Here is a 48,597-nt window from a genome sequence, read left to right on the forward strand (position 1 = left end):
ATCTCAGCCTCAAAAGAAGACTGGGTCATTTTCTCATAGTCTAAACTCCAGTAAAACGCAGCGGCAACAATCTATACGGCAACCAGGTAGAAATCCTTGGCCCTTGCCGCATTGTCTATAATCCCGATAAACCACTATCTTGTGGTGCTCGTTTGTGGATCGAAACCTTCAGTGATGTCCACTTCATTGGTGGCAGCTTCCCTGCCAGCTAATGATCGATTTTGGAGCGTCCGCTCACCATAGCGCAATAATCGTTGGATTGCTTCGAGACGGTTGTCCCATACCTGGACTTGATAGGGTTGCTCAACGGATTGTCCAAACATCCACGTTTGAAAGCGAGTACGGAAGGATGACATGGACAATTGTGCTGATAACAAGCTCATCATGGATGGCTTGTCCGCTAGTCGATTCAGCAACAGGGAGAGGGTATCGGCTTGTTGTCCCCAGTCTGAAAGGTCTGGTTCCCCAATTACGATTTGATTATTTGCCAACATAAAACTCCATTCCTGTTGCAGAGCCTGATAACGTTCTGCTGCAGCTAGGAACGGTTGACGGTAAGGTACTTGTACTTCAGTGGTAGGTTCTTCTTGTCCTTGAGTGCGACTTAAAATACCCCTGAGATTATCATTGAGATTTTCTACTGCAAATAGGGCATAGCCAGGAGCTGGTAAATCTCGCAGCAGTTGGATTTGGTCAACAGCTACAATATCGGGCAAATTCAATAGGCGAATTCCTGGCAAAACTAAGGCTGAGCTGATGGAGGATTTAGTTAGCCATGGCTGGGCTAATTTTTGTAACTCTTCCGTTTCCAGCGCATAAGTCATCGGTACCATCAGGTCAATCTCACCCCGAGACGCCCAATCTTCCCAGTTTTGTTGGATTTTTTGCAATCGGTCTTCCCGAGGCATGGGAAATACAGCAGCAGAGATAATCAACTCGGAACGTTTCTGGCGCAGCATTTGTGACACTGACTTGACTAAAGTATCGATTTGTTTGATACGAAAATCTGTCCACTGTCGCCATAAGTTCTGATCCTTTGGGTCAATCTCAATCGGGTCAACACCGGTCAATGCCTGGAACTGTTCACGGGCTGCCTTACCATAGCCAAAGGTATGACCAGCTTTGGGGTCTTGAAACGGATAGCGAATATAGTCCAGCTGAATCCCATCTACTTCATAGTTGCTGGCTATTTCTTCCAATAGCTTGGTTAGATAATCCCGCACTTCCGGATTAGCGGGGTCAAGAAATGCCTTTCTAGTTCTCTTGTGAAACACACGTTTTTCGTTATCCAAGATTGCCCAGTCTGGATTCTTGGATAGCACTGGTCCGAGATAGTCTGCTGGTTGATCCAAAACTGCATTGTGCCGCTGGTTAGCTGCAGCAAATATCCAAACCCAAGCGTGCAATTCCATCCCTCGTTCATGGGCTAACTTGACTGCTGCTTTTAGGGGATCCCATCCCTCAACCAGGGGATTTTGCTCTGGTGCGATCGCACTCGGGTAAATCGTATAACTAGCGTTAACCGTTTCAAAAAAGATGGTGTGAAAACCAGCTGTAGCCAATTTGTCAAAAATCTTAGCTAAATCTTTTTCAGACTTGGCTTTAACAATAGTACCCCGGTCTAGCCAAATGGCTCGAATCTCTGACTGGGCTAGTTTACGATCAATTGGGTAGTTTTCCCACAGGGTATTTCGTGCTGTCATCCACAGCTGACTTGCCTTTTGATACTCTCTGCGAGCCACCGCTCGACGGAAATTTTCCAAACCCACTCTGGCCTGATGCAATGCCTCAATAGCTGAGTTAGCAGCTGAGTCAGTTTCATCCGTTTTACCCTCAGAGGTTTCCTCGGAAGTTTCCGACACTTGCTTAGTACCAGCAGTCACAAATTGTTCGATAGCAGCACCTGTAGATAAATTCAGATTACTGTTAGCTGCATCAGCTCTTAGCAAAGCACTTTCAAACCGACCAATCAGATTTTCTAACTCCCGCTCCATGGCAGTAGCTTGCTTTAGGGTTCTAATTCGTCTTATATATCGCGGTGGTGGAGCTTTTGCTGGTTTGGGTGACGGAACTAATAGGGAATTGGTAGGCTTAGCTGAAGCATCTGTGTTATTTCCAGACTCTGCATCTTCTGTTTCCAGCTGTTTCTGGGCAATAGTAGTGTCGATATCCCGACAATGTTGTGGAGAGTGATCAGAGGATTGAGACGATGTAGGTGAATTACTGGTGAGTTGGACATCAGTGATATTGACATCAGTAACTTGGACATCATAGCGACCAAGAGCCGCTCGTAACCAAGCACTATCGACCTCCGCCGGAGCTACCCGATCGATACCCCAGCGCCAACCAAAAAACGTAGCATTATTAGAAGTTACTACAGCAGGGGGCTTGTCAACCTGACTCCAGACCGCAGCAGTAGTGGAATTAAGATCAGTAGGGATCAGAGTGCCGCCCTGAATGATACCTGTAATTCCAGTATCCTGCACCCATGTTTGGTTACTGTCTGGGGAAGGATGGAGGATAGAGGGTTGGGTCATCGCAAACCCCCAATAGGCACCTAAAAGCTCACGCAATTCTTTGCGGATGTCAGGTTTGGAAAGTAACCCAGTCGGACCACTGACAATAACTTTTCCTCCTTGTGCAATCCACTCCTGTAACGCTTGGAATTGTTTTGGGTGGAGGAACTCGACATTGGGCAAAAATAGCAAGTTAGTGTTATCGAAGTCAGAGGCTTTCTTAACGTCAGTCAAGTCAACAATACAGTAGTTAACTCCAATTGAATGCAAGCGTTCGGTAATTCCAGACCAATGCCCTTGATTATCCCGACTCTTAACTACTCCCAGTTGCACCGTTTGAGCTCTAGCCGCTGGTAACCATGGTAGACAATTGAGCAAAAGCCCGATCAAGGTACTAACTACAATAGTCTTGGGATCGATAGGATTAGATTTGACTCTGGTTAAATCTCTGATCAAGGGGGTTAGCTGCTTGGACAAAGAGCACTGCCAATTGGAACTATCACTACTCCTGAACACCGTTCACTCCTTAAATTAATTATCCAAATCTTAACCTCTCTTAGCAATTAACAACGTTCGTTAGCGAGAAGTGCGGATTTAGATCACACAGATGGTGGCAGGTATTGGTTCAATTGTAGTTTATGACTGGTATAACCCATAAGGGATATCATGTCGGCTATAATTACCTGAGATTAAGGGAATAGTTTTACCATCAATGATTACTTTTGTTTAGTTGATGATTCACATAACTACGAAGAACATTATTAATCGATGATTGATAGCCTTTACCTTGACTTTTAAACCAGTCTATGATGTCACTATCTAAGCGAATATAAATCGCTTTTTTAGTAATTGGTTTAACCATTTTGGCATTTTCCCAGAAATGATCGTCTAACTCAGGTATATCTGAGGTATCAATAGCAGAGTCAGGAATAGTTTTGATTTCTTCCAGTCGTTTTGGCGAGATACTCATAATACTTTCTCTTTGTCTTGCAGCGGTCAGCGGTTAGCGGTCAGCTAAGGTAACAAATATTAAACCAATCCTTAGCTATTTTATTCAAAAATTCCGTAGGGTGCGCGTAGCCCATAAGCTGATTGCTGATTGCTGATTGCTGATTGCTGATTGCTTACCTAGGGAGTAGGAGTAAGAAGTAAGGTGAAGCAAATCGAATGGCTCTAATAATTATCAGAAACGTTATAATTATTTGTGTGGCAAAATAAACCGTAAACATTTAGGTAAGCAATCAGCTAATGCGCGTTAGCTGATTGCTGTTCGCGTAGCGTGCGCGTAGCGCATATGCTGACGGCTGAATGCTTACGATAAACCCTACCCAAATTAATATCCTGGATAGGTTGGGCATCTCCAATGAAGACTCATAAGCATCGGTCAGTCTGTGGGAAATTAAAACAGCAGTTAAATAATGCGGTTAAACGCTGGTTTAATTCCAGGGCTGTTTCATTCTCAATTTTTTGGTTCTCTGAACCTCCCAAGTGGCAGAAGTTTCGCGCCTGTTTTTCTAAAATTAAACCCAATAGTATAAAAAAACGGCGATTTGCTGACCAGAATGGGCTTTGGACCCCTTACCCATTAATTTTAGAGTCGAAAATGAAACAGCCCTGCCTCTTTATCCTGGTACCCCAACTACTCAGAATAAAGACTGTGTTTCTCGGTTTTGATTTTGGTAGAGGAGGGTAGCAGATACCACTAACCAAATATCTCATCCAATTTCATCATCGCACGCTTTATGTCTGGCCGCACTCCGATCTTCTGACCAGGTGAAGAGTTACCTGTCCATTGCAACAGTGCTCTCATGAACGCTCCGTCGAGCGTTACATGATGAACTGTCTTTGAGTATGACTGAATTAGCGCCAATGCTCCTGCACACAGCGGTGTGGCTGAGCTTGTCCCATTGAATGTATTTGTGTAGCTCTGTTGTCCTCCACGCTCACCATACAGATTCCCGTACCCCGTCGTTGTTACATTTTCTCCCCAAGAATTAATCATGACTTGAGTTCCATAGTTTGAAAATCCTAGTCGTTCAAACGAGGATGAACTACCAGCACCGACAAGCATCCCGCCATTGTCACCACGATAAGCTAAACTGCCACAGCTACTGGTATCCAGATAGTTACCGCCATTACCTGCTGCTAAGATAACTATGACCCCGCTTTGTGTAGCACTCTTGATTAGATCCCAATTTGAACGTGAAAAATCGAACGGATAATATGTTGTGCAACTCCAAAACTGAATATCAAGGCTTACAATATCACCAGGGTGGCTATCTGCGACAATCTTACTCAATTGGTTGGTTTTGTAAACATATGTTGTTCCCCCATAAGCAATACCAGTTGTTCCAAATTCATTGTGCGTGGATCTTATACAACCAAGGGATGCTGTACCATGATCTGGAGAACTTCCATCGGCTGAAACGATATCAAGCTCCTTCAAGTCCTCATGATTCTCAATTAAACCAAAGTCCAAGTGGCGTACAACAGATGCTTTACCAGTTATTCCTTGTTGCCAAGCATATTTCACATTCATTCCCGGTGGGTGGTTCATATATGTTTGCCTGGATGTAAAATCTGGTGTCTGCTCTGCTTTTTCCACTACTGCTGTTTTTCCCATTTCCATTAATTCTTGGTATATGGGAGGCGATATTTCTGTAGTTTCCAATGATACGTACTCGACTTCATCTAAAGCATCTAATTCAAGTGCAAGCGCAAGTAGTTGCTCATTGGAGGCATCCTCATGCATTATGACTTTGAAGATATTAAGCACATTGTTGTCTTTCATTGGATGTGACTCAATGCGACGTTTATCAGCGTCGGAAAAGACACTCCTGAAATTGCATCGGTATTTGCCCCTTTTTTCTAGGGCTTCTTTTCCATTGGGTTTGAATTTTACGAACAAAGCATGTTCTTGGTTGGTATCTACGATTTCGATGACACTTTTTGGTTCAATACTTGGCAACTTCTCTGACTTTGCCGGATCAAATTCGATCTTTTGAAGACCGACTGACAAGTCCACAGAGTTGGACTCGATGGTGATATTTTCTCGATCTGTGAAATACAACTCAGCTACTACTGAGTAAGTTGATGAGTAATTGCAATTGAAAATCACACAAGAGCGAACATCGATCTCTTCTGTGGCAGACTCCACATGCTGATCTTGTTTTAAAGAGTAGACGATTTTGTGGATGTTGCTTGCGTGCTTGTAGCCTTGCACTTCTGCAAATACTCTCTGGTGATCATTTGAATCTCTGGTCAGTAGTACTTCCATAATTAGTAGTCCTTTCAAAAATGGCTCATCAGTAGGGAGCATGTCACTTATGCAGAACATTTGTACTAAATCTCTAGCCCCCTCATGGGTTTAAGCTTGCTCTGATGGTACATAGTTCATTTGTTCTGGAACTTTGACCTGCTCCCCATCAATTTGTGAGAACAATTTAATAGTAGCCCTGTTATATATCTCTTATCCTCATAAAACTCATAGAAAACCTCATAGAAAACCTCATAGAAAACCTCATAGAAAACTCATCAAAAAACTCATCAAAAAAACTCATCAAAAAAACTCATCAAAAAAACTCATATAAAACTTATAGAAAACTCATAGAAAACTCATAGAAAAACTCATAGAAAAACTCATAGAAGTAGTCAGGGTAAACTCAGATCTTGCACCTGATCATACAAAAATCAAAACCCAGCTCATGTAACCAAGGCATAAGTGTATCTAACTGGCTAAAAATGGAGAGAAGTAAGACATGAGGCTGAGTGCCTGACACATCTTGGGAAATGGCAGTGATCAAGGGGTGCAGTGCTTCGAGGGAATACGGGTAAACCAGATGCGGTCGTAGTAATGCGGATCAGCCTTCAAAGAAGCAAAGCTTGGTGGCGGGTCGCGGGGTAACTTGAACACAGGGGTTAATAATTGGCGTCCAAAGTTGAGAACCCCCTTGAGCCAGCGCAGACCGATTTTGAGATAACTGATGCCTCGTTGCTGCCAATGGGGACAAACAAGTTGACGCAAGCGGTGCAAGTTGTACAGCCAGACAAAGAGTAGTGCTGTTTTGGAGAGCGAAAGCGGCCACAATGGTATTAGCGCTTCGTATGCTTCGGCTGAGTTAATCCGAGAATCTTCCAGTTCAAAAGCTCCTGACTTGCTACCCTTGAAACAACTCTTCGACTCCTTACCGCTTTGCGTATTGCCACAAAGTCTTCAAAGTAGGAGATTCATCAGTAATAACAGCCTTTGGTTCTTTGACACCTTTGACAGTAGCTAGTACCAAGTTACAATGATGCTCTCCATCCTCCCACAAGCCTATATTGTGATAGAACACCGCTTCTGCTCAGGTCGGCCAAAGATAACTGAGTTATTGGGGATAGCGGCGAGGGCCATGGAGCAGTAAATCACGCTCGGAACCGTAGGCAGTAATGCCTTCCACTGGCTTGCAACCAACTCATCAGGTTATGATTGGCTTTGCCTCGAAGGGCTTTCAGCATCACATCGGGGTGAAGACTTAAGAACCACAGCTAGAATTAGAGCCAGAGATAAAAGCCAAACAGCTAGCAGCAACTGCTAAAGTCAGACAAGGTGAGTGGTTAGCTAAAGAGGGTGAATTAACCAAAGCCCTATCTCTCTATAAAGAAGCCCAACAACTAGATCCAAACCTAGAAATTGATGCTGATTCTTGGAACGCACTCTGTTGGTTTGGTAGCCTCCATGGATATGCTACTGAGGTGATGGATGCCTGTGAAAAAGCAGTAGCCAAAGCACCTGAAGAGGCATATATTTTGGATAGTCGTGGTTTGGCTAGGGCTCTGACTGGGGATACCGCAGGAGCCATATCAGATTTTCAGGCATTTGTAGACTGGACCGACAATGATAAGTGGAAAGCAGAACGGCAGAAATGGATAGATGAGCTGCGGGCTGGTAAGAATCCTTTTACAGAAGAGGTGTTGAAGGGTTTACTTGAGGAGTCATTGTAGGGAAGGCAAGAGGCAAGAGGCAAGAGGCAATAGGCAATAGGCAAGAGGCAATTGGCAAAATTTGACTACAAGAGCTTTTGCTGCTTCTATCAATGTCCTCTGAATGTGTAGTGCTATATATTATAAGCTTTCCTTCGACTGCTATATTTGGGTAACTCAATCGCTACATCCTTTACAGTAAGAGAGTTTGAGGTGTAAAGTAGTACAAATGAACGGAGGACTTCAGTCACAAATGGGACATCAGCTCAATGACCTCTAAACGAATTCCTGCTAAGTTTTATAAAACTGAATCTGATAACGAACCTGTCCGTGATTGGCTCTTAAGTTTAGACAAGGAGGAACGGCGGTTAATTGGCACAGACATCAAAACTGTTGAGTACGGTTGGCCTATTGGTATGCCTACCTGTCGCCCGATGGGAAATGGTTTATTTGAAGTCCGTACTAACTTACCTAATGGCCGCACTTCCCGGGTTATTTTCTGCATTCATAACAATCAAATGGTTTTGTTACATGGATTCATAAAAAAAACTGAAAAAACGCCCAAACAAGAATTAGCTTTAGCTTTACAAAGAAAAGGTAACTTATAAAAATCAAATGAATAATAATCCTTATATCGGTTCTTCCTTAGATGAACTTTTAGAAGAAGATAACATCCTGGCTGAGGTTGAAGCCGTAGCTCTCAAACGAGTTTTAGCTTGGCAAATCGAACAAGCAATGCTTGAAAAAGGACTAACTAAAACTGAAATGACTAAGGTCATGAAAACTACTCCTGCGGCATTAGATCGTCTTTTAGATCCCAACAATACCTCTGTAACCCTGAACACAATTGAACGGGCAGCTAATGCACTGGGTAAGCGGTTACAGCTTCAATTGATTGATGGTGATGTTATATAGGGGTTTTCAATAGGCAATAGCCAATAGGCAAGCTAGCAATAGGCTGTGGAACTGGCATCAAGCTGTAGAACTGGCATCTTGCCAGTGTCATGGTTATGGTCGGGCGGGCAGGATGCCCACTCTACTGATATTGATCAGGCAGTAGAACTGGCATCAAGCAGTAGAACTGGCATCTTGGCAGTTTCAATATATTTTTTGTAACAAAATTTTTCAAAATATGTTATAATAAAATATTTTTGTGCTATAGTATAAGCGTGGGCGCTGAGACGCCCAGAGTCAAGAGCTAGCCCGGGGACAGTGCAAAATCAACGGGCTAGCTCTGGCTCCCCTAAAAAAGGAGACAATTTGATTATGAGTTATTCTGAACGCCTTCATCCGTGGGTGGTCATTAGGCTATTACCACAAATGCAGCGAGTTGTTGTTGCTCGCTTCCGCAATCGATCGGATGCCGAAGGACATTTGTGGGCCCTGAAACGATTAATGCCGGATGCGGAATTTATAATTATTTTTGATGTGGGGAATAATCCAGTAGGGAATAGGCAATAGGGAACAGGGAACAGGGAACAGGGAGATTACCTAGAAAAAAGTTGTTTTTTGATAACTGATTGTAGCGTTTTTCGCAGTTATGAGGTACATTATTCTTTGACCTTTATTCCCTGTTTTGATTAAGCGATCGCTATTCCCGATTCCATCACTTCCCCTCCTGGGAGGGGTTAGGGGTGGGTTCCTATTCCCTGCTCTGCTCCCTACTCCCTGCTCCCTGCTCCCTGCTCCCTGCTCCCTGCTCCCTGCTCCCTTTTTGTTTTTACTTGACATATTACGCTAATTGTGTTAGCGTAATTATATAATAGAAGAGGTCGAGTTCTGATGATCATACTTGAGTTTAAAGCCTACGGTAAACCGCATCAATATCAAGCTATAAACGAAGCAATTCGGACGGTTAAATTTATCCGGAATAGCTGCATTCGTTTATGGATAGATAACAAAGGTACAGGGAAATACGACCTTAGCAAGTACTGCAAAATACTAGCTAAAAAATTCCCGTTTGCCAATGAACTAAACTCTACTGCTCGACAAGCTGCGGCTGAAAGAGCATGGTCATCAATTTCTCGCTTCTTTGAAAACTGCAAGAAAAAAGTACCTGGCAAGAAAGGCTATCCCCGTTTTCAGAAACACTGTAGGTCGGTTGAGTATAAGCAATCAGGATGGAAACTTTCCCCTGACAAGAAAACAATTACATTCAGTGACAAGAAAGGAATAGGGAAGTTAAAACTCAAGGGTACCTGGGACTTATGGCGCTTTGACAAGAAGCAAATCAAACGGGTTCGCATTTTTAAAAGGGCTGATGGTTATTATGTTCAGTTTTGCATCTCTGTGACGAACGAAGAACAATTAGACCCGGTTGACGCTACTGTAGGATTGGACGTAGGTCTAAAAGAATTCTATACCGATTCTAGGGGAAATACTGAACCCAATCCCAGATTTTACCGTAAAGGAGAAAAGCGACTAAAGTTTTACCAACGTCGAGTTTCTCGAAAAAAGAAAGGCTCTGCTAACCGTAAGAAGGCCGTTAATAGATTAGGTAAACAGCACCTCAAAATAAGTAGGCAGCGTAAAGAACATGCCAAGAGACTGGCACGTTGCGTAATCCGGTCTAACGACCTGGTCGCCTATGAAGATTTGAGGGTAAAAAATCTGGTTAAAAACCATTGTTTAGCTAACTCTATTAACGATGCAGGTTGGTATCAGTTTAGGAAATGGTTAGAGCATTTTGGCAAGAAGTTTGGTAGAGTCACGGTTGCAGTGAATCCTGCCTATATAAGTCAAAATTGCCCAGAATGCGGCGAGGTAGTCAAGAAGTCCCTATCAACTAGGACTCACGTCTGCAAATGTGGTTGTAAATTAGACCGAGACCACAACGCCGCAGTCAACATCCTGAAAAAAGCCTTGGGTACGGTGGGGCACACCGGAACCTGGATCATCGATCCGAACACTTCGGGAGATTTAACCTCTACTGCTCTTGGTTCCGGCCAGGTTCAGCAAGTCGAATCGTTGAACGAAGAATCCCCGCGCCTTTAGGTCGGGGAGTGTCAATTCACTCTTTCATTAACCGGAAAGCGGTCAAGTAACTGAGCAGCACGAATCGCATTAGCTTTTAAAGACTCTGATAGAGGCAACACATGGGGAATTTGGGATAATATATCTAAGGTTCGACGTAAAATTCGCACCACATCCCCTTCATCTAAACTGGTATTACCGCATATCTCCCGCCAGGATTTGCCTAATGACCACTGTTCTATTAGACCAATTAACCTATCCTCTGACCAAACGGGTAAGGCAACATGATATCGACGCTGTAGCTGAAATACTTGACGCCGAATCCTCCTGAGGTTTGCCAATGCCTCTAGCACTTCCTCACTTGGTTTATAGTTTGTCCAACTATCCGGTCTAGGGGTTTCGGTAACTATAGCAGAGCAAGCTGCTGCCAGTTGGTGGGGGTCTAAGTCATCTAATTCTCCCGACAGCATGGCTAAGGCTAGCCACAACTCATTCTCTCCCCGAACCGAAGCAGCCACTTGCCCCAGAACAGTGGGAGTTAAGTCCTCCAAAGAACCAGATGCTTTTAAAATTTCAATCAGGTTCAGAAATTCGTGCCAATGCTGAGCCTGGTATTCTCGGAATTTAGCTTGACGTTGGTTAATTTGCTCCTGCAAAAACAACCGTTTTTTGTGGCGTTTGATCAGTTGAGAAGGATTACCCCACTGACGAAGAGCATGGGTTTCCATTTGACCCTCTAGATCACCAACAACACCTTGTTGCTCCCTCACTTCTGGAGCAACCCAGAGTTCAGCAATAGTGGGAACTTGGTTAGCCAAGGCTTCAGTATCTTCATTTCCGCTTTTGACTTGACCTGGTTTAATCTCAAGTCCCTCTAAAGGCTGGAGAGTTCCAATATCAAGGCATCGAAGATTGATAATGTCAGAAGAGTCACCTTGAGTTGAGCCGGTTGAGTAATCTTCCGTAGAGCCATTGGATGCTTGGTCATCGGCCACTTCAGGAAAGCCATCTAACCCCATCACATCAGCAGTTGTTGCCACATACCATCGGTTAGCAGCACTTAAGCACACCAGATAAGGGAATTGACCGGAACCCTTTTGTTTAGCCACCAAAACAGCTGGAACAGGATAAGACACTGGCACATTCTTGCCCTTCAAATAAAGAATCACTCCCGGTTCCACCTGTTGTAGTAATTGGGATACGGCTTTAGAAACAGATGCCTCTGCTTGGTGTTGCAGGTCTTTAAGGATGCGGCGCTCTACTTTCAGGTGTTCCTTCAGTTTTTGATAGCCTTCCATTACTGCCACATCTACCGGTGCCAGTTGAAAATCAATTCTCGTCAGTTCCGCAGTCAGTTCAGTAATTGCCTGTTGTTGAGGTTTGAGGTACAAAGTAGCTAGATACTGAGCAAAGCTGCGTTCAACTAACTCCTTGGCTTGAGGCAGAGAGTGAGTTTGCAACAAATTCAGTACCATACCATAGGTAGGGGTAAACTGACTGACTAGGGGATCAGCACCAGCCGTTGCTAGATAAGCCGCCTCCTTAGCCCCTTCAAAGGGAGTTTGCACCGTCACCACATAGCCATTGGTATCCATCCCTCGCCTTCCTGCTCGTCCAGCCATCTGCAAAAATTCAGAAGCAGTCAGTAGCCGGTGTCCTCGGTCAGTACGCTTAGATAGACTGGAAATAACCGTGGTACGAGCAGGCATGTTAATTCCTGCTGCTAGAGTTTCTGTAGCAAAGACCACCTTCACTAGTCCTTGTTGGAATAGTTCTTCCACTAGACCTTTCCAAGCCGGTAAAATTCCAGCATGATGGGCAGCTATACCTCGGTAGAGGGGCTCAATTTGTTTGGTACGAGCTGCTTCTGGATTCTTAGTGATAAATTCATCAATCCGTTTCTTGAGTTTAGCTGCTTCTTGTTCATTGACCAGGGATAGTGGACCCATCTCATCTACTGCCTTATCACAGCCTCGGCGGCTAAAGATAAAGTAAATAGCTGGTAACATCTCCCGTTTTTTTAGTTTGCTCACCACAGTGCTAATGCTCGGGCCTTCCGGACGTCCATGTTTGTCTTTGCTTTTAGGACGTCTGGTTTTGAGGGAGTTGTTAATCTTGGTGTGGTCGTCATTCAGCAGGGAGACAATTCCCTTGGGATGGGCAAAGTAAAACTCTAGAGGAACAGGTCGGAAGTCAGAGTAAATCAGCTCAGTGGAGCCATGAACTTGATTCAGCCAGTCGGTCAGCTGGTCAGAATTGGCAACAGTGGCCGAGAGGGCAACAATTTGGATATCTGGCGGACAATAGATAATTGATTCTTCCCAAACCGTGCCTCGTTGTCGGTCATTCATGTAGTGACATTCGTCTAGGATGACCGCCTCAACCCCTAGCATCGAGGCTCCCACTTGACCAATTGGGGTCCCATAGAGCATATTACGGAAGATTTCCGTAGTCATCACTAAGACGGAAGCTTCCCGGTTGACCGAGGAATCACCGGTAACTAGACCGACTTTGTCTGCGCCAAATTTTGCCCGAAAATCCCTTAGTTTCTGGTTGGAGAGCGCTTTGAGGGGGGTGGTGTAGAAAACACGTCCTCCTTGAGACAAAGCACGATAAATGGTATACTCCCCAATTAAGGTTTTCCCAGAACCAGTCGGAGCACAGACAACTACTGATTTACTCTCATTGAGAGCCTCAATTGCCTGTTTTTGGAACTCGTCGAGTTCAAAGGGAAATAGGTTGTTCGGGTCAAGGTCTACTGATGAAGTAGCAATATTCACACAAGGTTTTTCCAATAAGGTATATGATCGTGTTTGTGTTGCTTGTAATTACATAGTCCATTGGTTGTATATATTGTATGTTAGTTAATTAATTGAAAGGGTGTACACCATTTTACTCAAGATAACCCTGGTGTATTTATAGGGAGTTTTTTCCTTTAACAAAGAGCCAGACCAACTCGACCTGTTGTAATAAATGGGTTTGACGCTATTACCAAAAACTATTCCGATCGGGGATTATCCATATAAATCGGTATGTCACTCGATTTGTAAATCTTCTTCTTGTTCTAAAAAGATAATCTCCAAACCCCTAACATCTTGGAAGATAAACTCCACCCGACGATTACGTGCATGATTGACTAATGTAGTTCCTGTGGTCTTTAGCTGGTTTTCACCAAAGGAGCGAATAGTCATCCGTTCTGGCCCAACTCCTAGACGCAACAGGTAATCCCGTGCTGCCTTGGCCCGCCGCCATCCCAAGGCTTGGTTATATTCCACAGTAGCACGGAAGTCAGTATGTCCCTGAATATCGATGGTCATGAAGGGATACTCTTGCAACACTCTAGCAATCTGGTTGAGTACTGCCGCAGTTCTAGGACTAATTCTGGATTGGTCAAGGGCAAAATGGATTACCCTAGGTACTTTCAACACCAAGGGTTCAGGTATTTGTGGGGACTGTGGTTGTACCGGAACCCTGGCGACTGGACGGCTGGTACACTGGGGCTTTGCTGTGTTCGGTAGAGTTGTTGCTGACCGGGTCTCGATACTATTCCCTTGATCATCAAGAGCACTTACTACTACAGTCACAGCTGGTTCAGAGGTACCGTAGTCTGGGTGAGTTGCGATCGCACTCAGGTAATCCCCAGGCTGGACATTACTAAGACTAATCCCAAACTTCCCATCTTGATCTGCTTCAGTGGTAGCAATCTTCCTGCTCAAGGGACCATAACCAGGGGTTTTTGGGGAAACCTGGTCTACAAGATAGATATCTACTTCAGAACCAGGGTCAGCTAACCCATCCAAACTCACCTGACCATCCCGTTGAAAAAACTCTACCGCTAACCACCGAGGTGTATTCACAGCATTATTACCAGTGTCTCGCCTACGGTTAGGAGAGTCTCGCTTAGGGTTTGGTCCATCACCGACTTGATAATGCCTTGCTCCGGTATGGTTTCTAGTTACTAGGTCAATGCTCAGTCCTTCTAGAGCCGCAAATTGATTATCTTGGATGATATTGCGATCGCTTTCTGGCTTAGCAGCAACCACCACTCCTGGTCCCGGTTGGTTACTGATTTGGTTACCAATGACTTGATGGTCATCTCCCATCAAATATATGGCAGCCCGACGTAAGCGGCGTCCATTATACTTAATTTGGTTATTCCGAATGCTGACAGCACCCATAGGTTTAAATAGGTACACACTGCTGCCGTCGTTGCCGCAAATTAAATTAGACTCAACAGTAGTATTGTCAATATTACCCTCTAGACGAATAGCATCTGACATCCCAGCCATCCCGTTACCAACGATAATATTTTCGGTAATCTGTAGCTCCCTCGCCTGGTCGGAGGTAATAATCCCGCTACCGTGGTGATGGGCAATTCGATTACGTCGGATCGTGACTCCTGTGCCACTAAACACCCATACCCCAAAAGCTGACATGGTTGATGGCATACTCTCATCCGGAGGTATACCTAGCCAAGTGTTTTCTATAATCACCGATTGAGGAGGTTTGTCGGCAACAAACTGACCATCAGCAAACTGACCGTTGTAGTTGGGTGGCAGCCGATCGGAAATCAATATGTCTGCTGGTGTTGAGATGACAGTTGCTTGGTGCCGACCCTTAAATCCATATATACTCAACCCTTTCACTGTCACATCATCATTAAGGATTGTCAAACCTTGAAAAATCTCTACCGTTTCCGCTGGAGTAATTGCCACCAATGGAATCGGGATTTGAATCTCGGCAGTAGCTGATTGATCTCGGTTATAGCCAGGTTGGGTTGTGCCATCTATGATCACTCCAGCAGTTGCGATGGCAGGTAAGTGTTCTACCAAACGAATAGTAGTTTGCTGGGCAGGTAAATTAAACTCTATTGTTGACCGTGCTGAGGAACTTAGGGATTCTACTTGAGCTTGTTCTGCGGAACTGAGTTGGTCTAGAGTTAATGTGCCGTTGATCAGGTTAATAGCTTCCCTCAGGGTTAAGTTATTGTCTGGTTTTACTGAACCATCTTGGTTACTATTGACGACTACTTTTAGGGGTGATGGTTTTGGTTGGCCTAGGGCTGGCCTAATCAAGGTAAAAGGCAACAGGCAACAGGCAACAGGCAACAGGCAACAGGCAACAGTATGGATGAAGCCTTTTGATTCTATAGTTGATAATGAACTAGGTATATACTGTTTTTTTTGGATAACTCTAGGCTTTTCTTTTTTTTTAATAAAAAACAAACTTAATCTAGAATTGTCATAATTTTTTTTTAATAGTTTCAGTGGCAATTCTGACTTTAAATCCGAAGTAATTATAGTTGGAGTCATAGCTGCTTCCTTTTAAAGATGAATATACTGATAAATAGTTTTATTATGGTTTATTATCTGACACTATTTATAGTTAATGATAAACTATATATTTCTGGTGATTAATAATAAAAATGTCATTATTAATCGGTAATTATACTAAAATTGCCAATTGTCAAGTACCCGAAAATACTATTTTTTTTCTATTATTCTTGCTTGTGTGTTGTCGTCTTCTGATTTGTCATTAGAAAGGGGTTTGCTGTTGTCTTCTAGCCCTTCTTCAACCACAGGTTGGTTAATTTTTTTGGGATTGTCTTGGTCTTGCTTATCTTCAACAATGGATTCAGTTTGAGATTCCTGCTGTTGGGGTGGTGCTACCTTTTGATTGCCAAAGCCGCCAAATAGATTACCAATCAGCCCATCAAGTTTTACAGTAAGTCCTAAATAAGGACCACTGGCGGAACGAGATCCACGGAAGTCGTAGTCGTCAATATGACCAACAGCGTATCCAGCAGCAAGGCGCAAACTAGGAGTTAGGTAGTAGCCAGTTTCAATCAGGAAGCCATTTTCAAAGTAGTCCGCTGAAGGTTGAGAGATCAAGCGAGCTTCACCGACTACATCCCAGTTGTAGCCTAGACGATAGGATGCTCGGACTTGACCGAGATGAATGGTGCTATCTCCGATTAAATCATTGGATAAATAGGATCTACTATAACGCAAAGCATATTTACCGTAGAATTCCCATCGCCAGTTGGGAGCATAGATCATTTCGCCGGAAAATAGATGTTCGTTATAACCACTACCACTGCCCAATAAAATCGTATCGGGAATAGTAGCAGGATTCTGGCGAAACTCATAGCGCATTAAAGCGTTAAAGTTATCGCTTGCGGGATTGCGGTAAGCAACACCTACCCTAAGATTGATCGAATTTCCTAATCGGCTCCTAATTCTTTGATTAGCACCATTCGCCTGTCGATAACTAAACAAAGCAGTTATAGCAGGAGACAATTTCCCAGAGGCGGCACCAGTAATTACAGTGTTGTTGCCACGATTAGAAGAACGATGCTCCCATTTGAAACTGGCTTTGAAATCAGGACTGTCAGTGAATTCAAAACCGATACTGTAGCTTTCTCCACTCTCAAATCCAAGGGCAGAAGCTCCTTGACCAAAAGCGTAAGGTTGACTGAACTGATCAGCAGCAGCATTGTCTCCAAGGAAGTTACCTAATACCCGCTCATAAGCAAGGTTTAGTCGCATACCAGGAAAAATCGTCCAGCCCTGCTTCAAGCCGATAGCGCCCTGACCGGTCATCTGATCTAATCCGCCAACAATGGAGTAACGTCCAGAGATAGTGGTATCAGAGCCAAGATTGTAATCGCCACTGATACCAAGATGGGTAATTTCCTGCCCCTCAAATTGTCCTCGGGTAAACCATTGTTGTCCGATATTGATGGTAATTCCTCGATACACTCGCCAGTCTAATCCGATCGCAGTGCGGTCTGAATACACTGAATCGGTTTCGCTGGATAGGGTTAGTTCATTGAGAGCCTGAAAAGTGAGCCTATCAGTTAAGGGCATCTTAAAACGCGATCGCAACTGATTCGATGTACGACTTCTAGAGTCATCTTTACGGTCTTCGCGATCGCGAAACACCCAGTCGAGTTGGAGGCTACCCGGACCAATACGTTGCTTAATCCCCGCAATTACAGTAGTTAGAGAATTATCCACCCGATTACCAGCCTGGGGTTCGGTACGGGGGTCGAATAAATCACCGAAACTATTAACAACTCGGGGAGCTATACCTCGGTTAGTTTCCCGGTCTACCTGTACCCGAAAACTAGTCGTATCAGTCACTTTGGCCTGAAACTGACCACCATAACGGGTTTGACCAGGAACAAAGCTAATGGTAGCGTTATTGGCAAAGCCAGTTTCAGTGGAGCGCAAATAAGCCTTACCGGAGAAAGCATCACCAAATTTCCCATCTAGTTGGACGCGGTAGGCTGAACCGCTGACTAAGCCTAATTCGTCAGAATCATTGGTAGAGTGAGCGTATTCTGTGATTAATTGAACATTCTCCCCAAAGGAGAATAAACCATCCACACCATAAAGTTCAAAGTCTCTAGCTCCCTGATTTTCCCGTAGATAGCTAGCGCCGAGCCAACTTTCTTGATTAAGTTCCCGAGAGAAGTTGTATTGAAACCGACCTGCGTAAATATTAGTATCTTCGCTATCCCCATCAAATTGATAAGTAACAACAATCCGCCGCACTAAGACTTGTCCTTCTTCATCCAAGTCAGTTCGTAACATTGGTTGGTTGAACAATAAGGTGCCACGGTCATAGTCAATTTCATAATCACTGACCCGACTCAGACGTTCTCGTTGAATTACAGTACCAGGTCGCTGTAGTTCTTCTAACTCGATGTAAACCTCTTCTGAACCAGGAACCAATAGTCGCCGAGACAGAAAGTAAAAACCACTAGTACCATCAGGGGCTATCGTATCCCGCTGGAAGCCTTCTACATTATTGGCGAACAATCCAGTAACTTGAAACTTACCAAAGTTGTAATTAGTCTTGAAGCCATGGAGTTTGCGCCTCGTGGAAGTAAATAGCTGAGAGCGTCTAGAAAACTCCTCAGTGTTGTAATCCCCCCACATCAAATAGTCCGCTTCTATTCCTACTTTTGTCCCAGAGCGTTCTAGCCTCAGATAGAGATTATCTATAGAAGGAGTAGTTACATCCACTGTCGAACTATCACCGTAAACGGGATAGTCTTGTTCAGAGGATTGGAACTCCCGAAATAACCGATTACTATCATTACAATTACAGCCTTTGTTCAAGGCATGGTCAGTATTAAATGACCCAGTGATTAACCAATTGCCAAGGCTTCCAGTGAAGAAAGCAGCGGATCGGATGTCAAATTTAGTGTCATCATCTTCATCCTCTGGTAAAAAGTCCCGAAAGCCCTTGAAAAAGTCTGTCCCTTCAGTTCCCAAACGCATATCGATCACGCCAGTTATTAAACTCGGGCGTAGTGCAGTTTCAAACTGCATTTGGGTAAAGGCTTCTAAATCATTACTAGCAGCACTAATCCGAATCGTTTTAGCGTCTAAGCCTGAGCGCAGTTCAGTGCTAAATTGCCCCTTTCGAGCTTCTACCTGAAATCCCGGTTGGTCTGGGTTTTGGTCTACACCAACGAACTCACCGTCACTGCTGTATAAGGTAACAATGCTATCCCGGTGAGAGACATTACCGAATTTATCCAATAACCGACCCTTAACCGTTGCTAGAGAACGTCCATCGGCTGGGATACGAGCCTCGCGGGTTTCCACAACCAGTTTATCGGGTGTTCCCCTTACTTGTACCGGTATAGAAATTACGTTATCTGATCCAGCGATAGTGGCAGTGATCGTATTTTCCCCTTCCCTAAGGACAATACCATACCAAGTTCGAGTGATAAGATTAGTTAGTGTATCTGTTTCTGTCCGTCCAATGAAGGAGGGGTCTACCAGTTTACCATTGACCCGAAGTTCCACTTCAGCTCCCAAAGCATATTGTAAAATAATGCTAGTTGCTGGGATATCTAATACCTTCTCTGAAGTAGGGGCAAGTACTTTTACATAGGATGATTTTGGTTTAGAGGTAGAAGATGGAGTCGATTCTCTTCTTTGTTCTCGGCGTCTATTTCGGCGGTTGCGTCTTCTTTGCCGTATCCAGTAGTTGGCGATTTCGAGAGTGTTTTGGTACTCTTCTCCTAATTCCGCAAAAGCAATTGTTGGGAGTTCAACTGGTTTTAGGTCAAGGTTGAGTGATGACTCCTGTGTCAAATCCAGACTTAGAAGTTGTTTGTCTGTTAGGTCAAAGCTTGCTAATTGCTCCTGTCTTAAGTTAAAGCTGATTAGTTGCTCCTGACTCGGTTCAATTACTGCTGGTGATGCTTCTATCTGCTGGATTGATTCAGGATTAACCGTAGGATTAAGACTAACAGTTTGCTGGGATGGCAACTCAAGGTTGTCTAATTTCTCCTTATTTAAATCTAATAATGGTAATTCACGATTAACCTCAAAGTTAGGTAAGTCTCCAACTTGGATATCGATATCAGGTGCGTAAGCAATGTCTTGATCTAACTGAGTTTCTGGTATCGGTAGAGTTTCTCTATCTTCATTATTGATACTATTAAAACTAACCCTTTGGGGCGTACCCAGCTCCAGGTTGTCTAACTTATCGTTAGTTAAATCGATATTAGGTAATTCACGATTAACCTCAAAGTTGGGTAAGTCTCCAACTTGGATATCGATATCAGGTGCGTACGCAATGTCTTGGTCTAACTGAGTTTCTGGAATCGGTAGAGTTTCTCTAGCTTCTCGATTAATACTATTAAAACTAACCCTTTGGGGCGTACCCAGCTCCAGGTTGTCTAATTTATCCTTAGTTAAATCTAATAATGGTAATTCACTATTAACCGCAAACTTAGGTAAGTCTCCCACTTGGATATCAATATCAGGTGCATAAGCAATGTCTTGGTCTAACTGAGTTTCTGGAATCGGTAGAGTTTCTTTAGCTTCATTATTGATACTATTAAAACTAACCCTTTGGGGCGTACCCAGCTCAAGGTGATATAACTTATCGTTAGTTAAATCTATCTTAGGTAATTGATTACCATTGATATCAAAGTTGGGTAAGTCTCCAACTTTGATATCAATACCAGGTGCGTAAGCAATGTCTTGATTTGACTGACTTGCTGGGATCGGTATAGTTTCTCTAGCTTGAGGATTAACCGTAGGATTGAGACTAACCCTTTGCTGGGAGCGCAATTGAAGGTTATCTAACTTATCGTTAGTTAAATCTATCTTAGGTAATTCACGATTAACAGCAAACTCAGGTAATTGTCCCCGTTGGAAGTCGATACTAGCTGCAATGGCAATGTCTTGATTTGACTGACTTGCTGGTATCGGTATAGTTTGTTTAGCTTCTCGATTAACTCTCTTGTTGAGACTAACCCGTTGGGGCGCACGCAGTTGAAGATTGTCTAACTTATCGTTAGTTAAATTTATCTTAGGTAATTCACGATTAACAGCAAACTCAGGTAATTTTCCCTGCTGGAAATTGATACTAGATGCTATCGCAATCTCAGTAGGTGACTGACTTGGTGGGATCGGTATAGTTTGTCTAACTTCAGGATTAACCGTAGGATTGAGACTAATCCTTTGGGGCGTACGCAGTTGAAGGTTATCTAACTTATCGTTACTTAAATCTATCTTAGGTAATTCACGATTAACCGCAAACTCAGGTAATTGTCCCTGTTGGAAATTGATACTAGATGCGATTATTGTAATCTCTTGATTTGACTGACTCGCTGGGATCGGTATAGTTTCTCTAGCTTCTCGATTAACTCTCTTGTTGAGACTAACCCTTTGGGGCGTAGGCAGCTCCAGGTTATCTAACTTATCGTTAGTTAAATCTATTTGAGGTAATTCACGATTAACCTCAAAGTTAGGTAATTTTCCCTGCTGGAAGTCGATACTAGCTGCAATGGCAATTTCAGTAGATGACCGACTTGCTGGTATCGGTATAGTTTGTCTAACTTCTCGATTAACTCTCTTGTTGAGACTAACCCGTTGGGGCGTACGCAGTTGAAGGTTATCTAACTTATCGTTAGTTAAATCTATCTTCGGTAATTCACGATTAACCCCAAACTCAGGTAATTTTCCCTGTTGGAAGTCGATACTAGCTGCTATCGCAATCTCTTGATTTGACTGACTTGCTGGTATCGGTATAGTTTCTCTAGCTTCTCGATTAACTCTCTTGTTGAGACTAACTCGTTGGGGCGATTGGCCTACGGCCACGCTACGCGAACGCAGTTGAAGGTTGTCTAACTTATCGTTACTTAAATCTATTTGAGGTAATTCACGATTAACCCCAAACTCAGGTAAGTCTCCCTGCTGGAAGTCGATACTAGCTGCTATCGCAATCTCTTGATTTGACTGACTTGCTGGTATCGGTATAGTTTGTCTAACTTCTCGATTAACTCTCTTGTTGAGACTAACCCTTTCGGGGGTACGCAGTTGAAGGTTATCTAACTTATCGTTACTTAAATCTATCTTCGGTAATTCACGATTAACCCCAAACTCAGGTAATTGTCCCTGTTGGAAGTCGATACTAGCTGCTATGGCAATCTCTTGATTTGACTGACTTGCTGGTATCGGTATAGTTTCTCTAGCTTCTCGATTAACTCTCTTGTTGAGACTAACCCGTTGGGGCGATTGGCCTACGGCCACGCTACGGGAACGCAGTTGAAGGTTATCTAACTTATCGTTAGTTAAATCGATATTAGGTAATTCATGATTAACCGCAAACTCAGGTAATTGTCCCTGTTGGAAATTGATACTAGGTGCTATCGCAATCTCTTGAGATGACCGACTTGCTGCAATCGGTATAGTTTGTCTAGCTTCAGTATTAACACTATTGTTAAGACTAACCCTTTGCTGTTGTTTCAGGTCTAGATTAGCAAGTAGAGCTTTTGGTGAATTCAGCTGAGGTAGTTGACCAGGCAGTAGAGCAAAACTAGGTAGCAAACCTTTACTCAAGTTCACTACAGGTGCGAGGGCGATGTCTGAGGAGGGCTCTGTCTGTTGGACTGGTGAAGGAGTCAGAGTGGAGTTGAAACTAACGATAGGTTCTCGTTTCAGGTTGAGCCTAAAACGTTGATCTGACCTGAGATCGACCCTAGGAAATTGTCCATCGTTGATGTTAAAACTGGAACGCTGTCTTAGACCAATTGTTGTTGATCGCTCATTTTGGTTTAGGGAGGGAACCAGAGCGGGATTGAAGCTGAGGATCGGTTCTTGTTTGAGATCAAGACTAGGTAGTTGACTTGGATTCAGGTCAATGACTGGTAATTTATCCTCTGCTGCTTGGCTTGATTCAGCTTCAGCGATCGCAGGATACAGCACCATGGTGACGCTACCTGCGATCGCTCCCATTAGCTGTAGTTTACAAGATATGTTATATTTATTAGTTACTTTCATTGCTGATCCTCTTCGTTGAAGGTCGGGGTGACTGCAAAGTTCATGCGTGCCATACCACCAGGCTCTAAACGCACGAGTCGGGATTGACTGTTGCCTTCACTGAAATGGGTATTGGGAGCTAGGGTGTAACCTGGAAGGCTAGTCAGGTCTAAAGCTCCAGTGTGGTATCCCGGTAGAACGTTCTTAACCGAGAACAGACCATTGGCATCAGTAGTAATTCGGTTACCGTTTTCCATAAAGATCACCGCATTAGGAACTCCCGGTTCTCCTGGTTGCTGATGACCATCAAAGTTTTTGTCTACAAATACTCGACCTAGTAAGGTACCGCAGTCCGAAATAATGCCGGGATCAACTCGTACTCGATGAACCGCTGGACCATCTTTGATCTCCCAACCGTTGTCATCCCGTTCCGCAGCAACAATAGCTGAGTTCTCCCCGTCACCCCGGATGCCATCTGGAGTGACTTGCACTCCATAAGCAATGTTCAATACTCCACCTTCTGGAATTGGCTCTGTTGTCGTGAAAGTAATTCTTGCCCCATCTTGTGTGGTTTCAATCTCCACTGATTGTTGCTGTAACTCGCCCCGGACAGAATCTTCAAGGAATTTGAATCCTAGGGGTAAGTCGTCAGTGACTACAATGTCAACCACAGCACTACTGGCTAGATTGCGCACAGAGAGGCGGTAGATGATAGTATCTCCTGGTTCAGCCGTAGCTCGCCCTGCGCTCTTGGTAATCCGAATCGATTCAAGGTCACAAATACCTGTATCTACATTCAACAATCCCAAAACTAGACCTTCCCGTTCCGCATTCCGAATCAGGAATTCACCCTGTACCTCTGTGGGATTGGCATCGGTACTAATCGGTAGACCATCTACAGACGTAGCAGTATAGGAAACTATACTTTGCACTTCATCAACATTAGTGATAGTCAGCCGAATCCGCCGTTGGAGGAAATTGCTATTAGCCGGTGGATTAACCACCAAAATGTAGCTTCGACCTTGGTCTAACTGACCTCGGTCTCGATCAAACAGAAAGCTGTATCTACCTCGGTTTTCATTGTCCTCATTAGTAACGAAATAGGGATTAGCATTAGTAGTATTAGGTTGAATCCCTTCAGGAATGTTGTTATTTGGGTCATCGGGAACTTCAGTGGTGGTAAGTTCTACAGCATTCAAGAATCCTGTAGGGTCATTGGGGTCTGGATCAAATAAGCCAACACTAAATCCGGTATAGTCATCCAACAGTTCATTGTCACAACCCCGGATTTCCCCAAACGGGTCAATCAGTTCGATGTTGGGGTCTGGTGTAGGAGCTATAGTAGCTATGGTCTGTTGTGCCGTTTGTAAGGAGGTATTGTCTTGACCGCAATTACTGCTAAACCCTAGAGCTATCGTTTGCTCATCGTTGTCTTCAGCAGCAGCATTAACTGCCACTTGCACATTCAGCACCACCTCCTGCCCAGGCTCGATTGTCAGGGTTTCCGGGGTTTCCTCCAAACCCTCAACAGTAACATTGCCAATGGAAGCTGAACCCACCAAGCCACTTTGAGCAATCACGCTGGCTTGGGGAGTTTCTACTTCAATCGCTGCCTCCCCAGTGTTAAGCAAGGCATAACGGAAACTGACAATATCTCCCGATTGCACCCGCGACCCCTGACCAGACTGAATATTTCCTAGGTCTTGCTCAAGAGAGTCTTTAGCTTGGATTAGGAGTTGTTGTTGTTCAGGGATAGCATTGAGGGCTTCATCAAATGCTTGCTGGCGAATCTCGGTAAAAGTAGTGGTACTTAAGTCAGTTGGAATTAAGCCAGCTGCGGTATTTTCAGCAGTTGCGGCATCGGCTTCAGCAATACCAATGGATTCTAAGCCTTGTTGAGCTAGTCCAGTAAACACTAGAGCTATGACTTGATCTGTCTGACTATTCTCCCCATTTAAGAGTGCAGCTTTATTCGGTATTGCTTCTTCAATAGCAGTTTTGGCAGCAGTGATGACTTGATCAGCAGTAGTGTCAGTGGATGAATTAGCAAAACTCATTACCGCTTCGATACTGGCATTGCTGGCTTCTTCTGAAGTAAAGCCCAAGGTGACTAGTTCATCCTCCAGGGCATCAGTCATAGCACCTAAGCCAAATACCAACTGGCCTTCCCCATCTTGAATCCCCTGAGATACCAGATTGAGAGTTCCTTGTTTAGAGATTTCACTGTTGACTTTTGCAGAAGTACCAGTAATAAATAATTCACTAGGTCGAGAGAATCTTCCCCTTGGACCACGAGGCATTTGGTACCGATAAGTGACTTGATTGATCACAGTTGCTTCTACTGTTTCAGGAGCTGTACACTGTAGCGGTGTCTGACCAGTTGTTGCTGAAACTTCAGTTGTTTGAGTTTGCGATAGTACTGGTGGAGATGTGGGTAAAATACCTGCTATTAAAGCTGTTGCTAGCAGCTTTGGGAAACGCTTCTTCCAGTAAGGGGTTGATTGGCACATTTTGATAGTAAATCACTGGATATTTTTGTTAATTCAAGTTCGGTTTTTTTATAAAATTTAAAATTTTTTTCGGTTATTTTTTGGTTGATTTAATACTATTTTTGATCACGGGGTAACAACAAAGCTCAAACCTAGATAGGTGTTAGGTGTTAGGTGTTAGGTGTTAGGTTTTAGGTTTTAGGTTTTGGGTAAAATGAGCGCGATGAGTCATTTTTATTTCCCAGCAATTGAAGCAATTTTTACCAAACAACGTCAATGATAGTTTTTATCAATCCATCCCGCAAGGGCAATCTTCACGCTTCACCTAACCCCTAAAACCTAACCCCTGTAAGATTTTAAATTAGCTTGTCACCCCCTGAGCTATTTTTGTGTTTTTTTTCTATAAAAAACGCAAATTTAAGCAAAAAATAGCGCAAATTGCGCTTATATTTTTTTCATTATTTATGTTTTATTAAAACTTATAATGCTATAGTTTTTAGGTTTTAGACTATAGTAGTCTGACCTACTATGAAGCGAAATAGCTACAATAACAATGGTGTAAAATGCTGTAAGACGCTTTTTCCTAAAATCTCTAATTCCTAATTATCATTATTAAGACTTATCATTCATTAAATTGTAAGTTTTAATAATGAATTTATTTAGCCAAATAAAAACTGTTAAAACGAACAGAGTGAGTAATATTAGCTATTCAATTAATTCTTTAATTCCCTGTACTTATGTTATAAAAATAAATAACATAAGTATTATCTTAAGTGATTAGTCATTAGTCTTTATTTATGAGTTTTTATTTATAAGTCACTTGTAATTAATAATATTTAATTTGTATTTACAAATGACCAATTGCTAATGACTAATCATTAATCACTAATCGCTAATTGTTAATTACTAGCGAACAGTGACATCATAAGATGCTTCTAAAACTGCTTTGGGATCGAGGGCTTCGGGAAACTCAAAGCGAACGTGAGTGTAAGCTGAAGCAGGGGCAGGTTTAGTTTCTACTGTGCCATCTTCAAGGGTGACTTCAATAGTAGGTTGTTCTATAAAAGTCTCTCCATTATCAATGCTGTAAGTTATCGTTGCTCCATTGCTGTTGCTAGCAGAATCAAGGATATACATGGTAGCGCGTGGAATGGGTTGAGTAACCATCAGATTGTCAGCTTCCACTTCCCCAGAATTTTCACCTTTGACAGTGTAACGAAGGGTATCTCCTGGTTTGACAATGGCTTTGTTCTCTAGGGATTGCCAAGTAATATTTTCTTTACCTTCAGTATCAACTTCTACTATCTTCTTCTTAGCCACTAATTTCAACTGCACTTTGGGGCGCATGATGTTTTGGACAATCACTTCCCCAGCTTCCTGTAAACCAGCTAATACAGGAGTCTTACCTACAAAAGGCACAGCAACAATTAATGCGATCGCACCCAAACCTAGAATTGATGAACGTTTCATTTGCAATAAACCTCTTGAGAATTAGAACAATTTTATAGAACGCTGAAGGTTGAAGGGTGAAGTAGGAAGGCTGTGGGCTGGATAGCGTTCCCGTAGGGTAGCCTGAAATAACTTGATTAGTCGCTCACTAAAGCTTGACTCAAAACGTGGTCAAGAACTAGGAGTTACACGTATCATGTCATAATTCCTACTTCATACTTCATACTTTCTACGTCATATAGCGTTTGTATTTGAGATGTAAACCTGTATCGTCTTTTTTTATTGTCCAATCAAACTCCGTATCTCTTTCCCCTCCTGGGAGGGGTTAGGGGTGGGTTCCTATTGCTAGCTTGCCTATTGCTAGCTTGCCTTTTTCGGCAATAGGTGTGTTTACAACCTAAATACAAACGCTATACTTCCTACTTCAGACCATCAAGGATTAGTCAACCTTACGACGGAAGACAAAGGATCCATTGTCGCCAGGAGCAACAGTACCAACTTCATTGACATACCTAGTCACTTCTTCACCGCTAGCTGGGTCACTATTTCCAAAGGATAAGGTATTGTTGAAGTACTCCACATCACCCTGAGATGGCTCAGTTCCCTGCTCGTGAGTGGTTACAGTAACCCAGTTGTTAGGAGCTGCAGTGCCATCCTCAGTAATGGTGAAGTTGTTAGCATCCAAAACTACGTTACCAGCACCCACTAGTGGTTCAGAGATATTGGTGTAGGTAATTCGGTACTCGATAAACTGACCAGGCTTAGCCCCTTCTGTGAGGGTACCTTCCTGATCACCTGTGGGATCTCCGCCCGTGAAGTCCTGAATCACTGTTACACCATCAGTATCCAGAATCCGAGCTTCTTTCAGCATCTGCATATAACCAGTGTAGGGACGGTCAATAGTGATGTTGAAGACGGTTTCTTGAGTGACATCAAAGTCTCCGTTCGGGTTGTTGTCCACAAAAGCAACAATCGGAATCCCGTAACCCTGAACTTGAGCTGTCTCAGGTAAGTCAACAATTACCTCGTAATCCAATTGCTGACCTGGTGTGAGAGTACCAACATTAACCGCTGGATCCGTAGTGGTAAAACCGCCAGCTGCAGTGTAGGTATAGGTTGCTTCCTGAACATCACCTGTCTCTGGCTCGTACCTGATCGTGACCGTAGTGTTATCAGGAATCTGGTTATCTGGTCCAAAGTCTACTGGAGTGGTGAATTGAGGATTAACTTGAGGGTCATTAGTCGCCGCATTACCGACTGAAGGCGCAATTGGCAACAAGGTTACGTTATCTAAATTAGTAGCATTGGGGTTCTCAACGGTATTGTCGAAGGTCACCGCACCTGGGTCAATGTCGATACCCTGAGCTGTTCCAGCTGGAATAGTTGTGGACTGGTTAGTGAAGTCATCATTGTCATTGGTTGGACCAATGGCGTTGGGTCGATTCTCTGGACCATTCAGGATTTGACTGGTAGTCTCAATGTCTGCAGTAATGGTAACTACAGTGTCTTCACCCTTAGGCCCTTCACCTGTGTTGTCATTGTCTTCATCAACACCATCAGCACTGGGATTGGCAATACCAAGGTCTGTAGCTGGGTTGAAGTCGGTACCAGTCTCATCCGGTGGTGTACCATCATCATTGTAGTTGTTGGGATTTTGGTCACCGGATTCATCGTAGACCACTTCATCCGTTGGGTCACCGACAGTTTCACCAAATGCCTGAGCAATGTTAGCAACTTCACCACCAGCAACGGGCAACCCACTGGTGATTACACCAAAGCTGAAGCCATCGGTATCACCTTCAGTGGAGGTTCCTGCAGTAATAGGACCTTCAGCAATGAAACCAATACGCTTAATCAAATTAGCAGCTGGCGGAGTAATAGACCAGTCTACGCTCAGGGCGTCACGACCAGTCACCGCTGGGTCATCAGTAGAGTAGACCACTGTCCAGCCATCTGGCGCAGTAGGCGTTACCTCATCATCAAATTCTGTATTTTCGGGAATGACATCAGAAACCAAGACCCGCTGGACTGGCGCACCATCAAGGGTAATAGCAGTTCCTTCGAGATCCGCAGCTTGGAAATTAATCGCTGGGTTAGAGGATTCAACCCGGAAGTCTAAGCGATAAGTAATTTTATCATCGCTAGCATCATCAGGCGAGCCATTGTTATTAACTAGTGCAATATTACTCTCAGGTATGATTCGCTTGAGAACAGTGATGGTGGCTAGTTCCTTAATCTCTGTAGCGAGTAAGACCTCTTGGAACGCAGCAGCCTCACGCTCACCATTGACTGGAGCTTCGGTAGGATCAGCATCTACGGTACGAACTTCGTTATCATTGGGACCATCATCAGCATCCGGCTGGTTTTGAGTAGCAGGACTGTTGTCGTTAGCTCCGGTATCACCTAACTGGACATTAATCGGAAGTCCTGCTTCATCTTCAATAACTGTACCTGTAACCCTTACTTTAATACTTTCATCAGCAGGAATGGGACCGGGTATTGTAGCTGGTATTGCAGTTTGTGTATTGAAACCAGTTGGTGGAATAGTTGTCTCGAAATCGCCATCCCCATTCAAGTCAGCTGTGACTGTTATAGTCGCAGGATCTAAACCAATGGTGGTAATGTTATCAATACCAGGAATAGCAATATTGGTTTCTTCGTTACCAATGTTGGTAATCTGGAAGTCAAATTCCAGAATATCACCAGTAGCAATACTACCGAGGTTTTCGTCATTAACACCATCAGGTGTAACCAACAAACCAGCAACTTCAGCGACCTCAACGATTACGGTGTTTGAGGTCGCGTCGATGGTAACCCCTGGATTGTTGGGGTCTTCATAGGTAGCTTCCGACTGGTTAATAATCTGTACACCAGCATCAGTTCCATCCGCAAATACAGGTACTGCTAGCTGAAACAAACTACCGAGAATGAGGGAAGCACTGACTAATGGTCGTAAGTATCTACGACGAAGCTTCGTTGACTTTCGTTGAGCCATGGAGAATTTTTCCTAAATTGAGAACACAAAGATATATAAATAGTCCCTGGGTCTAGGATGATACTGACCCTGGTTGTTAGCTAGTAGCTTGTTTTTCAGCTAGGCTAGCCTTCAATATCTAGGAAAACTCACCTATACTACTTTCGGCATTCGAGATTTAACGGATTTTCTAGGGTAGTCATCCTGAAATGCATATGTAAAAATACGTAATAGCTCGTAAACTATCAGCCATAAGTACTAAATATTGACTGCAGTTGCTTTTTTTTTCTATTAGCAGGTTATAGTACTGGAGTCATTGCTATAACTAGCGATAACAAGGGGGTTACAGCAGTAGATAGATGACTTATAGGTATGAATTCAGGGTCAATGTGGGTGATGTTAGCTATATCGAAGGGCGTAAGTAAAATAACTATAACCTATCTAAGTTAAATTAAGTGATTATGCCCATACTTATTTAGTCATACGGTTGATGCGCTAATCCTCTCCTGAGGTAACAATAGATTAATTAATAACTGATATCGTGGTTTAGGTGTGAGGAAAATTATAATGATTAACTCTATGAGTTATTGGAATAAAAATTACTTAAAATTCAATAATTATATAGCCAAAATAAATAGGTTGTGAACGATCAGACGGACAATAGACCAGCACTACAATAACTTTTGGCCTTCTGGGTGTTTACAAATCGTTTATAAACCCGCTTGGTAAGCTTAGTAAGTTGTTAACCATCTAATTGGCACAGCAAAAGTTACAGGGTGATGTTGAGGCTTGACTGAGGGTTAAGGGTTAACCGCCCTTCGAGCTTGGTTGCGGGGCAATCAGGGTGGATCCCTGCTTACTGCTAATGCCTATTAATCAGCCTCTACATGAAAAGCTATCAATTTAAATGTGCCCTTTTAATGATTATCATCTTCTTTATCTACCAAATTCAGCAAAATTATGCTGAATTACAGTCCAATTATCCCAAAAATAAGTTTTGATAAAACTACCGGATGGATAGCTCATAAATCTTGACGGCTGATTAATCGCTAATTAATCATAATCGAATTTAAGTAAAATCCTTTAAAAACTTTAAAATACTTACACGTGCTTTAACCCATTGTGTACAAATGTTTATTGACACAAGGTAGTGATAAAGTTGACTCTTTTTTAAATATCGAATAACCCCTATGCTAGCGATAGTTATTCATTAATTATTCTTTAATAAGACTCAAAAAATAATGTGAATTTTTGGTGAATATCATTACAATTGTTAATTCTTATACAAAGCCGCCCCTATATTACCCCTTAATTATCAAAGATAAGCATATTTTTTTATTTCTATAAAGAAAAATTTATAGTAAATTAAGATACTAATATACTCAGTTAATAGTTCCAAATAACTACCAACAGAAAACAATGATGAAGTATCTACTTACCTCATTACTAATACCAAGTCTAGGTAACATACCTCCCAATACTACTGAGTTAGTAGCCGACACCTGTACCGAAACGCAGCTACACCAAAGAAACCTGCTTTCGCTACTGTGATCGGACTGTGGGCGATCCCTTGCAGTCTTGAAATACCTCGTTCTATCTTTACGCTGTTCCTTCGCAAAACCCTGTTCAAGGTCACCTTTTATGTCCACTACACCTGATTTAAGTCCAAACCAGTATGAATAAGATTCTAGTAATTGAAGACGAGCCAATAATTCGGAAGAAGCTCCTTACCCTGCTCAAAGCAGAAGGGTTTGAAACGATTAGTAGTGACAACGGTAGCAGTGGAGTCAAGCTTGCTCAAAACCAGCAGCCAGATTTAATTATTTGTGATATCATCATCCCTAAGCTAGATGGTTATGGTGTTTTAAAGACTCTACAGCAACATCCCGTAACTGCTGCGATTCCCTTTATTTTCCTCAGCTCCAAAGCTGACTGGTCAGATTGGCGTATGGGCATGAGGTTAGGAGCTGATGATTATCTGATCAAGCCTGTTAAGCGCCAGGAATTGCTAGATGCGATCGCTACTCGACTACAAAAACGACTTTATCAAACCAAGTGCCATCATCTTGAACTGAAAAAAGTGCAAGCTCAACTGGACTATCTACTCCGTTATGACCAGGTTACTAACTTACCGAACCGACTTTTGCTAGAAGAGCGATTTAATCAACTACTGATACAACGACAGGGACGTTATCGTCGTATGCCAGTGCTGTCTTTAAGTTTTGACCAACTTAATCAGATCAACAATACCCTAGGCCCTGTTAGTGGTGATTTGTTACTTCAGGCAGTGGCCAAACGACTTCTTGGTAGGGTTGGACCTTTGGATACAGTGGCTAACTTAGGGATAGATCAATTTGTGATCTTGCTAGCTACTACAATTAACCAGACAGAGATAGGGCTGATGGCGGAAACACTGATCGATGCTTTATCCTTACCCTTTACTATAGGAGAATATGAGATTGTCCTGACCCCTAAAATCGGCATTGCCTGCTTTGGTAGGGATGCCCTTGATCTAAATACCCTGATCACCCATGCCAACCGAGCCAGACAAAATGCTGGACAAAAAGGACAGAAGGCTTACGAATTTTATATTGCCTCGATTGGTGACAAATCCCAACAAGCCCTATGGCTAGAATTACAATTGCGCCAAGCATTGCAAAAGGATGAACTTCAAGTTCACTATCAGCCCAAAGTAAATCTGAGAACTGGAGAAATCGAGGGAGCAGAAGCCTTAATCCGTTGGCATCATCCAGAATTGGGAGCAATCTCTCCAACTAAATTCATTCCCCTAGCTGAGAAAACTGGTTTGATTGTGCCTCTAGGAGAGTGGGTACTCCGAAAAGCCTGTACCCAAGCCAAACTCTGGCAAACTCAAGGCTTGTCCCCAGTACAAATCGCTGTAAATTTATCGGGACATCAGTTTAATCAACCCAATCTCAGTGACTCCATCGTAGCAATTCTTGAAGAAACCGAACTTGACCCGAGATATTTGCAATTGGAATTAACCGAAAGTACCCTCATGGAGAATCCAGACCATGCGATCGCTACCTTAAAACAGTTAAAGTCCCGTGGTATTCAGATCTCCATTGATGATTTTGGAACCGGTTACTCTTCTCTGAGCTATCTGAGACTATTTCCCTTTGATGTGTTAAAAATTGACCGTTCTTTCGTTTGCCAACTTACAGAGGATGTAAAAAACGAAGCCATTACTACTGCGATTTTGCAAATGGCTCACAGTCTCGACTTGAAGGTGGTGGCGGAAGGGGTCGAGACAGCTAGCCAACTGGCTTTCCTGTGTGGTCATAAGTGTGATGAAATTCAGGGTTATTGCTTCAGTCCTCCATTATCGGCTCCAACCTTCACAGAATTGCTGAGTACTGGTAAAAGGCTTTCAATCTCTTCTCTGGGATGAATTATTTTTTTATTAATTAAGCCATTAGTTATTTGATTACTTTATTTCTTAGTTGTTAGTAAGACATCCCATAAGATTTGACAATGAATTGTCAAAAACAGTTACAGTTATTTTAAATTGCCCAAAATCCCTATATAGTTTATTATATCTTTTCTCTTTTATTTTCCATGTAAGCCTTTCCATAAGAGATTATTTTAACAAATACAATGTAAATTTTATAGCGGTTAGCAATGGTTTGAAAGACAGATATTTTTTAGGGACACGATCTGATCGTGCCCCTACTGTTTCCAATCGATATCAGAGCAAGTATAACCGCCTAAAAACTCAGCACTCCGCACTAATTAACTGAGTATTGAGCTTATATTACTTGCTCGACTTCAGCGATTTCAGGGATAAATTCCCTTAAGCGGCGCTCAATCCCCATTCTCAGGGTCATGGTAGAGCTAGGGCAAGACCCGCAGGCTCCCTGGAGTCTTAATTTAACAGTCGGACCATCTAACTCAACTAGCTCCACATTACCACCGTCAGCGATCAGGTAAGGACGCATCTCATCCAGGACTGTTTCAACATTTTCTGGAGTGAGTGCCATTGTTTCTGACATAATAAACCTCAACTACATTGTAATTTCATGATAACTATGTTAATGGTAGCTTTCTGTGAGAAATGACTAATGACTAAGGACTGATGACTGATGACCGATATCATGGTTAAGGTTTAGGATAGCGATCGCACCATGTCTCATCCTCTATACGTTGCCTTTATCTGGCATCAGCACCAACCGATTTATAAATCCCACAAGGGTGCCTCGGTGGCATCAGGCCAATATCATCTACCTTGGGTACGCCTACATGGCACGAAAGATTACCTAGATTTGGTGCTGCTCCTAGAGAGCTACCCTAAGTTGCATCAAACGGTGAATCTAGTACCAACTCTAATTTTGCAACTAGAAGATTACATTGATGGTACTGCTTTCGATCCTTATCTGACCCTAGCGCTAACCTCCACTGAACAACTGACTCAACACCAGAAGCAATTTATTATCGAACATTTCTTTGATGCCAATCACTACACCCTGATTGACCCCCATCCCCGCTATCGGGAACTGTATGAGAGCCGCCAAGATCAAGGGAAAGAGTGGTGCCTAAACAATTGGACATTAGAGGATTACAGCGATCTACTAGCATGGCATAACCTAGCGTGGATTGATCCGTTGTTTTGGGATGATCCCGATATTGCTAGATGGTTGGAGCAGGGGCGAAACTTCACTTTGTCAGACCGACAGCGCATTTACTCCAAGCAACGCGAAATCCTCAGCCGCATCATCCCCCAGCACCGGAAAATGCAAGATGCTGGTCAACTGGAAATAACTACAAGTCCCTATACTCACCCTATTCTACCGTTGTTAGTGGATACGAATTCTGGTCATGTAGCTGTTCCTGAGATGAGTCTACCCCAACAGCGATTTCAGTGGGAGGAGGATATTCCCCGACACCTCCAGAAGGCTTGGCAGATGTATACAGAAAAATTTGGACGAGCTCCACGTGGGCTATGGCCTTCCGAACAGTCAGTCAGTCCTGAAATTTTACCTTACATTGCCGAAGCTGGGTTTAATTGGATGTGCTCTGATGAATTAGTATTGGCTTGCAGTATCAACCACCATTTCCATCGGGATAAGAGGGGGAATGTTACCGAACCAGAGTTACTTTACCGCCCTTATCGTCTAGAAACAGAACACAAAGACCTAGCGATTGTGTTTCGAGACCACCGCTTATCAGATTTGATTGGCTTTACCTATGGGTCAATGTCGCCGACTAAGGCAACGGCTGATTTGGTAGGACATTTAGAGGGGATTCGCGCTTCCCTTGCGATCGCAGAGTGTAACCCTGACACCTCGAAACCCCAGCAATCTGAGGCTTGCAGCGGTTTAGAACAGCCTTGGCTAGTCACGATTGCTTTAGATGGAGAGAATTGCTGGGAAAACTATTCCGAAGATGGTTTACCCTTCCTCAAATCCCTCTATCAAACTCTGAGTGATCATCCTCATATCAAACTCGTAACGGTTTCTGAGTTTATTGAACAATTTTCCCCTACAGAAACTATTCCGGTAAGTCAACTACATAGTGGTTCCTGGATAGATGGTAGCTTCACCACTTGGATTGGTGACCCAGTCAAGAATCGAGCTTGGGACTTACTAAGTGCAGCACGACAAACCTTAGCCAAGCATCCAGAAGCCACGGAAGAAAATAATCCAGAAGTTTGGGAAGCTTTGTATGCAGCAGAAGGTTCTGACTGGTTTTGGTGGTTTGGTGAGGGTCATTCCTCCAACCAAGATGCCGTCTTTGACCAGCTGTTCCGGGAACATTTGTCGGGGATTTACCGAGCACTGAATGAGCCCATGCCACCTAATCTCAAACACCCCTTAGAAACCGAGGAACTCACTCCGCCGAGAGCATGATCGAGAAGACTTTATCCATCCGATCATTAATGGCAGAGGCGATCAGCAAGACTGGGCTCCTGCGGGTCGCCTTGAGATTGGGGGTGCCAGAGGTACCATGCATCGTAGTTGTTACATTCAAAGACTCTGGTATGGTGACCTTGATTTAACCGACTAACCAATATACTATAATCTGTGGCTGTCGTGCCCGATAAATTGGGCTGCCATTAGGCTGGCTAGTTTAATCTCCAAGATTAATTAGGCTGGTTATGTCAACGAAAATCTCAGCAGTCCAAAAACCAACTATATCCAAGCCGTGAAGCTATCTATCTACCACACCCCGGAAGAAACTCCCACAGACACCTTACCAGACTGTGCGATCGCAATTGATGTCCTGCGAGCCACGACTACTATGGCTACAGCTTTAAATGCTGGTGCTGAAGCCGTGCAAGTGTTCAGTGATATCGACCAGTTAATGCAAATCAGCGAACAATGGCCCACTGACAAACGGCTAAGAGCTGGGGAAAGGGGTGGCAAAATGGTAGAGGGCTGTGATATGGGTAACTCGCCCTTGATTTGCACACCTGAGCGAGTAGAGGGAAGGCGACTATTCATCAGTACCACCAACGGTACCCGTGCCTTACAGCGTGTCCAAAATTCCCCGGTAGTCCTAGCCGCCGCCTTAGTGAATCGTGTGGCAGCAGTGGAGTATTTACTGACCCACAAACCAGATACTATTTGGCTAGTGGGGTCAGGTTGGGAAGGAGCCTACTCCCTAGAAGACACGGTTTGTGCTGGGGCAATTAGTCAAAGACTTATGGAAGAAACCGGAGACTCAGTAGATGACATGGCTGGTAATGATGAAGTAATTGGTGCGATCGCACTTTACTCCCAGTGGCAAGATAAATTACTAGAGATGTTCTATCACGCTAGTCACGGAAAACGCCTGCTGCGGCTCAATGGTCATGAAGATTTAAAGTATTGCGCTCAAACTGATGTATTAGACGCTTTACCGATTCAGAAAGAACCAGGGGTTTTGGTTAAAAACAGTTAACAGGTAACAGGCAAACAGGTAACTAGATCTTTTTTGCTGTTTTAGTGTGCCTAGACAATTATTTTTGAATTTTCAGATATCCTCTAATTTTTGGGAATGAACTCACCAGAATTAAATTCACTTAGCGAATTTCTCCAAGGACTAAGTGAAGAAGACTTAGCTAAACGATTAGGAGTGGCACCAGCAAAACTCCAAGAATTAAGAGACAAACCTGATTTTAAGCAGTGGAGTCAGGATAAAGACCCAGAATCAGTTTCCTGGCGATATCAGAAGGATAAGCAACGCTATATCGTCAACTTATCCTTTGGATGATTCTGGTTTACCTTGTGATTTTTTTTTGATTAATGGTAGTTTCGTTGGATGGATCAGTAACGCTATTCAATACTAAAACTGCTTCAAAAAGCGCAAATCACTGTTATACAAGCGACGAATATCATCAATCTGGTGCAATACCATGGCAAAACGTTCTACTCCAAAACCAGCAGCGAAACCTGTATAAATTTCAGGGTCATAGCCTACAGCCTTGAGTACATTGGGGTCAACCATACCGCAACCCATCACTTCTAACCATTTTCCCTTCCACTGCACATCCACCTCTGCGGAAGGTTCAGTGAAAGGAAAATAACTGGCACGGAAACGTACTTCTAACTCTTCCCCAAACATTGCTTCCAAAAATTCCTTAAGGGTTCCTTTGAGGTCGGTAAAGGTTATCCCTTCATCCACTGCCAACAGTTCTATCTGATGGAACACTGCCGAGTGGGTAGCATCTACGGTATCCCGTCGATAAACTCGACCCGGTGCCACAATCCGAATCGGTGGCTCATGGTTTTCCATGTAGCGAATCTGTACCGAAGAGGTATGGGTACGCAGCAAATTCCCATCCGGCAAGTAGAAGGTATCTTGCATATCCCGAGCCGGATGGTCAGGGGGAGTATTAAGGGACTCAAAGTTATAGTAATCTGTCTCCATCTCTGGGCCAGTAGCAATGGTGTAGCCTAAACCAACAAAAATATCTAAGGCCCGATCAATGGTGCTATTGAGGGGGTGAATTCGACCTTGGGGACGATATACCCCTGGCATAGTCACATCCAGGGTTTCTGAACGCAATTTTGCCTGAATTTCAGCTGCTTTCAGGTCTTGGAGCCTCTGCTCTAGGTTCTGCTGGAGGGTTTCTTTGACAACATTTGCGATCGCACCAATCTGAGGTCGGTCTGCTGGTGCTAACTTACCCATTCCCCGCAATATCTGAGACAGTTGCCCTTTCTTGCCTAGGTAATTAATGCGCAACTGTTCCAATTGTTCCAAGGTATCAGCAGAAGCGATCGCAATGGTTGCTTCTTCTTTGAGTGTAGCTAGTTGGGTCTCAATCTCGTTGAGGCTTGTCATCAGTAATTTTAGGTTATTAAGAGAAGAACCGGAAACCCCTGTCATTTATGCAGGACTGTTTCATTTTACTGAAAAAATTGTCGGCTGAGTGGGGTAAACGGTCTTAGAGTATATCAATTTCAGATTAAAATCGAACAGCGACTTTTATCTTTGGCTGCAGTATCCTATCTCATGAAATTGCTCATCAGCAACGATGATGGTATCTTTGCCCTTGGTGTACGTACCCTTGCCAACACCCTCGCTGAAGCGGGGCATAATGTTACCGTAGTATGTCCTGACCGAGAGCGATCAGCAACTGGTCACGGTTTAACCCTCCATGACCCGATCCGTGCTGAAGTTATAGATCACATCTTTCATCCCAAGGTTACTGCTTGGTCTTGTTCTGGAACCCCTTCAGATTGTGTAAAGCTGGCTTTGTGGGCATTAATGGATAGCGCACCAGATTTAGTGCTTTCTGGGATTAACCACGGCTCTAACCTGGGTACTGATGTGCTCTACTCTGGCACTGTCTCAGCCGCTATGGAAGGGTTAATCGGAGGGATTCCCAGCATTGCCTTCAGTCTAGCCACCTACACCTCAAAGGAGTTTCAAGTAGCGGCTTCATTTGCAAAAACTCTCCTAAATCAGCTGTCAGAGCAACCTTTACCAAAAACAACATTACTCAATGTCAACGTGCCACCTGTGAAGCTCTCAGAAATAGCTGGGATTGCCATCACCCGTCAAGGGGTTCGTCGTTATATCGAGAATTTTGAGAAACGAGTTGATCCTCGTGGCAAAATCTATTACTGGTTAGCTGGTGAAGTTATTGAGGATGTTGAACAACCCGATCATATTCACTTACCTCAAGATATCCCTACTGATGTTCAGGCAATTCGCGACAACTACATTACCATCACCCCTCTACAATATAACCTTACTGATACTCCTAGGGTGTATCACTTGCAGCAGTTGAAACTGTCTCAGGATGAAGGATGTTCGCCCTAGGCGTCCCTTGTAGGGTAGGATTAAGGATGAAAGATGAAGGATGAAGAATAAAGTTTTGAGAAATGTTCCTTTTCTGAATTTATATTGACAGCGGATTTCTATAACCATTGAAGCAGGTATTGATGAGATGCTTCGTAATTGTAAGACCCGTTGGCAATAGCTTAAGAAAGAAAAAGGTGAAACCAACTATAGCAATCCTATATGATTCGTGAAATATATTGCCCGAAGCTATCGCTATAACCTTTGCCCAGTAAAGATTTACGATTTTGCATATTTTACAAATGATTTAGGATTGCTATAGTCAACTATTTTATTAAACTTTACACCTTAAACTTTACTTTTTAAAGTTTACACCTTTGACATTTAACCTTCAACCACCGCCTCGATAGTATAGTTCAAGAAAGCGGAAAAACTTTTCACAGAGTTCTGGATCTCTTGCCCCAAGGTTTATTTCTTTGGTAATTTCTGCTACCGCCTGTTTCCAGTAGGGGCGAATGCCTGGGGGGTCACTACGGTTACGATATAGCCGCTTGCTGATGATAGCATCTGCCGCATTCACCAGCTGAAAGACCTGAACAATGTAAGGAATTTTCTCACCACGCAACCCATCCGGATAACCAGTGCCATTCAGCCTCTCTTGGTGGGTACGCACTAAGAATGCAAACTCCTTCAGGAGCGGATGCTGGTTACAAATCAGTTCTGAAACTTCAGGATACTCCTTAACTTTTGTCCACTCCTTTTCTGTAAGCCGCCCTGTTTTGAACAGGATCTGATCGGGAATGCTAATTTTCCCTAAACCGTGGCAATAGCACAAAAAAACTAGCTGACGCATTGCTTCTGGCTCTAAGTTTAACCAGCGCCCAAAATGCATGCACATAGTTCGCAGACGATAGCACCTTAAGCCAATCGGGACGTTGCGAGCCAACTGGATTTGTTCAAGGAAATTTAGGATATCGGCGTCCCCAGAACGAAGCATCAAATTTTGAAGTTGGTTTTGATTTTAACAATTAAATTATCCCTATCTATTAGCTTAAAGATGTGAATTTTTTATGAAGCTAATCCAGTTTATTAAGTCTTTGTACCATAGTGGTAGTCCTCTAGAAGTAGTGAGAGACGTTGGAAAAATCCACTCTTAGCAAGAAAGAAAACGGCAATAATACTACTTGTTTAAAAGTAGCTAACTTCCGATTTTGGTGAATTTTTCATGACCCTGAGTCAGTTTATTGAGTTGCGATCGCATAGTGAACTAACTCAACTAGTTTCTGACGCAATGTCTCCAGTCCAAGACGTTTACTAGCAGAAATAAACACTCCTTGAGGAAATTCTTCTTTCGCTAACGCTAGGGTATCACTGTCTACTTGATCAATTTTATTAAATGCCACTAAAATCGGTCCTGGTGTAATGGGCATATCCCTGAGAATGGCCATTACAGAACGAATGTGACTAGCCCACGCTGAATGGGATAAATCCACTAAATGCAGCAAAGCATCTGCTTCTGTTACTTCTTCGAGGGTAGCCCGAAATGAATCTACTAAGGGTGGGGGTAACTCGTGAATAAACCCTACCGTATCGATCAATAGCATAGCGCTAGATTTACCCGTTACTGAGTCAACAATAGGTAAGCGTCGGGTGGTGGGGTCAAGGGTAGCAAATAACTGGTCAGCGGTATAAACTTCAGCATTGGTTAGGGTATTCAACAGGGTAGATTTACCGGCATTTGTATAACCAACGACCGCCACTGTCGGAACGTCCTGTTGCTGACGGCGCTGCCTTAACCTTGACCGATGAGCCTGTAATTGGTTTACTTCTTGTTGAAGTCGGGTAATTCGACGCTGAATGGAACGGCGTTCGGTTTCCAGTTTGGTTTCACCCGGACCACGAGTACCAATGCCACCCCCTAACCGGGACATCGCCTGACCCCGACCAGTAAGGCGAGGCAACATATATTCTAGTTGTGCCAGTTCCACCTGCAATTTACCAGCACGGGATTGAGCTCGTTGGGCGAAAATATCGAGAATCACTTCAGTACGGTCTACAACCCGAACACCAATTTGGGATTCTAGGTTGCGAGCTTGCGCTGGTGATAGGTCGCGGTCAAATACTACCAGATTAGCGGCTAGGGTTTGGGTAGTCAGGGCAATTTCTTCGACCTTACCGCTACCAACTACTGTTTGGGGATGAGGATGCGTACGCTTTTGCTGGATTACCCCTAATACTTTTCCACCAGCGGTTTCCACCAACCGCCCAATTTCTGCTAAGCCATCTTCAAATCGCTCTGGGCTGATTTTTTCAGTCATTAATCCTATAATCAGCACCCTATCTTGGTCAACATCAACTTGCTGAGCCACAAATTGCCGTCGAAACTCAGCTTCTAGCTCTTCGACCAATTCCTGGAAATCCTGGTTGGTCAGAATATCCAGGCTCATGGGTGATGATACACTCCAATTGAAGAGTTGAGAGTCTACCTTATTTTTTCCTTCTGAGTTACTAGGAGGGAGTAAATGTGCAAGATAGGTTTCTTTGATATAACCTGTTGCTCCACCACCCCGCCTTATCATACCTGATCCAGTAATCGTAATTACCACCAATGCATCCAATCGCTGAATTGCCATAGCCGTGAGGGTAGATTCTCTAGGGGTTTCTGATTTGAGCTGAGTGGCAATACAGCGAATCCCGCACAATCGTTCAGCACCGTAACGGGGCAATTCCAGGGGAGGAATTTTGGTCTGAGTAGGGGTACCTACAGCCACACGAATCACTTGTCCCCGGCGATTGATGTAGGTGCATAGGGGCTGTTGAATATCTGTGCTAATGGCTGCAACACGTTGAGCAAACTCCGGTGTAGTCAAATTATCGCTAGGTAAGCGTTGGTGATACAACCGTTTGAGTTGCTTGATCTGGCTAGGCTTAAGACCTTGAAGATTACCGTAGATAGTATCGATAGGCGCTACTGACCAGTAACCTGGTTTCCAAGACTACTCTATCTATTTTAAGACTTACAAACCAAAAATCCGGCTTTGCTATGGGTATAGGGTGATGGGGTGGGTGACCGGTTGACCGGGTGTGGCCAGCTTGGGGTTAAACCGTTAGCCAACAGAACTTATCCACCAAGACCCTTAAAACCCAGTTTCTGGTTATATCAAATCCGGATAATTGCCCACATTTACGATATCTAGACAAAATCTTTCTCTCCCTGTTCCCCTCCTCCCCTGCTCGCTTCACCAGGAAGTATGGTTATTCAACCGGATTTGATATTAGCTTTTGCCCTAGCCAAACCTTCCCCTACCTGTAAGACTAATACTGATTCACCAGCCCGAATCAAGGTTTTACCGATTGGCACCAGCGCTAGACCATTGGTATGAGCAAGATTAATCAAATTACCAGAACTATGACTACCACTGGCCAGATGAAATTCGTGGTTACCAGCTGCATCTAAACACAGTTGTCCCCACAGGTAAGTTTCCCGGCGTCCACCGGCATGTAAGTCATTAGATGCGATCGCTTTGACAAAAACTGGTTTGGATACTTCCTCAGGTAAACCAGATAGTTTTAACAGTGCTGGTTTAACAAACCGCCAACAACTGACTAGTGCTGAAACGGGATTCCCAGGTAGACCAAAGTAAAGTACTGGACGTTTTGAACACGAAGGAGTACTAGAAAGGTCACTGTCTTCTGGGGAATTAGGCAAGGGGGAGGTAAAGGTAGCAACTGTTAGGGGTTTACCGGGTTTAACGGCAACAGAGTGGATGTGAATCTCTGCCCCGAGCTGGGCTAAGATTTGGTCTACATAGTCATAATCTCCCACTGATACACCGCCAGTAGATAGAACCATATCTGCTTCGGAGATAGCGTTTGCGATCGCATTTTTTAGAGCGTCTGGCTGATCGCGCACAATCCCCATAGGTATGGGTACTCCCCCCAATAGCGAGACAAAGGTAGCCAAGGCATACTGATTAGAATCCACAATTTGACCAGGTTTTAGGGGTTGGTCAGGGGTTACTAGCTCGTTGCCAGTGGAAAAAATTGCCACCCGAGGACGCCGATACACTGTCAATTGGTTACACTGAGCTGCAGCTAAGACGGCAATTTCTGGAGCACCAAGCCTAATTCCTGGTTTCATAAGACTGGTTTGGGCTTGGTAAAAAGATCCCCGATGACGGACAAAGGCTTGGGGTTGGGGAGCCTCCAAAATCACCACTTGGTTGTCCTGGAGCTTGGTGTTTTCTTGGATCACCACCGTATCAGCTCCTTTTGGCATACAACCTCCAGTAAAAATCCGTGACGCTTGTCCGGGTTTGACTTCACATTGGGGTTGATATCCAGCAGGGATTTCTTCGACAATAGTTAAAACTACTGGTTGTTCGCGATTGCAGCATTGGACATCGCTATAACGCACGGCATACCCATCCATGGCTGAATTATCCCAGTGCGGAAAATCTAAGTTACTGGTCAGTGTTGCTGCCAGAATTCTATTAGTAGCAGCGGATAGTTCTACCACCTGTGTTTCCAGCCGTGGGTCAAAGGGTTGAACCAAATTGAGAATGATTGACTCTGCTTCTTGAACTGGTAGCATTGCCTATTAAGTATCAAAGATGAACGATGCAGCACTATTGCATGAAGGACAAAGTGAAGGACTTGCGCTCTGGTGCGCGTCAAATCTTCTCTAATTATCCTCTTAGGTGCGCTTTCCGTTGGCGAATTAAATTCGCCACGGGTCGCACCTCTTAATCAATGGTAGGTTTTTAGCTTTGATCGGAAGTTTCGATTCTGATCGGTTCATCTTTTGTTCCAACTGTTTAATTCACGAACAACTTGTAGCTTTCATCCCGTGACTAGATCAATTATCGATAGATTACGATTAGGGTTATCCGTAGGCATTGCCAAAACCGTCACCGCTCTGGTTCGGTTATTAAACCTAGGGGCAGCAAGTGTTCTGCCTGGAGCAATTGCCCGTCGTCTCCAGCCTCAAGTCCTGCCGTTACTCTTAGATCAGGTCAGACGAGGTGTGATTCTAATTGTTGGTACTAACGGTAAAACTACCACCTCTCTACTTCTATGCACTATCCTGGAAGACCTTGGTTGGCAAGTTGCTCACAATAGTACTGGGGCAAATTTGATTAATGGCTTAGTGACCGCACTCCTAGTTCATACCAATGGCATTGGTCAGTTGGATGCTGACTACGCCCTTTTGGAAGTGGATGAAAATGTGCTGCCCTTAGTATTGCTTGATTGTCAGCCTAAGTTTATTTTGGGCTTAAACCTGTTTCGTGACCAGCTCGATCGTTATGGCGAAGTGGATACCATTAGCCGTCGCTGGCAAAATGCGATCGCTCCGTTACCTCAGGAAACCGTTGTGGTTTTAAACGGCGATGACCCTACCCTTTCTTACCTCGGTCAACAGTTACTCCAGAGAGTTCTTTTCTTTGGGTTAAGTGAGCCAGATGCCTATCTTGATGAAATTCCCCATGCCGTTGACTCAATTTACTGCCCCAGTTGTGGACATCCCCTGGACTATGAGGGGGTTTATCTGTCCCATCTAGGAGACTATCACTGTCCTCAATGTGGCTTTAGTAAACCTCAACTCGGAGTCAATAGTAGCCAGTGGCCACAAATATTAATTGGTATCTATAACAAATACAATACATTGGCAGCGGGATTACTAGCCATAGAGATGGGAATTGAGCGGGATACCATCTACAACAGTATTAAAACCTTCCGCGCTGCCTTTGGACGAGCAGAAGAATTAGTTGTGGATGGGAAGCGGGTTCGGATTCTGTTATCCAAAAATCCAGTAGGGATGAATGAAACGATTCGGGCTGTAAATGACTTGCAAAAACAAGGTGGAGCATCCACTAAGCTAGTGGTACTCAATGACCGGACCCCCGATGGCACAGATGTGTCTTGGATTTGGGATGTGGATACAGAGAAATTAGTGAACTCAGGGGGAACTGTAGTAGTCAGTGGGGATCGCGTTTATGATATGGCAATCCGTCTACAATACAGCCAGAATCAAGACCAGAATCAAGACCAGACTAATTGCCAATTGATTATTAAAGAAGATTTATCAGACGCGATCACTACCGCTTTGGAACAAACTCCAGATCATGAAACCCTTCATATTTTGCCTACTTATTCTGCCATGTTGGAAGTGCGGGGACTTTTGACTGGGCGCAAAATTTTGTAGCTGTCTGTAAGGGAGTTATTATCAAGTGCTCAACGCCCTAGACTGAATGCTTTAGTTAATGCTTGTAAGGGAGATAATTGGAAATTTTATTAATTCCTGACTCATGAAAAATTCTGCCAAAATAAATCTATACCACCAGTAGAAGCCGATCAAGAAACCATGACTCAAAGTATTGACCCGGTTGTTTTACCTCCTCCTTTCCCAGATCACACCCAACTACCAGAATCAGATGGAAGTTTTGTGAAGAATTTTCAGGAACACCCCCAAAGCATATTACTGACAGATTCGATTGGACCAGTTTTACAGCAAATCCATCCTGATGGACACTATGCCATTGGGCAAGACTGTGGTATTTATTGGCGAGAAACTGACCCACCCGAAAAAGGAGCAGAAGCTCCTGACTGGTTTTATGTTCCCAATGTTCCCCCTAAGTTAGATGGTGAAATTCGCCGTTCCTACGTTATATGGCGAGAATATATCGCTCCTTTAATTGCTCTTGAATTTGCCAGTGGGAACGGGGAAGAAGAACGAGACCAAACTCCTCTATCCCGAAGTGAGGAAGGAAAAGTAACTAAACCAGGAAAATTTTGGGTTTATGAGCAGATTATACGCATTGCCTATTACGGTATTTATGAAATCAAAACTGGTAACTTGGAGGTCTATGAATTCCTTAAAGGTTTCTATCACAAAATGAAGCCCAACCAGCGAGGTCATTATCCCATTGAACCATTAGGAATCGAATTGGGACTGTGGCAGGGAACCTATCAAAATCAAAACCAACTCTGGTTAAGGTGGTGGGATAACCAAGGTAATCTATTGCTGATTGGTAATGAGCGGGCGGAAGTAGAACGTGGACGAGCTCAAAAAGCTGAACAGGCAATCTTCGAGGCTGTGCCCCGTTTCCTGAAGATGGGACTAACAGTGGAACAGGTAGCAGAAGCCCTTAGCTTGAGTGTAGAACAGGTACGAGAACAAGTTGAGGGTTGAATAACTGTAAAAAGTCATGAGCGTTATCAAACAAACCACCGAATGGTTAGAAACCAACTGGGTTAATCCCGCCTATGGAGGTTTTCTTTTAGCAGGAATTGCCATTTGTTTCTTTGGCGCTGCCACCAATACCATGGCAGGATGGCTCTATGTGATCAGTGCGATTATTTTTGCCCTACTGGTAATTGCCGCTATCTTGCCAATGCGATCGCTTAACCATCTATCAGTACGCCGACGTCCAATCTCACCGGTCAGTGTGGGAGACCAGTTAACCATTGAACTAGAAATCGAAAACCCCACCCTCCGGCCTCAAACCCTATTAGAAGTTCAGGATATGCTCCCACCAGAACTCGGAGCAATGACCAAAACACCAGTAGCTAGCATTCCAGCCCAAAGTGTCCATCGCTGGGTTTATTACCATCCCACCGCCAAACGAGGAGTCTATCGGTGGCACCAGGTACAATTGAGAACTGCCACACCCTTGGGATTATTTTGGTGCCGTCGCCGTCGATATGCCAGTGCTAGGGCAGTAGTTTATCCCACTGTACTTCCCCTTACTCGCTGTCCCCTAGTGGATGAAATTGGTAAAGAGGACAGTATGCAAGTCCAAAGCGATCGCAAATCTCAATCACTTAGCCAAGACCTTACCAAAGCACTACGACCTTACCGAGTTGGTGACCCTACCCGTCTGATTCATTGGCGCACCAGTGCTCGTTACGGTGAATTACTGGTACGGGAGTTAGAAGTATTGACTGGTTCTCAAGAAATTATCATCTGCCTCGATAGCTCCAGTCAATGGCATCCGGAAGACTTTGAACAAGCAGTTATTGCTGCTGCTTCTATGTACTCCTATGCTTGTCGGACTCAGCCAAATGTGAAATTCTGGACACCGATAACAGGGTTATTGCACGGTAACTCAGTAGTGTTAGAAGCCCTTGCTGCCACCCAAGCCGGAGTTGATGGGAAAGCTGAAGAGCAACTCTACCTACCCCCTTACCTACCTTTGATCTGGCTGACTCAAAATCCTGTTAGTCTTAACTCCCTACCCCCTGGAAGTCGTTGCTTACTTTGGCCAAAAGATGTATCCGTGGGGAAGCCAGTCCAACAACTTAAGCGCGATAGTTTGGGAATTGTAATTAATACGACTGAGCCCCTAAAACCCCAGTTACAGCAACCGATACGATAGCAAATAAGCTGTGAAACGCAACGGAGCTAAGGTCAGGTTGTTTGCAGTCTGGTGCAACATTTAACCTGTCTAAACCTGCTCATCAGCAGGAATGACCTGTATAGCACCAGGTAAAAACCTGGTGGTTGTTGCCGACAAAGCGCGGATCATTATGTTCCGTGCGCCATTCCAATCCCGTGGTAAAGAGAAGCCACATTTTGGGCATTGGAATTTTTTACTGCCGCCTAATTTTTCGTGAATTTGACCACATTCTGGGCAAGTTTTACTGGTGTAAGATTCGTTAACTAAGACAACCAAAACATCATGACGAGCTGCCATTTGAGTTAAGTGCTGGCGAAACTTATAGTGACTCCAAGTGAGCATGTTACGAGCTGTTTTCTTGTTTAATTTCCTAGCTGACTTTACTACCATCACAGATGTCTCAAACGTTGGTAAAAAGATCAGCTTGTAATTATTGACAAGGAAATAAGCTGACTTGTTATGGCAGTCTTTGATTAGATTTTGAATCTTTTGGCGTAAACGATGAGCAGCATTTTTCATTGCTGCGCTTTGGCGCACGCTTCGCGAACGTCTCTGTCTTTTTGCAGAGCTTAAGTCAATACGACTCATCAACCGATCTAGTTGCTGACAGAGTCTTTGAATCCTGCCAATATCCCCAGAGCCTATTTCTAGGTAATTTTTCCCGTCAAAACCAGTAAGAAATGTCCTAACACCTGGATCTAAAGCTATTACTTTATCCTTTCTGGTTGGAGTAGGCTCAATGTATTTTGGAAAAATTCCGTACCATTTACCTTTGATCCAAACCAATTGAGTACCGTAGATGCATTCATCGGGAAAACCTTGAGGTGAACGAAAGGACAGACCTTTTACTTTGGTGGGATACCAAGAACCTTTTTTGAAGTCTCCAACTTTGAATTTGATTACTTGAGTGATCTGCCGACAGGATTTAAATTTTGCAAAACCTCCATTGACATTGGCTTGTTTAACCGCATCGATCCCATCGGCAACAGCTTCTTGTAATTGGTGCCCTGGTAGGGTTTTTACCCACTCTGGTCTATGAGATTTTCTAGCCAGTTTTTGTAGGTCATAAGTACTACCTTGATAGCCGTTTTTGATAGCAGCGATCGACCAGTTGTAAATCCATCTATATGCATTAAGCCAAGTCTTCCAAACCCTGTGAAGCTCTTTAGATGGAAACACCCTGAGCCTCAAGACACTGTTTGGTGTCAACTTCATCGTCTGGTTCCGGGGTTTTATCTTGTACCGCTTGCGTGACTTGCTTTTGATATTTTCGGAGTCCGTAAAGCCTAG

The 48,597-nt window shown here is 43.7% G+C and carries 28 protein-coding genes and 1 pseudogene; 14 read left to right on the forward strand and 15 right to left on the reverse strand.

Going from position 1 to position 48,597, the window contains the following annotated elements:
* Positions 1 to 50 precede the first annotated feature (50 nt).
* Positions 51 to 212 (forward strand): annotated as a pseudogene (locus AC4II3_RS07770) (DNA-binding protein); the annotation flags it as partial.
* On the opposite strand, the gene AC4II3_RS07775 reads toward AC4II3_RS07770, so the two are convergent.
* The 3 genes from AC4II3_RS07775 to AC4II3_RS07785 all read right to left on the reverse strand — a co-directional run bounded on the left by AC4II3_RS07775 (position 135) and on the right by AC4II3_RS07785 (position 5,793).
* Positions 135 to 3,032 carry a glycoside hydrolase family 10-like protein gene (locus tag AC4II3_RS07775; protein WP_488014969.1) on the reverse strand — a complete coding sequence of 966 codons (2,898 nt, stop codon included), beginning with the start codon at positions 3,030 to 3,032 and terminating at the stop codon, positions 135 to 137. The pseudogene AC4II3_RS07770 and the gene AC4II3_RS07775 overlap by 78 nt on opposite strands.
* A gap of 193 nt (positions 3,033 to 3,225) precedes the next feature.
* Positions 3,226 to 3,486: a BrnA antitoxin family protein gene (locus AC4II3_RS07780; protein ID WP_488014967.1), complete on the reverse strand. Its 261-nt coding sequence runs from the start codon at positions 3,484 to 3,486 to the stop codon at positions 3,226 to 3,228.
* A gap of 732 nt (positions 3,487 to 4,218) precedes the next feature.
* Positions 4,219 to 5,793 (reverse strand): S8 family serine peptidase, encoded by a 1,575-nt coding sequence (locus tag AC4II3_RS07785; RefSeq protein WP_488014965.1) that lies wholly within the window; start codon positions 5,791 to 5,793, stop codon positions 4,219 to 4,221.
* Between the two features lie 1,457 nt (positions 5,794 to 7,250).
* On the opposite strand from AC4II3_RS07785, the gene AC4II3_RS07790 reads away from it, so the two are divergent.
* The 5 genes from AC4II3_RS07790 (at position 7,251) to AC4II3_RS07810 (ending at position 10,472) form a co-directional block, all read left to right on the forward strand.
* Positions 7,251 to 7,499, forward strand: a complete 249-nt coding sequence (locus AC4II3_RS07790) for a hypothetical protein (protein ID WP_488029237.1) — start codon at positions 7,251 to 7,253, stop codon at positions 7,497 to 7,499.
* Between the two features lie 248 nt (positions 7,500 to 7,747).
* Positions 7,748 to 8,086, forward strand: coding sequence for a type II toxin-antitoxin system RelE/ParE family toxin (locus tag AC4II3_RS07795; RefSeq protein ID WP_488014959.1), 339 nt, complete (start codon positions 7,748 to 7,750; stop codon positions 8,084 to 8,086).
* A 7-nt stretch (positions 8,087 to 8,093) separates the two neighbouring features.
* Positions 8,094 to 8,393, forward strand: coding sequence for a Fis family transcriptional regulator (locus AC4II3_RS07800; protein ID WP_293097046.1), 300 nt, complete (start codon positions 8,094 to 8,096; stop codon positions 8,391 to 8,393).
* 351 nt (positions 8,394 to 8,744) lie between these two features.
* On the forward strand, positions 8,745 to 8,939 hold the full coding sequence (locus AC4II3_RS07805; protein ID WP_488017448.1) for a hypothetical protein: 195 nt from the start codon (positions 8,745 to 8,747) through the stop codon (positions 8,937 to 8,939).
* A 321-nt stretch (positions 8,940 to 9,260) separates the two neighbouring features.
* Positions 9,261 to 10,472, forward strand: a complete 1,212-nt coding sequence (locus tag AC4II3_RS07810) for an RNA-guided endonuclease InsQ/TnpB family protein (RefSeq protein ID WP_488029236.1) — start codon at positions 9,261 to 9,263, stop codon at positions 10,470 to 10,472.
* A gap of 11 nt (positions 10,473 to 10,483) precedes the next feature.
* Here the strand turns inward: AC4II3_RS07810 and AC4II3_RS07815 are convergent, their stop codons facing one another.
* From AC4II3_RS07815 to AC4II3_RS07840, 6 genes are all read right to left on the reverse strand, one after another.
* On the reverse strand, positions 10,484 to 13,231 hold the full coding sequence (locus AC4II3_RS07815) for a DEAD/DEAH box helicase (RefSeq protein ID WP_488007448.1): 2,748 nt from the start codon (positions 13,229 to 13,231) through the stop codon (positions 10,484 to 10,486).
* Positions 13,232 to 13,486: 255 nt separating this feature from the next.
* Positions 13,487 to 15,763, reverse strand: a complete 2,277-nt coding sequence (locus tag AC4II3_RS07820; protein WP_488007446.1) for an OmpA family protein — start codon at positions 15,761 to 15,763, stop codon at positions 13,487 to 13,489.
* A gap of 171 nt (positions 15,764 to 15,934) precedes the next feature.
* Positions 15,935 to 22,768, reverse strand: coding sequence for a hypothetical protein (locus AC4II3_RS07825; protein WP_488007444.1), 6,834 nt, complete (start codon positions 22,766 to 22,768; stop codon positions 15,935 to 15,937).
* Positions 22,765 to 25,257 (reverse strand): hypothetical protein, encoded by a 2,493-nt coding sequence (locus AC4II3_RS07830; protein ID WP_488007442.1) that lies wholly within the window; start codon positions 25,255 to 25,257, stop codon positions 22,765 to 22,767. The genes AC4II3_RS07825 and AC4II3_RS07830 overlap by 4 nt, the downstream gene beginning before the upstream one ends.
* An 885-nt stretch (positions 25,258 to 26,142) precedes the next feature.
* The gene (locus tag AC4II3_RS07835; protein WP_488007440.1) at positions 26,143 to 26,706 is read right to left on the reverse strand and encodes a hypothetical protein; all 564 of its coding nucleotides are present in this window, start codon (positions 26,704 to 26,706) and stop codon (positions 26,143 to 26,145) included.
* A 418-nt stretch (positions 26,707 to 27,124) separates the two neighbouring features.
* A complete protein-coding gene (locus tag AC4II3_RS07840; RefSeq protein ID WP_488007438.1) occupies positions 27,125 to 29,680 on the reverse strand; it encodes a DUF7925 domain-containing protein in 2,556 nt (851 codons plus the stop codon).
* Positions 29,681 to 31,334: 1,654 nt separating this feature from the next.
* On the opposite strand from AC4II3_RS07840, the gene AC4II3_RS07845 reads away from it, so the two are divergent.
* Positions 31,335 to 33,071 carry a two-component system response regulator gene (locus tag AC4II3_RS07845; RefSeq protein ID WP_488007436.1) on the forward strand — a complete coding sequence of 579 codons (1,737 nt, stop codon included), beginning with the start codon at positions 31,335 to 31,337 and terminating at the stop codon, positions 33,069 to 33,071.
* A 358-nt stretch (positions 33,072 to 33,429) separates the two neighbouring features.
* On the opposite strand, the gene AC4II3_RS07850 is transcribed toward AC4II3_RS07845, so the two are convergent.
* A complete protein-coding gene (locus tag AC4II3_RS07850) occupies positions 33,430 to 33,672 on the reverse strand; it encodes a NifU family protein (protein WP_070395210.1) in 243 nt (80 codons plus the stop codon).
* Positions 33,673 to 33,804: 132 nt separating this feature from the next.
* Here AC4II3_RS07850 and AC4II3_RS07855 point away from each other — a divergent pair, with 132 nt between their 5' ends.
* The 3 genes from AC4II3_RS07855 to AC4II3_RS07865 all read left to right on the forward strand — a co-directional run bounded on the left by AC4II3_RS07855 (position 33,805) and on the right by AC4II3_RS07865 (position 36,871).
* Positions 33,805 to 35,526, forward strand: a complete 1,722-nt coding sequence (locus AC4II3_RS07855) for a glycoside hydrolase family 57 protein (protein WP_488007434.1) — start codon at positions 33,805 to 33,807, stop codon at positions 35,524 to 35,526.
* Between the two features lie 295 nt (positions 35,527 to 35,821).
* Complete coding sequence (locus AC4II3_RS07860) at positions 35,822 to 36,559, forward strand: 2-phosphosulfolactate phosphatase family protein (protein ID WP_488007432.1); 738 nt, start codon at positions 35,822 to 35,824, stop codon at positions 36,557 to 36,559.
* Positions 36,560 to 36,655: 96 nt separating this feature from the next.
* Positions 36,656 to 36,871: a hypothetical protein gene (locus AC4II3_RS07865; protein ID WP_488007430.1), complete on the forward strand. Its 216-nt coding sequence runs from the start codon at positions 36,656 to 36,658 to the stop codon at positions 36,869 to 36,871.
* 72 nt (positions 36,872 to 36,943) lie between these two features.
* Here the strand turns inward: AC4II3_RS07865 and pheS are convergent, their stop codons facing one another.
* A complete protein-coding gene (pheS, locus tag AC4II3_RS07870; protein WP_488007428.1) occupies positions 36,944 to 37,945 on the reverse strand; it encodes a phenylalanine--tRNA ligase subunit alpha in 1,002 nt (333 codons plus the stop codon).
* Positions 37,946 to 38,116: 171 nt separating this feature from the next.
* Here pheS and surE point away from each other — a divergent pair, with 171 nt between their 5' ends.
* A complete protein-coding gene (gene surE, locus AC4II3_RS07875) occupies positions 38,117 to 38,929 on the forward strand; it encodes a 5'/3'-nucleotidase SurE (RefSeq protein WP_488007426.1) in 813 nt (270 codons plus the stop codon).
* 370 nt (positions 38,930 to 39,299) lie between these two features.
* Here the strand turns inward: surE and AC4II3_RS07880 are convergent, their stop codons facing one another.
* The 3 genes from AC4II3_RS07880 to AC4II3_RS07890 form a co-directional block, all read right to left on the reverse strand.
* The gene (locus AC4II3_RS07880; protein ID WP_488007424.1) at positions 39,300 to 39,905 is read right to left on the reverse strand and encodes an HD-GYP domain-containing protein; all 606 of its coding nucleotides are present in this window, start codon (positions 39,903 to 39,905) and stop codon (positions 39,300 to 39,302) included.
* 244 nt (positions 39,906 to 40,149) lie between these two features.
* The gene (hflX, locus tag AC4II3_RS07885; RefSeq protein ID WP_488007452.1) at positions 40,150 to 41,871 is read right to left on the reverse strand and encodes a GTPase HflX; all 1,722 of its coding nucleotides are present in this window, start codon (positions 41,869 to 41,871) and stop codon (positions 40,150 to 40,152) included.
* Between the two features lie 296 nt (positions 41,872 to 42,167).
* Positions 42,168 to 43,502, reverse strand: coding sequence for a molybdopterin molybdotransferase MoeA (locus AC4II3_RS07890; protein WP_488007422.1), 1,335 nt, complete (start codon positions 43,500 to 43,502; stop codon positions 42,168 to 42,170).
* 255 nt (positions 43,503 to 43,757) lie between these two features.
* Here AC4II3_RS07890 and AC4II3_RS07895 point away from each other — a divergent pair, with 255 nt between their 5' ends.
* The 3 genes from AC4II3_RS07895 (at position 43,758) to AC4II3_RS07905 (ending at position 47,286) form a co-directional block, all read left to right on the forward strand.
* Positions 43,758 to 45,113, forward strand: a complete 1,356-nt coding sequence (locus AC4II3_RS07895; protein WP_488007420.1) for a MurT ligase domain-containing protein — start codon at positions 43,758 to 43,760, stop codon at positions 45,111 to 45,113.
* 159 nt (positions 45,114 to 45,272) lie between these two features.
* Positions 45,273 to 46,100, forward strand: coding sequence for a Uma2 family endonuclease (locus AC4II3_RS07900; RefSeq protein WP_488007418.1), 828 nt, complete (start codon positions 45,273 to 45,275; stop codon positions 46,098 to 46,100).
* Between the two features lie 16 nt (positions 46,101 to 46,116).
* Positions 46,117 to 47,286 carry a DUF58 domain-containing protein gene (locus AC4II3_RS07905; protein WP_488007416.1) on the forward strand — a complete coding sequence of 390 codons (1,170 nt, stop codon included), beginning with the start codon at positions 46,117 to 46,119 and terminating at the stop codon, positions 47,284 to 47,286.
* 69 nt (positions 47,287 to 47,355) lie between these two features.
* Here the strand turns inward: AC4II3_RS07905 and AC4II3_RS07910 are convergent, their stop codons facing one another.
* The gene (locus tag AC4II3_RS07910; protein ID WP_488007414.1) at positions 47,356 to 48,486 is read right to left on the reverse strand and encodes an RNA-guided endonuclease InsQ/TnpB family protein; all 1,131 of its coding nucleotides are present in this window, start codon (positions 48,484 to 48,486) and stop codon (positions 47,356 to 47,358) included.
* Between the last annotated feature and the right edge of the window lie 111 nt (positions 48,487 to 48,597).

The organism is Moorena sp., from assembly GCF_982860115.1.

Bases quoted from the DNA above. Each gene is read 5' to 3' on its own strand.
- AC4II3_RS07780 (WP_488014967.1), bottom strand. From the start codon at position 3,486: ATGAGTATCTCGCCAAAACGACTGGAAGAAATCAAAACTATTCCTGAC.
- AC4II3_RS07785 (WP_488014965.1), bottom strand. From the start codon at position 5,793: ATGGAAGTACTACTGACCAGAGATTCAAATGATCACCAGAGAGTATTT.
- AC4II3_RS07795 (WP_488014959.1), top strand. From the start codon at position 7,748: ATGACCTCTAAACGAATTCCTGCTAAGTTTTATAAAACTGAATCTGAT.
- AC4II3_RS07800 (WP_293097046.1), top strand. From the start codon at position 8,094: ATGAATAATAATCCTTATATCGGTTCTTCCTTAGATGAACTTTTAGAA.
- AC4II3_RS07805 (WP_488017448.1), top strand. From the start codon at position 8,745: ATGAGTTATTCTGAACGCCTTCATCCGTGGGTGGTCATTAGGCTATTA.
- AC4II3_RS07810 (WP_488029236.1), top strand. From the start codon at position 9,261: ATGATCATACTTGAGTTTAAAGCCTACGGTAAACCGCATCAATATCAA.
- AC4II3_RS07820 (WP_488007446.1), bottom strand. From the start codon at position 15,763: ATGACTCCAACTATAATTACTTCGGATTTAAAGTCAGAATTGCCACTG.
- AC4II3_RS07825 (WP_488007444.1), bottom strand. From the start codon at position 22,768: ATGAAAGTAACTAATAAATATAACATATCTTGTAAACTACAGCTAATG.
- AC4II3_RS07830 (WP_488007442.1), bottom strand. From the start codon at position 25,257: ATGTGCCAATCAACCCCTTACTGGAAGAAGCGTTTCCCAAAGCTGCTA.
- AC4II3_RS07835 (WP_488007440.1), bottom strand. From the start codon at position 26,706: ATGAAACGTTCATCAATTCTAGGTTTGGGTGCGATCGCATTAATTGTT.
- AC4II3_RS07840 (WP_488007438.1), bottom strand. From the start codon at position 29,680: ATGGCTCAACGAAAGTCAACGAAGCTTCGTCGTAGATACTTACGACCA.
- AC4II3_RS07845 (WP_488007436.1), top strand. From the start codon at position 31,335: ATGAATAAGATTCTAGTAATTGAAGACGAGCCAATAATTCGGAAGAAG.
- AC4II3_RS07850 (WP_070395210.1), bottom strand. From the start codon at position 33,672: ATGTCAGAAACAATGGCACTCACTCCAGAAAATGTTGAAACAGTCCTG.
- AC4II3_RS07855 (WP_488007434.1), top strand. From the start codon at position 33,805: ATGTCTCATCCTCTATACGTTGCCTTTATCTGGCATCAGCACCAACCG.
- AC4II3_RS07865 (WP_488007430.1), top strand. From the start codon at position 36,656: ATGAACTCACCAGAATTAAATTCACTTAGCGAATTTCTCCAAGGACTA.
- pheS (WP_488007428.1), bottom strand. From the start codon at position 37,945: ATGACAAGCCTCAACGAGATTGAGACCCAACTAGCTACACTCAAAGAA.
- surE (WP_488007426.1), top strand. From the start codon at position 38,117: ATGAAATTGCTCATCAGCAACGATGATGGTATCTTTGCCCTTGGTGTA.
- AC4II3_RS07880 (WP_488007424.1), bottom strand. From the start codon at position 39,905: ATGCTTCGTTCTGGGGACGCCGATATCCTAAATTTCCTTGAACAAATC.
- AC4II3_RS07890 (WP_488007422.1), bottom strand. From the start codon at position 43,502: ATGCTACCAGTTCAAGAAGCAGAGTCAATCATTCTCAATTTGGTTCAA.
- AC4II3_RS07900 (WP_488007418.1), top strand. From the start codon at position 45,273: ATGACTCAAAGTATTGACCCGGTTGTTTTACCTCCTCCTTTCCCAGAT.
- AC4II3_RS07905 (WP_488007416.1), top strand. From the start codon at position 46,117: ATGAGCGTTATCAAACAAACCACCGAATGGTTAGAAACCAACTGGGTT.